The following is a 52,741-nucleotide window of genomic DNA, read 5'->3' on the forward strand; positions in this document are numbered from 1 at the left end:
GAGACGAAACAGCAGTTTCGTCGCCCACAACTGCGTTCTCGCGCGAAACAACTGCAGATTCGGCGATCCTCAGTCGACGGAGTCGAAGGTCTCCGGACGGTGCTCGACATCGAAGTGGTCGGTGGGCCAGAAGACGACGGCGACCCGACCGACGACGTCCGAGGTGGGTACGAACGCGTTCGCGCAGGCCTCGTCACCGGACTTCTGACGCTCGGGGTTGCACAGGTGGAAGGACGAGTCGGCGGAGTTGGCGCGGTTGTCGCCCATCACGAAGAGCCGGCCCTCGGGCACTACGGCCTTCCAGCCGCGGCAGCCACCCTTGACGTACGCGCCGTTGTCCTGCGCCATCGGGCCGTCACAGGTATCGCTCGGAGCGATGAACGAGGACTCCTCCAGAGGCGTTCCGTTGACCACGATGCGACCCGAGTCGCAGCACTCCACGGTGTCGCCGGCGACTCCGATGACCCGCTTCACCAGGTGGTCGCCGGTCGGGTACAGCCCGACCTTGGCGAGCACAGCCCGGAAACCGGTCGGCGCCGGCGGCACCTGGTTGGTCGAGAGCCAGTCACCGGGATCGGCGAAGACGACCACGTCGCCGCGCTCAGGTGTGCCGGTCCAGTAGGACGGCTTCTCCACCAGGACCCGGTCGTTGACCTCCAGCCCGGGCCGCATCGACTCCGAGGGGATGTAGAAGGCCTGAGCCAGGAACGTCTTGATCACCACCGCGAGCAGGATGGCCGTCACCGCGATGATCACGATCTCGACGACCGACCTCAGACATCCTCTCGACTGCCCGCCCGACCTCGCCGATCCCTCCAACTCTGCCCCCATGGCCCCGACCCTATCCAGACGATGGGCCACGTCCGGCGCAATCCGGGATTCGGGAGCACGCGGCGTCACCCGCCACCGGGGTCCTCCTCTCTCCGGCGCGCGCTGGAGCACGTCGATAAGGTCGAGGCGTGTCCGACCTCGACCATCGCCTCCACGCTCTCGAAGCGGATCTCAGGACCCGGGGAAGTGTGCTGGTCGCCTTCTCCGGTGGCGCCGACAGCGCCTTCCTCCTCGCGGCCGCGACCAGGGCTCTGGGCAGTGACAACGTCGCCGCGGCGACCGGCTACTCACACAGCCTCCCGATCGCCGAGCGGGATCCGGCAGCCGAGTTCGCGAGAAGCCTCGGCGTACGCCTGATCACCCCGCAGACCCACGAGATGGAGCGGGAGGGCTACCGGGCCAACGGCACCGACCGGTGCTTCTTCTGCAAGGCCGAGCTGCTCGACACCCTGGTCCCGCTGGCCCGCGACCTCGGCCTGGCCCACGTGGCGACCGGCACCAACGCCGACGACGCGATCGAGGGGCTCAACGGTCTCCGGCCCGGCATCCGCGCCGCCGCCGAACGCGGTGCGATCACCCCGCTCAAGGACGCCGGCCTGACCAAGGCGCAGATCCGTGAGGCGTCGCGCCGCTGGGACCTGCCGACCTGGGACAAGCCGGCCGCAGCCTGCCTCTCCAGCCGGATCGCCTATGGCCTGGAGGTCACCCCGCGCCGGCTCGCGCGCGTGGAGCGGGCGGAGCAAGGCGTACGCAGCCTCCTGGCCACCCACGGCCACGACGCCGCCCGGGTGGACCTGCGCGTGCGCGACCACGGGGAGAAGGCGACGGTCGAGCTGTCGGCTAACCTCCTGCCTCTCGACCCCCACCATGCCGACGAGGTGCTCAAGACCGTGACAGACGCAGGATTCCCCGCCGCGGAGATCGACCCGCGGGGCTTTCGCTCCGGTTCGATGAACCTGAAGGCGGCGAAGTGAGGGAGTTCTGGGACACGATCACCGCGACCCAGACCGTTCCCGAAGCACCCTGGCTGATCGGCGCCGGGGTCGTCGCCCTGGCGCTCGTCGTGTGGCGTACGTCCTGGCGGACCGTACGTCTCGGCGTCACCGTCGTCCACGAGGCCGGCCACGCGGTGGTGGCGGTCCTGGTGGGAAGGCGTCTGGCCGGGATCAAGCTCCACTCCGACACCTCGGGCGTCACGCTCTCGCGCGGCAAGCCGTCCGGGCCGGGGATGGTGGCGATGCTCGCCGCCGGCTACCTCGCGCCGGCGCTCCTCGGCCTGCTCAGCGCGACCATGCTCGCCGCCGGTCACGCCCTGGGGCTGCTGTGGCTCCTGGTGGCGGCGATGCTCGTGCTGCTGGTGTGGGTACGCAACGGCTACGGCCTCGTCGTCCTCCTGGTGCTCGGCGCCGCGCTCGGCGCGATCAGCTGGTACGCCGACGGTCGCATCCAGACCATCGTCGCCACCCTGGTGACGTGGCTGCTCCTGCTCGCCTCGCCGAGGCCGCTCCTGGAGCTCCTCGGCCGCGGCGAGCGAGGCCGACGCGGCTCCGACCCCGACCAGCTCGCCGGCCTGACCGGCATCCCTTCGGTGCTCTGGATCCTGGTGCTGCTGGTCGTCAACATCGCCGGCCTCGTGGTCGGCGTGCAGACCCTGATCCCGGACCTGAGCTGGATCTAGCTCGATCGAGCTCGATCTAGCTCGATCTAGCTCGATCTAGCTCGATCTAGCCTGGTCAGAGCTCGAACTCGTCGGCGATCTGACGTAGCGCGGGGGAGACCTTCTTGGCCAGCTCGCGGGTGGGCGGGCGGCCCTGGGCGTAGCCGTCGCGGATGTCGTCGAGGAGCTTGATGACGTTCTCGACGATCAGCTCCATCTCCTCGGGCTTGCGGCGCTTGGCGGCACGCTGGCGACCGGAGACGGACGGGGAGCGCTCGAGGACGGTCACCGAGAGCGCCTGCTCGCCGCGGCGCCCCTGGGCGATGCCGAACTCCACCCGGGTGCCGGCCTTCAAGGTCTTGGCAGCGCCCTCGGGGAGCGCGTCGGCGTGGACGTACACGTCCGGACCGTCGTCCTGCGACAGAAACCCGAAGCCCTTGGTGGCGTCGAACCACTTGACCTTGCCAGTAGGCACGGCAGCTTGCCCCTTCCTCGCGCATCTGCGCTTCAAACGTACGTCGCCCGGCGACTGTGACGGCCGACGCGGGAGAGCCTAGTCCTCAGCGCCCAGCGACGCGTGAGGTATTCCCCTCTCCGGCCCCCGGTGGGCATGGCCGGCATCCGTGGACGGCTCGGTGTCTCGTCCCTCGTGCGGGTGGGGCATATACTCCGCCTACCCCTCCATAGATTTGCAAATGATTTCGTACACCATTGGTAATCGAGACCACTTATGACGTAAGTTTACGTCGCCAAAGACTGCAGATAGGCACGCCCGGGTGCCGGCAGGCTTCGCGGCGGGGGACTGGGGTGTGTGCCACAGACGGCGCACACCACTCGGGAATGATGTGACATGGCCACGAGAGGGAGTAATGGCCGAGCCATACGCAAGCACAACCCACCGTCCGGAACGCAAGCCCTGGCAGGGAATTCGAGCGCGTCTGATCTTCGTGCTGCTCATCCCGACCATCGCGGCGATGGTGTTCGGCGGGTTGAGCATTTCGCGCGCCCTCTCAGCCCAGGCGGAAGCACGCCAGGCCGAGACCGTCGCCCAGGCGCTGCCTGACACCTACAACCTCGCGATCAACATCCTGTTCGAGCGTGACGGTGCGCTGGCGGGTGTTCCCGAGGTCGTCATGCGGCCGCTGCAGCAGACGACCGACGAGTCGATCGAGGCCTGGAGCGCCAAGGCGAAGGAGATCGACGCCGGCGACGACAAGGACCTCGAGAACAGCATCGTCGAGATCCAGCAGGCGCTGAACGGCATCGACGACCTGCGCGCGCAGATCCAGGAGAAGGACACCCAGGTCGAGGCCCAGCTGGCCTACACGACCGTGATGAACAACCTCTTCGGGATCTCGGCGCAGATGCCGACCCTGGAGAACGACGAGGTCTTCTCCAAGATCGCCGCGATCAGCAACGTGCGCCCCGCCTCGGAGGCGATGGGCACCGAGCGTGTGATCATGATGGAGGCGCTGAGCAAGAAGGCTGCGGCGGAGAAGAACGGGGTGGTCAACCCCGACGTCCTCACCGACGAGCAGTTCGCGGAGCTCGCCCGCGCCGAGGCCAAGTGGCGCCTGTCCACGGCCGACTACTACCTCAAGACCTCCGACGAGATCCGCCAGCAGCTCGACGAGCTGACCAACGAGACCACCACCAACGGCTCGATCGGGGCACCCGCCCACCGGGTCGTCAACCAGGTGATCACCAGCGGCGGCATGGACCGGGTCAAGATGACCCCGGACCAGTACACCGGCGCCAGCACGGAGTTCATCCGTGGTCTGCAGAAGATGATCGTCGCGACCGCGCAGGAGATCAGTGACGACGTCGAGCAGATCAAGACGGACGCGACCCGCGACGCGATCGTCATCGGTGTCCTCGTCCTCGTCGTCCTGATCTTCGCTCTCGCCGTCGGTCTGGTCGCGGCCCGTTCGATCCTGTCGCCGCTGAGCCAGCTGCGCCGCCTGGCCTACAACCTGGCCAACCACGACCTGCCGGAGCGAGTCGCCTACATGAACCAGGCCGACGGCCCGGTCGACACACATGTGGAGCCGCTGGACATCGCGCGCCGAGACGAGATCGGTGACGTCGCGGACGCGTTCGACGCGGTCCACGTCGAGGCGATCCGACTGGCGGGCGAGCAGGCCGAGCTGCGTACGAACGTCGACAAGATGTTCATGAACCTCTCCCGCCGTTCGCAGAGCCTCGTCGAGCGCCAGCTCCAGCTCATCGACCAGCTCGAGGCCAACGAGCAGGACCCCGACGACCTCGCGAACCTGTTCCGCCTGGACCACCTCGCGACCCGTATGCGCCGCAACGACGAGTCCCTGCTGGTTCTCGCCGGCGGCGAGATCGGCCACGCCGCTCGTGGCCCGGTCCCGGTCCTCGACGTGCTCCGCGCCGCGGCCTCCGAGATCGAGCAGTTCGCCCGGGTCGACATCGACTCCGAGGAGAACGCCGAGTTCGAGGGCGCGATCGCGGGTGACCTCGTGCACCTGCTCGCGGAGCTGATCGAGAACGCCACGAACTTCTCCCCGCCCGACACCGCGGTCACGATCCGCACCTTCCGCGCCGGCCCCGCCGCGCCGCTGCTGGTCGAGATCGAGGACCTCGGTATCGGCATGACGCCCGAGGAGCTCGACGCGGCCAACATGAAGCTGCGCCGCGCGACCGGCCTCGACGCCGACGTCGCCCGGATGATGGGTCTGGTCGTGGTCGCGCGCCTGGCGGCGCGTCACGGCCTCTACATCGAGCTCGTGCCCAACCGTCCCCGCGGTGTGGTCGCGCGCGTCGAGATGCCGGTCACCACGATCGTCGGCGCTCACGCGGAGACCCCGTCCGGTCAGCAGCAGGGCTTCGACGCCTATGCCTTCCAGCAGGCCGGCTACGGCCAGCAGACCGGCGCCTACCCGGTCGCCGGCGAGCTTCCCTACGAGATGCAGTACGGGATGCCCGCCTACGACGCGCAGCCGTACGCCGGTGGCAACCCCTACGACGTCCCCGTCGGTGCACTCCCGGCACCCGAGGCGCCCGCCGCCTCCGCGGCCGCGCCGCCGGCCCTGCCGAGCCGTACGCCCGGTGCGTCCAACCACCCGAACCTGTCCAACAACGGCGGTGCCCCCGGCTTCCAGCAGGGCGCGAACGGCCAGTCCGGCCAGCACAACGGCTTCGGCCAGACCGGACCGCACACGGGTCAGCAGCCTGCGTTCGGTGGTGTCCCGCCGATGCCGGGCGACCCGGGCTTCGAGTCCCCGTCCGCGCGCACGGGCAGCTTCCCGGCCCAGCCCCAGCAGTACAGCGGCAGCCAGCCGCAGTACGGCGGCGACCCGTTCGGTGGCGACCCGTTCGGCGCCAACCAGCCTGCCTCGCAGCCGGCGCAGTCGAGCGGACCGCAGCAGAACTTCCTGTCCAACATGCTGCCGGTGCGCAAGGCCGAGGACCTGGCCGCGCGCTTCCCCGACGGCCGCTTCGACCCGAGCACCGAGACCGGCGACCTGCCTCGCCGCGACCCGGGCGCCCAGGGTGGCAGCCCGTTCGGCACCGACACCGGCGCGTTCCGCACCTTCGAGCGCCCCGCCGAGCGCACGACGCCGCGTACGCCCCCTCCGGGGTTCGGTCCCGACGACGACCCGTTCGGTCCGGCCGGTGACGCGATCGCGCCGATGGGCCCGATGGCTCCGGAGCCCACCAACTCGCCCAACCCGCTCGACTCGACCACCGAGGTTCCGATCCTCGATGACGAGGGAAGCTCGATCTTCGACGACCTCCAGTCGGAGTGGTTCACCCGACGTCGCCCGCTCGGCGCTCGCCGGGCGATGGAGGCGAAGGGCGACCCGCTGAACGACCCGCTCGCCGGCCCTGCCGCAGGTCCGACCGCCGGTCCGGCCGCCAAGGCCGGAAATGGCGCCAAGCCCGGCAACGCCGATGCTGCTGCGCCTGCTCCCGCGGGCGACGCCCTCGGCGAGCAGGCGGTCCCGGACGACGAGCCGACCACGCCGATGAGCTGGTCCTCGCCGGGTGATGAGGGCTGGCGCCGGGCGCAGGAGCTGGAGAAGCTGCAGGAGCAGGAGCCGGCGACGGTCACGCAAGGTGGCCTCCCGGTACGTGTCCCGGGTCAGAACCTCATCCCAGGAGCGGCCCCATCGGTCACACCACCGTCATCAGGTCCGCGTAACATGGACGCGCGCCGGACCCGTGGCATGTCCAGCTTCCAGAAGGGCGTCAGCCGCGCCCGCAACAACCCCGCTGAGGCGGAAAGCAACCCCGAAGGTGAGGAGCAGCAGTGACAACGGCCCCCGCAGGACTGGACTGGCTTGTCGACAGCCTGACCCAGCGCACCCCCGACATCGCTCACGCGATCCTGGTGTCGGCTGATGGCATGCCGATGGCCAGCTCCGTCGACTTCCCCCCGGACCGGGCCGACCAGCTCTCGGCGATCGCCTCCGGTCTCACGAGTCTTACCCAGGGAGCAGCTCGGTGCTTCGCCGCGGGTAATGTCCAGCAGATGGTCATCGAGATGGACGGTGGCTATCTGGTCCTCATGGCGGTTGGTGAGGGCTCCAGCCTTGCTGCCCTCGCCGCCCCCGACTGCGATCTGGGACAGGTTGGCTACCAGATGCAGCTGCTGATCTCGCGTGTTGCCACCGCCCTCACCCCCGATACCAGAACCGGCGCCTGATGTGCGCCCGAGCTTAGGACCGAGATCGTGAGCAACCACGCCTCCGAACCGCCGCCCCTGGTCAGGCCGTACGCCCTGACTCGAGGCCGCACGCAACCCAAGCGCGTCTTCCCGATGGAAGCCCTGGTGATCACCGACCGCTACGTGATCGACGGCTACGTCCGGTCGCCCGAGGAGCGGACGATCGCGGAGCTCTGCCGCGAGAGCCGTTCCGTCGCCGAGGTTGCGGCGCTCATCCGGGTGCCCCTGGGTGTTGCCCGAGTCCTGATCGGTGACCTTGCGGAGCGCGGCGTGGTGCAGGTGCACGCCAGCAAGGTCCCGGACGCCCCGGACACCGCTCTCCTCGAGCGCGTGCTGTCCGGCCTGAGGAAGCTTTGACAGGAGTAATGCAGTGACCACCGACTCCAAGCAGGCGACCATGTCTGCGAAGATCGTCATCGCCGGCGGGTTCGGCGTTGGTAAGACGACCTTCGTCGGATCCGTCTCGGAGATCGTCCCCCTGACGACCGAGGCCGTGATGACGCAGGCGACTGCCGGCGTCGACGACCTCTCCGCCGTGCCCAACAAGAAGACCACGACCGTGGCGATGGACTTCGGGCGGGTCTCTCTCGACTCCGACCTGATCCTCTACCTGTTCGGCACGCCCGGCCAGAACCGCTTCTGGTTCATGTGGGACGACCTGACCCAGGGCGCCATCGGCGCTGTGGTGCTCATCGACACCCGTCGTCTTGCCGACTCCTTCGGCGCGATCGACTACTTCGAGTCCCGCAACGTGCCGTTCGTCGTGGCTCACAACGTCTTCGGCGCCAACCAGGCCTACAAGCCGGAGCAGATCCGCGAGGCACTGGCTCTGCGCCCGGACATCCCGATCGTCACCTGCGATGCCCGTGACCGCCAGTCGACCAAGGCGACGCTGATCTCGCTCGTCGAGTACGTCCTCTCGATGGTCTCCACGCGCGCGCTCCAGTAGCCGAGCGACGCCGACACCCGCCGCAGCCCTGCTCCGGCGGGTGTCGGCCATTTCAAGGCGTGCCGTGACTGTGCAGTAGAGGCGTACGTCTGGGAGGATGACGCGTTGTGCGGAAGTTCAGGTTGTGGTGGCGCAAGGTGACCCCGAAGTGGCACCTGAGACGCCTGTGGGCGAAGATGTGGACCGTGATCACGACCCCGTACGCCGATGCGACGGCCGTCGCTGCCGTCGACGAGGCCCGCGCCGCGCTCCTGTCCGACGTGCCAGCCGGTGACGTCGGAGAACATCTCGGTCATGTGGCCGAGGATGGTGCCGGCCCAGGCGTCGTGACCCACCTGTTCGCCTGCACCCGCAAGGGCTACGTCGGCTGGCACTGGTCGGTCACGGTCGTCTACGTCCCGGTCCTGGGCGCAGCCTCCGAGGTGACCGTCAACGAGGTCGTCCTCGTTCCCGGCGACGCCGCGATCGTGGCCCCCGCCTGGGTGCCCTACCGCGACCGGATCAAGCCCGGAGACCTCTCGCCCGGCGACCTGCTCCCGGTCGAGGACGACGACGTCCGGCTGGTCCCGACGTACGCCTTCGGTGACGACCCGCTCGACGCCGACGAGAAGGCACAGGTGCGCGAGGTCGCCAAGGATCTCGGTCTCGGTCGCGTCCGCACCCTGTCGACCTCGGGCTTCGACGCTGCCGCCGAGCGGTGGTACGCAGGTGAGGGCGGCCCCGAGGCGCCGCTCGCCCAGGCCGCCCCCGACCAGTGCCACAGCTGTGGCTTCCTGGTCCGGCTGACCGGTCACCTGGCCTCGACCTTCGGCGTCTGCGCCAACGGCGACGCCAACGACGACGGCAAGGTGGTCAGCCTCAACCACGGGTGCGGTGCGCACTCCGAGGTGCGGCTGGCGAAGAAGCACGAGCCGCAGCCGCTGCCGGACCCGGTCTTCGACACCATCAGCGACGACGTCGAGACCTTCTAGGTCAGGTCTTCTAGGCGAGGCCCTCGGCGCGCAGCCGGCGGGCCTTGCGGCGCCGGGTCAGCTCGATGCCGATGGCACCGATGCCGAAGGCGGCCAGGCAGGTCCAGATCCACCAGGTCCAGCCGCGGTCGTTGAGCAGCCCCCAGAAGGGCAGCAGCGCCACGAACCCGACGAGCCAGCCGAGGGTGGCCAGCTCGAAGGCGCGGATGCCGTCCTCGTCGACCAGCTCGATCCTCGGATCGGGACGAGGCTCGACCGGCTCCTCGACAGGTGGCTCGTCATAGCCGTAGTCCTGGGGGTAGCCGCCGTTCTCGGGGTAGTAGTCGCCCTCGTACGCGTCGTACTGCTGCTCCGGGTAAGCGCCGGAGTAGTCGTCGTCCCGGTACTGGTCGCTCATGCCTCCCACCTTAGTGGGCCTTGGGCGGGCGATAGTCTGGGGCTGCCGAGCGCTTCTCGGCACGGCCCGACGACCTGGGAGGTCCACTGATGCCTTCGCTCCGCTGCCCATGCGGCACCAACTTCCGCACGGAGACCGACGACGAGCTGGTCGAACAGGTGCAGGAGCACCTGACCGAGGCTCACCCCGGTCGCACCTACAGCCGAGACGACATCCTCATGCTCGCCGCGATGTCCTGACCCTGTGACGGCGCCCTCGACAGGGCGCCGTCTCTTTCCGGAATAGTTAGCTCCGGTAAGCAGTTATGCTTACCGACATGCCTACCGCACAGCCCGTCTCCGCGCCCGACGCGGCCTCCGACATCCCCGAGGTCGCCTCCGAGCTGCGCACCTCCGTCATGCGGATGCGCCGCCGCCTGGCCAACGAGCGCCACCCCGACAATGACCTCTCGCTGGGTTCGATGGCGGTGCTCGGGGCGCTGTACGCGTGCGACGAGATGACTCTCGGCGCTCTCGCCGCACGCGAACGGGTCCAGCCGCCGAGCATGACCAGGATGGTCAACTTCCTCGAGGAGGGCGGCTACGTCGTGCGCCGCCAGGGCGATACCGACCGCCGCCAGGTGCTGATCTCGATCACCGACAAGGGCCGCCGGACCGTACGCAAGGACCGGCTCAGCCGCGACGCCTGGCTCGCCCAGCAGCTCGTCGACCTCGACGCCGACGAGCTCGCCGCCCTCCGCACCGCCGCTTCGATCATGGAGAGAATAGCCACCAGTTGAGTCCCACGTTCCGTTCCCTGCGCAGTCACAACTACCGCCTCTACCTTGCCGGCAGCGTCGTCTCCAACGTCGGCACCTGGATGCAACGCATCGCCCAGGACTGGTTGGTCCTGAGCCTCGGCGGCGGGGGAGCGGCACTCGGTGTCACCACCGGTCTGCAGTTCCTGCCCATCCTCCTGCTCAGCCCCTATGCCGGGGTCATCGCCGACCGGTTCCCGAAGCGCCGTCTGCTGCAGGCCGCCCAGGGCTGGATGGCCCTGATGTCGCTGGTCCTCGGTGTGCTGGCGGTGAGCGGTCACGCCCAGGTGTGGATGGTCTACGTGATCGCCTTCCTGTTCGGCACCGGCGCCGCCTTCGACGGCCCGGGTCGGCAGTCGTTCGTGTCCGAGATGGTCCACCCCGACGACCTCACCAACGCCGTCGGCCTCAACTCGGCCTCGTTCAACCTCGCCCGCCTGATCGGGCCGGCGCTGGCCGGGCTCCTCATCGGCTGGCTCGGCAGCGGCCCGGAGGCGACCGGCTGGGTGATCCTCGTCAACGCGTTCTCCTACCTCGCCGTGATCGGGCAGCTGCAGCGGATGAACACCGCCGAGCTGCGCTCGCCCGAGCCCGTCGCCCGGAGGCGGGGGATGCTGCGTGAGGGCATCGGCTACATCCGTACGCAGCCCAAGATGCTGATGGTCCTCGTCATCGTCTTCTTCGTCGGCACGTTCGGCGCGAACTTCCCGATCACCTCGGCGCTGATGGCGACCGAGGAGTTCGGCAAGGGTGCCAGCGAGTACGGCCTGCTCGGCACCGTCCTCGCGGTCGGCTCGCTGTCCGGCGCGCTGCTCGGCGCCCGCCGCACCCGGATCCCGCTCAAGCTGATCGTGGCGGCGGCGACCGGGTTCGGGCTGGCCGTCATCGTGTCCGGGATGATGCCGACGTACGCCCTGTTCGCGCTGACCGGCCCGGTCGTCGGGTTCTGCACCATCACGGTGCTCAACGCCTGCAACGCCACCATGCAGACCGAGGCGGCCCCGGAGTTCCGCGGCCGGGTGATGGCGATCTACATGACCGTCCTGATGGGCGGCACCCCGCTGGGTGCCCCGCTCATCGGCTTCGTCGGCGAGCACTTCGGCGCCCGCACGACCCTGTACGCCAGTGGCGCCCTGGTCCTGTTCGGTACGCTTGCGGGGGTGCTGCTCCTAGCCGCCCTCCGAGGTGGTATCCGGGCCGTTTTGACCCCCTCTCAAGCCGCCGGGTAGCCTCTGAAGCGTGTCTGGGACAACCAGGCCGTCGCGCGTGCCCGGAACAAGCTCGAGAAAAGGGTCTCGGACCCGGGCTCGGCGCCCTCAAGTGGGGATTCGGTTCGAAAGATCCGTCTTCGTGCTGTTGAGGTAAGGGCGACACGCCCGACCTCGGGGGCGAGGCGGGACCAGTTGGTATCGCACCACCTGGACGCACACCATTGGATCCTTCGTGGCAGAGCGCCGCGTCGTGAGAGCAGAAAAGAAGGGGAACCACCGAGGTGCCCACCATCAACCAGCTGGTCCGCAAGGGCCGCGAGGACAAGGCGACGAAGTCGAAGACGCCTGCCCTCAAGGGATCGCCGCAGCGCCGTGGCGTCTGCACGCGCGTCTACACCACCACCCCGAAGAAGCCGAACTCCGCCCTCCGGAAGGTCGCCCGTGTGCGCCTCTCCTCCGGCGTCGAGGTCACCGCTTACATCCCGGGTGTGGGCCACAACCTTCAGGAGCACTCCATCGTGCTCGTCCGCGGCGGTCGTGTGAAGGACCTCCCCGGTGTTCGTTACAAGATCATTCGCGGCTCGCTCGACACCCAGGGCGTGAAGAACCGCAAGCAGGCCCGGAGCCGCTACGGCGCCAAGAAGGAGAAGTGAGATGCCTCGTAAGGGTCCCGCTCCCAAGCGTCCGCTCGTCGTCGACCCCGTCTACGGCTCGCAGCTCGTAACCCAGCTCGTCAGCAAGGTCCTCCAGGACGGCAAGAAGCAGGTTGCGCAGCGCATCGTCTACACCGCCCTCGAGGGCTGCCGCGAGAAGACCGGCACCGACCCCGTGGTCACCCTCAAGCGTGCGATGGACAACGTGAAGCCGGCCATCGAGGTCAAGTCCCGCCGCGTCGGTGGCGCGACCTACCAGGTTCCGGTCGAGGTCAAGGGCACGCGTGGCACCACGCTCGCGCTGCGCTGGCTCGTCGGTTACGCCCAGGACCGTCGTGAGAAGACGATGGCCGAGCGCCTCATGAACGAGATCCTCGACGCGAGCAACGGCCTCGGTGCCGCTGTGAAGAAGCGCGAGGACACTCACAAGATGGCCGAGTCCAACAAGGCCTTCGCGCACTACCGCTGGTGACGTACGGCGGGGTGCCCTTCGACAGGCTCAGGAACCACCCGCCGCAAGAAGCTGGCACCCCGCCCATCCAGACCGAAGACAATCTCTTTAAGGAACGCTGAAGACAGTGGCCGTCGACATCACCACGGACCTCAATGTGGTCCGCAACATCGGCATCATGGCGCACATCGATGCCGGTAAGACCACCACCACCGAGCGCATCCTGTTCTACACCGGTATCTCCTACAAGATCGGTGAGGTCCACGAAGGCGCAGCCACGATGGACTGGATGGAGCAGGAGCAGGAGCGCGGCATCACGATCACGTCCGCCGCGACGACCTGCTGGTGGAAGGACCACCAGATCAACATCATCGACACCCCGGGACACGTCGACTTCACCGTCGAGGTGGAGCGTTCGCTGCGCGTCCTGGACGGTGCTGTCGCCGTCTTCGACGGTGTGGCCGGTGTCGAGCCGCAGTCGCAGACCGTGTGGCGTCAGGCGAACAAGTACTCCGTCCCGCGGATGTGCTTCGTCAACAAGCTGGACCGCACCGGTGCCGACTTCTACATGGTCGTCGACTCGATCGTCGACAAGCTGCACGCCACCCCGCTGGTCCTGCAGCTGCCGATCGGTGCCGAGTCCGACTTCATCGGCGTCGTCGACCTGATCGAGATGAACGCCAAGGTCTGGCGCGGCGAGACCCAGCAGGGTGAGGACTACGTCGTCGAGGGCATCCCCGCCGACATGGCCGACAAGGCCGCCGAGTGGCGCGAGAAGCTCGTCGAGACCCTCGCCGAGGCCGACGACGACATCATGGAGGTCTACCTCGAGGAGGGCGACGTCTTCGACGTTCCCACCCTGAAGGCCGCCATCCGTCGCGCGACCCTCGCCGACAAGCTCAACCCGATCCTCACCGGCACCGCGTTCAAGAACAAGGGCGTCCAGCCCCTGCTCGACGCGATCGTCGACTACCTGCCCTCGCCCATCGATGTCGAGTCGATCATCGGCCACGACGTCAAGGACGAGGAGGTCGAGGTCTCCCGGAAGCCTTCCGAGGACGAGCCGTTCTCCGGCCTGGTCTTCAAGATCGCCTCCGACCCGCACCTGGGCAAGCTGTTCTACCTGCGCGTCTACTCCGGCAAGGTCGAGGCGGGTGCGACCGTTGTCAACCCGATCAACGGCCGCAAGGAGCGCATCGGCAAGATCTACCAGATGCACGCCAACAAGCGTGAGGAGATCAACTCGGTGGGCGCGGGCCAGATCGTGGCCGTCATGGGTCTGAAGGACACCAAGACCGGTCACACCCTGTGCGACCCGTCCAACCCGGTCGTCCTCGAGTCGATGAGCTTCCCGGCTCCCGTGATCGAGGTCGCCATCGAGCCGAAGACCAAGGGTGACCAGCAGAAGCTCGGCACGGCGATTCAGCGCCTCACCGAGGAGGACCCGACCTTCACGGTCAAGACCGACGAGCAGACCGGCCAGACCATCATCGCTGGTATGGGCGAGCTCCACCTCGAGGTCTTCGTCGACCGGATGAAGCGCGAGTTCAAGGTCGAGGCCACCGTCGGCAAGCCGCAGGTCGCCTACCGCGAGACGCTTCGCAAGAAGGTCGAGAACCACAGCTACACCCACAAGAAGCAGACCGGTGGTTCGGGCCAGTTCGCGAAGGTCGTCATCTCCGTCGAGCCGAACGTCGACGAGGAGACCGGCCAGGGTGCGGGCTACGAGTTCGTCAACAACGTCACCGGTGGTCGCGTGCCGAAGGAGTACATCCCCTCGGTCGACCAGGGTGCTCAGGACGCCATGGAGTTCGGTATTCTCGCCGGCTTCCCCATGGTCGATGTGAAGGTCTCGCTCGAGGACGGCGCCTACCACGACGTCGACTCCTCCGAGCTCGCCTTCAAGATCGCCGGCAACCAGGCCTTCAAGGAGGCCGCGCGCATGGCGAAGGCCGTCCTGCTGGAGCCGATGTTCGCCGTCGAGGTCACGACCCCCGAGTCGTTCCTCGGCACCGTTATCGGTGACATCAACTCCCGTCGCGGCCAGGTGTCCTCGCAGGAGGAGCGCCACGGCGACATGGTCGTCCAGGCTCTCGTCCCGCTGTCCGAGATGTTCGGGTACGTCGGTGACCTCCGGTCCAAGACCAGCGGTCAGGCGTCGTACTCGATGGAGTTCGACTCGTACGCCGAGGTTCCCACGAACGTCGCCGACGAGATCATCAAGAAGGCCCGTGGCGAGTGACCTTCGGGTCGCCCGTCCAGGGACTTCGGCAGCAACACCACTCAGTACGAGTCAGTAAGAAAATCACACCAGGAGGAGCCCACAGTGGCTAAGGCGAAGTTCGAGCGGACGAAGCCGCACGTCAACATCGGCACCATCGGTCACATCGACCACGGTAAGACCACCCTTACCGCGGCGATCTCGAAGGTGCTGCACGCGAAGTACCCGGACCTGAACCCCGAGTTCGCGTTCGAGGACATCGACAAGGCCCCCGAGGAGCGCCAGCGCGGGATCACGATCTCGATCGCGCACATCGAGTACCAGACCGAGTCGCGTCACTACGCTCACGTCGACTGCCCGGGTCACGCGGACTACATCAAGAACATGATCACCGGTGCCGCGCAGATGGACGGCGCGATCCTCGTGGTCGCCGCCACCGACGGCCCGATGCCGCAGACCAAGGAGCACGTGCTCCTGGCCCGCCAGGTCGGCGTGCCGTCGATCGTCGTCGCGCTCAACAAGTGCGACATGGTCGACGACGAGGAGCTCATCGAGCTCGTCGAGATGGAGGTGCGCGAGCTCCTCAGCGAGTACGAGTTCCCGGGTGACGACATCCCGGTCGTGCGCGTTGCCGCCTTCCCCGCCCTGCAGGGCGAGCAGAAGTGGATGGACTCGGTCGCCGAGCTCATGCAGGCCGTCGACGACTACATCCCGACCCCGGCTCGTGAGACCGACAAGCCGTTCCTGATGCCCGTTGAGGACGTCTTCACGATCACCGGTCGTGGCACCGTCATCACCGGTCGTATCGAGCGCGGCGTCGTCAAGGTCGGCGAGGAGGTCGAGATCGTCGGCATCCGCGAGACCTCGCAGAAGACCACCGTCACCGGTGTCGAGATGTTCCGCAAGCTGCTCGACGAGGGCCAGGCCGGTGAGAACGTCGGTCTGCTCCTCCGTGGCACCAAGCGCGAGGACGTCGAGCGCGGCATGGTTGTCATCAAGCCGGGCACCACCACCCCGCACACCAACTTCGAGGGCTCTGTCTACATCCTCTCGAAGGAGGAGGGTGGCCGTCACACCCCGTTCTTCAACAACTACCGTCCGCAGTTCTACTTCCGGACCACGGACGTGACCGGCGTTGTGACCCTCCCCGAGGGCACCGAGATGGTCATGCCGGGTGACAACACCGAGATGTCGGTCGAGCTCATCCAGCCCATCGCGATGGACGAGGGTCTGAAGTTCGCTATCCGTGAGGGCGGTCGCACCGTCGGCGCGGGTCGCGTCACCAAGATCATCAAGTGATCTCAGCGGCGAAAGCCGCGACCAGAAGGGCGTCCAGGCTTCGGCCTGGGCGCCCTTCGCCTTTTAGAATCGAGACACCATGAACGAGTCCGTACGCCCCGCCCGACCCCACCAGAAGCTGCTCGATGACGGCCGCACGGTAAGAGAGGTCCTCACCTACACCCGCCGAGGCAGCCGTCTGGATGCCAAGCAGCAGAAGGCCTGGGACGCGTACGCGGCTGAATGGGTGATCCCCGACGAGGCGGTCGACGAGCCCGGCTTCTCGCTGGAGACCTGGTTCGGTCGCAAGGGTCCGCTGATCGTCGACATCGGCGGCGGCGTGGGAGAGGCGACCGCGGTGCTGGCGGCCAACCGTCCCGACGCCGACATCCTGGCGCTGGAGGTGTGGCGGCCCGGCGTCGCGGAGAGCCTCGGCCGGGTGGGCGCAGCAGGGGCGACGAACGTACGGTTCTGCAGCGTCGACGCGCTCTGGATGCTCGAGAACATCGTCGCGGCGGAGTCGGTTCGCGAGATCTGGACGTTCTTCCCCGACCCATGGCATAAGACCCGCCATCACAAGCGCCGCCTGGTCACCTCGGCCAACGCACGGATGATCGCGGAGCGGCTCGAGTCCGGTGGGGCCTGGCGGCTGGCGACCGACTGGGTCGAGTACGCCGAGCAGATGGTCGAGGTGCTCGACGCGGAGCCGTTGCTGAGTGGGGGCGTGGTCGAGCGCTGGGACGAGCGCCCGGTGACCAAGTTCGAACGCAAGGGCCTGGCCAAGGATCGGGTCATCACCGATCTGCTCTACCGGAGGCGTTGACCCCGACTACCCGTGTCGTCACTGATCTGTGGGCTCGAAGGCGTCAGGATCGACGACATGAAGTTGTACGCCGACACACCCTCTCGCCGCGTTGCCCAGCTCTTCGCCGACCTGCTGACGGTGGCCTGGATCGTCGGTTGGGTTCTCCTCGGGAAGCTCGTGCACGAGCTCATCTCGGCCCTGGCCGTTCCCGGCCGGAAGATGGACGAGGCCGGCACCTCGCTCTCCGAGAAGATGCTGGAGGCGGCCGGCCGGGTCGATGACCTGCCCCTCGTGAAGGACGGCATCGCCGCCCCCTTCGAGGGTGCCGCGAAGGCGGCCGACCAGCTCCGGGCGGCGGGGGAGGCGCAGGTCGACGCCGTCTCCGGCATCGCGATCGGGCTGGCGATCGCGGTCGTGGTCTTCCCCGTGCTGATGTGGCTGATGGTCTATGTCCCGCTCCGGTGGCGGTTCATCCGCACCGCGACCTCGACCCAGCGGTTCCTGGAAGCGGGCACCGGTGCCGATCTGGTCGCGCTGCGGGCGATGTCGACCCAGCCGCTGCACAAGCTGGTCAAGATCAGCGACGACCCGGTCAGGGCGTGGCGTGAGGGTGACGCCGATGTCGTGGCGAAGCTGGCCGAGCTGGAGCTGAGGGCGGTCGGGCTCAGCGCCAAGCGGCTCAAGAGGTCCTAGCGCGCGGTGAGGCGAGCCCGGAGCTCCTCATCGCGGGCCAGCCGGGCCGCGTCGCGATCGCGGCGGGTGGCGAGCACTGCGGCCAGGTAGGCCTCGGGCGGTGTGCCCGGGGGAGGGCCGGGGGCGACGTACTCCTGCATGTGGGTCGCCAGGCGCTCGGCCAGCGCGTGGCGGCGGACCGGGTCGGTGTGGGTGCCGACCTCGCCGGACAGGAAGCGCCGCACCGCCAGGGACAGACCGACGGGGATGGTGGCGACGTCCGCACGGGCGGCCCAGGCGGCGAGCGGCGGAGGCATCTGGATCGGCGCCGGCGGGCGCAGCGGCACCCGCACTCGGATCACGTACGTCCCGGCCGCGATGTCGCCGAGGCGCTTGCCGCGCGGGTGGATCATCGCGGTGAGGAAGGCCGCCGCGCCACTGGTGCCGTAGATCTCGATGACGCCGACCAGGGCGCGTACGAACGCATGGTGGAAGCTGATCGCGCCGCCGTCGTCGCGCACCGTACGCAGGCCGAGTGCGAGCTTGCCGAGCGAGCGGCCGCGGGTGAGCGTCTCGATGACCGTCGGGAAGACCAGAAGGACCGAGGCGGTGGCCGCGATGTAGGCGGCCCAGGCGAGCGCCTCGTCGGTCGCCGGCGCGGCGGTCATGAAGACGAACAGCGTCACGATGAGCAGCGCGGTCACCACGAGTACGTCGATGAGTCCCGACAGCAGCCGCATCCCCAGACCGGCCGCCGGGAGATCAAGGGCCACCGCGTCTCCGGTGATCAGGTCGTCCTCGGTGAGCAGGGCCCGCTCTCGGGGGCGCTGCTCGGGCGATTGTGGCGCGGGGGTCATGGCGGTCAGCGTACGCTGCGGGCGTGGATCTCGACGCGTATCTGGCTGCGACCGCGGCCGACCGGACCCGGCTCGAGCAGCTGCTGGCCGAGCGCCGGCTGAGTGGTGCCCAGGCCGACGAGCTGGTCGAGCTCTACCAGCGGGTGAGCACTCAGCTGTCCGTGGTCCGCAGCAACGCCCCCGACCCGACCGTCGTCCAACATCTCTCGGTGCTGCTGGCCGCGGCCCGCAACCGCACCACCGGCACCCGGACCAGCACCTGGTCGGGCTTCCTGCGGTTCTTCACCCACCGGTTCCCGGCGGCGCTCTACCGGCTGCGGTGGTGGTGGCTGGGGATGATGGTGGCCAACATCGTCGTCACGGCGGTGATGATCTGGTGGCTGCTGCGCCACCCGGAGGTCGAGCAGTCGCTGCTGGGGCCGGAGCAGGTCAAGCAGCTGGTCGAGCACGACATCGAGGGCTACTACAGCGAGCACGCCGCTTCGAGCTTCGCCACCCAGGTCTGGGTCAACAACGTCTGGGTCTCGTTCATCTGCATCTCCTTGGGGGTGCTCGGGCTGCCGGTGATCTACTCGATGTTCCAGAACATCTCCAACCTGGCGATCCTCGGCACCCTGATGCACCGCCACGACCGCGGTGGCCTGTTCTGGGGCCTGATCCTGCCCCACGGGCTGCTCGAGCTCACCGCCGTCTTCGTCGCCGGCGCCGTCGGCCTGCGGATCTTCTGGTCCTGGATCGACCCCGGGTCGCTGACCCGTGGTCAGTCGATGGCCCGGGAGGGCCGCACGGCCGGCGGCATCGCCCTCGGTCTCATCGTCGTGCTGCTGATCTCCGGCATCATCGAAGCCTTCGTCACCCCCTCGCCCCTCCCCACCTGGGCCCGCGTCGGCATCGGCATCCTCGCCGAGCTCGCGTTCTTCGCGTACGTCTTCATCGTCGGCCGTGCCGCCGCCTCCCGCGGCGAGAGCGGCGACATCGACGAGCGCCTCCTCGAGGACCGGGTCGCCACCCAGGCCTAGCGATCAGAGCTGACCGGTGGCCTTGAGCTGCAGGTAATGGTCGGCGAGAGCGGGCGGGAGGGACTCGGCATCGGCGTCGACGATGTCGACGCCGAGGGTGCGGAGCATGGCGGCGGTGTGGTCCCGACGGCGGAGGGTCTGCTCGGCGGCGGCCGCGGCGTAGACGTCCTCGAGGGTGTCGCGGGAGGCGGCGGTGGCCTCGAGCTCGGGGTCGCGGACGGAGGCGAGGACGACGCGGTGGTGCTGGGTCAGGACCGGGAGGACGGGGAGGAGCGACTCCTCGATCGCGTGCGGGTCGAGCGGCGTCAGCAGGACCACGAGCGCGCGGTGGCGGCCGAGGCCCGCGACCGCGCCGGCGAGGTTGGACCAGTCCGCCTCGGCGATGACCGGCTCGAGGTCGGCCATCGCCTCCTGCAGCCGCTGGGTGACGTCGCGCTGGCCGGCGAGGCGAACCCGGGAGCGCACGCGCAGGTCGCCGGCGACGAAGTCGATCCGGTCGCCGGCCCGGGAGGCGATGGCGGCGAGCAGGAGGCCGGCGTCCATCGCCGAGTCGAGCCGGGGCACCCCGCCTCCGGCGCCCTCGACCCGGGCGGCCGAGGTGCGGGAGGTGTCGAGGACCAGCACCACGCGGCGGTCCCGCTCGGGCTGCCAGGTGCGGACCACGACGGTGCGGGAGCGGGCGGTGGTGCGCCAGTCGATGGAGCGTACGTCGTCACCGCGGACGTACTCCCGCAGCGAGTCGAACTCGGTTCCCTGTCCGCGGACCCGCACCGCGGCCCGACCGTCGAGCTCGCGCAGCCGCTGAAGACGGGACGGGAGGTGCTTGCGGGACTCGAAGGCAGGCAGCACCCGCACCGAGCCAGCCACCGGGATGGTGCGCTGCCGAGCGCCGAGACCGAGCGGTCCGAAGGCACGCACCGTCACGCCCAGAGCACGCAGGTCACCGCGGCGGCGCGGCCGCAGCGGCGTACGCAGCCTGGTGCGGTCGCCCCGGTCGAGCCGGATCCGGTGGCGGTTGTGAGCAGCGCCGGCGGTCGGCTGCCAGGCATCCCGCACCAGCGCTCGGAAGCGCCGGGCAGGGGAGTGGACCAGAAGCTCCGAGGTCGCCGACTCGCCCAGCCGGATCCCGCCCAGGTGTGCTCGGCTGATCTCGAGGGTCGTCGGTTTCGGCGCCAGGAGAATGTCGAGCAGCGCCAGCACCACCACGAGGAGGACCCAGAGCGCGGCCGTGCTCGCAGCGGGCCGCAGCACGACCGGGACGATGCCGGCCAGCATGAGCAGCGGAACGCGCCAGGTGATCGTCATCGCGGGACGGGGACGGCCCCGATGGCGGAGCTCAGGACCTGGCTCACCTGGACGCCTTCGAGCTCGGCCTCGGGGCGCAGCGCCAGCCGGTGGGCGAGGGTGGCGTGAGCCAACGACTTCACGTCGTCCGGCGTGACGAAGTCGCGGCCGGCGAGCCAGGCCCAGGCCCGAGCGGAGCGGAGCAGCGCGGTGGCGCCGCGCGGGGAGACCCCGGCCGACAGCGACGGGGACTCACGGGTCGCCCGGGCGATGTCGACGATGTAGCCGGTGACCTCGGGGGAGACCTGGACCGTGGAGACGTGCTGCCGAGCGGCTTCGATGTCGGCGCCGGAGGCCACCGCACGCACTCCGGCACCGGCGACGTCGCGTGGGTCGAAGCCGGAGGCGTGCCGGGTGAGGATCTGCACCTCGTCGGCGCGCTCGGGCACCGGCAGGACCACCTTCAGCAGGAAGCGGTCCAGCTGCGCCTCGGGGAGCGGGTAGACACCCTCGTACTCGATCGGGTTCTGGGTCGCGGCCACCAGGAACGGGCGCGGCAGGTCGCGGGTGACGCCGTCGACCGAGACCCGGCCCTCCTCCATCGCCTCGAGCAGTGCCGACTGGGTCTTCGGCGGGGTGCGGTTGATCTCGTCGGCGAGGAGCAGGTTGGTGAAGACCGGCCCCTCCCGGAAGGTCAGGGAGCCGTGGGTCGACTCGACGACCATCGATCCGGTGATGTCGCCGGGCATCAGGTCGGGGGTGAACTGCACCCGGCGGGTCTCGACCGACAGAGCGGCGGACAGCGACCGCACCAGCAGGGTCTTGGCGGTGCCGGGCACGCCCTCCATGAGGACGTGCCCGCCGCAGACCAGCGCGACCAGCAGCCCGGAGACTGCGGCGTCCTGCCCGACGACCGCCTTGGCGACCTCGGCCCGGACCGCGGTGAGCCGCTCCCGGGCGCCGTCGGGCGACACGGAGGGGATGGTCTCGGATTGGGTCATGGGTGTCGTACCTCTTCCTCAAGGGCCGCCAGCGCTCCTGCCAGCGTGATCAGGTCTTGGTCGTTCTCGATGGGAGCATCGGTGAGCAGCGCGGAGACCTCGAGGTCGGGTCGTCCGGTGCGGTGGGCGACGGCGCGTACGACGGCTTCCGGGGTGGCCTCCCGGCCCAGCCGCAACCGCCGGGCGAGGCGGGTGCGGGCGGCGTGTCGCAACATCGTCGCGGCGTGGGTGCGGTCGCCGGAGCGACGGTAGAGCCGGCCCAGGCTGCGCGTGGTCTCCCCTGCACGCACGTGGACCGGCAGCGGCTCGACCGCCAGCGGACCCAGCCGCCGCCCGCGGACGATGGCGAAGGTGACCACCGCGAGCAGCAGGAGCCACAGGGCCGGGTTGATCCAGCGCGGCAACAACGAAGAGGGCGAGTGGCCCTCGTCGGGGGCGAGGTCGTCGACGGAGGGGACGTACCAGACCAGATGGTCGCTCTCCCCGAGCAGCCGCAGCGCCACCGCCGCGTTGTCCGCCCGCAGGATCTGGTCGTTGGTCAGGACCTGCGGGGCACCCCACACGGTCAGCCCCTCCGCGGGCGCGAGCACGGCGCCGCCCTCGTGCGGGAAGCAGGAGCCGGCGTCGTACGCAGTCACCGCATCGGCCTGGATACCGAGCCCTTCCCAGCGCGGGTCGTCGCAGCGCGCCTCGACCTTCTCGGCGGTCTGGGCGACCGCGTAGGGGATGCCGAGCATCGCCGACACGTAGGGCGCGGGCTCGGCCAGGATCAGGTCTCCGGCGTCGCCGGTGCGCTCGCGCAGCCGGGAGGCGGTGTTCTCGCCGAGGGCGTCGGTGCCGGTGACGAAGACGGTCGTGTCCGCCTTGATCGGGGTGTTGTCGAGGGCCTTGGAGGAGCGGATGATCTCGACCTCGACCCCGTGGTCCTCGAGCACCCGGACCAGCGCCCGGGTGCCGTCCGGATCGGGGCTCTCGGGGTCGTAGGGGGCATAGGACTCCCCACCCTTCGGCGTTGCGACGTACGCCAGCACCACCGCGATCACGAAGGCCAGCGCCACGATCAGCCACGGCCGGTTACGGAGGAACCAGCCCCGCAGACGACCGGTAGAACCGGCCGATGGTTCGACGGTCTGCGTGCTCATCGCGCCACCGCCAGCTCCTGCTCGAGGTCGAGCACGCCCTCGGCCTGCTCACGCGTGGCGGGGTGATGCCCGTAGAGTACCTCGTTGAACAGCTCTGCGGCCTTCCCTGCGCGGCCTTCGAGCGACAGCTCCCGCTCCAGGCTCGCCGCGACCTCGGCGGCGGTGAGCCCCGGATCCTCGGCGAGCCGTCCGCGCTCGACCTGTCGCCTGGCGAGCGCCCGGAACCCGTCGATGACGGCGGTGCCATGATCACCCGAAGCGTACGCAGCCTCGGCCCGAGCCCGCAGCGCAGCAGCGGAGAGCGACTCGTCGGTGAGGACGTCCCCGTTGCGGTCGCGGGCGACCCGGGGACTGCGCCGGGCACGCGAGACCAGCAGGCCGAGCCCGATGAGGATCGCCGCGAAGACGACCATCGCGGCGACGGTCTGGGCCCAGGGCACGTCATCTGCCGACGGAAGGCCGTCGGAGAGAGTGCGCTCGATCCAGCGTTGGATCCGCTCGATGATGTCGAAGTCGTGGTACTCGGGCCCGGCCAGCTCCCTCCGGAGCCACGAGCGACCCTCCTCCGGCGTCGGCGCCAGGGGAGGGGACTGTTGGAGAAGGATCATCGGCTCAGCAGCCCGGCCTGCTCCATCAGGTCGACCTCGTAGGACTCCTTGCGGATGCGCTGGTCGAGATATTGCAGGTTGGTCACGGCACCGGTGAACGGTGTCGCGATCGCGGCAGCCACCACCGTCGAGATGGCGGTGCCGGCGATGGTCGCCAGGAGGTAGAGGTCCGGCGCGGCGATCCCGACGATGCTGGAGACCAGGCTGATCGGGAAGCCGACGATCTGGGAGGCGAACCCGGCGATGATCGCGGTGAGCAGCCAGATCCCGAGGAGCCGCCAGAACTGACGCGCCGAGAGCTGCCAGGCGCGGCGGACCGCGCCGACGACGCCGGTGTGCTCGAGCATCAGCGCGGGGATCGCGAGCAGGTAGAACCGCACCGAGACGAAGATCGAGGCGACGATCAGGAGCAGGATCATGAGGACGCCGACCAGGATGGCCGGCACCGGGCTGTCGACCATGATGGCGAGCGCCACGACAGGGACCGCGGCCAGCGCGAACATCATCAGATAGAAGAGAAGGAACAGCACCGCCAGCCCGATCAGGCGCCAGCGGTTGCCGTGGGTGGCCGCCCAGGCCTGGCCGAGGGTGAGCTTCTTGCCGATCGCGGCCGCGTGGGCGACGTGGGAGATCATCCCCGACACCAGGATCGTGCCGAAGGCCTGCAGGACCGTGCCGAGGAGCAGCGATCCGAACGCGGCCACCATCCCCACGATCTCGGAGTTGCCGGGCTCCCAGTTCGGGTCGTCGAGCGAGGCCCCGAATCCTTCGAGACTGTCCCCGGTTGCGGTGATGGCCCCGGTCACGACCAGCGGGAGGGCCATCGCGACCGCCGCCACGAGGACAGACGCGCCGACCGTGGCGCCCGGGTTGAAGCGTACGAGCCGGAAGGCTCCGTCGAGCATGTCGCCGAGACCGAGCGGTCGCAGCGGGATCGCGCCAGGCTTGTGGGCCGGCGGCAGTGGCTGCGCCCACGTCGGTTGGTGCACCGGCTGACCCGGCGGGGGAGGGCTGGACGGTGCCACCGCACCCTGTTGAGGTTGCTCACCCGGTGGGGGTGGCCACACTCCTGACATCCTGATGCTCCTCGTCGCGAAGGCCGGCGAACTCGCTCGGTTGGGGGCATCCTCTCAGAGCGACCCAGGCGACATCGTTGATTTGGAGCCACCTGCGTACGCGTGACAAGATTCTCTGGTTGCTCCAGTGAATGTGCGCTGGGGTGCGCACACCTTGACTACTGAATCGCGTCACCTGAGCAGGCTGATCAGCCTGTCCGGATGTGGTCTGTGGTCGCCGTGTGCCCATCCCGAAGGCGTGGTTCCAGTGAAGCTGATGGTGAAAGTCCCGTCGAGAAGTCGGCGTTCGCTTGTGAAAAATAAGCGACACGCCCGACCGCGGGGGTCGGAGCCAGAGGTGAGCAACCGGGCCGACTCAGCCGGAGGAAGCCTGTAGCACGCGGCACGCTGACCAAGAAGGACGAGAGAGACAGATGGCGGGACAGAAGATCCGCATCAGGCTCAAGGCCTATGACCACGAGGTGATCGACACCTCGGCGCGAAAGATCGTGGACACGGTCACCCGTACGGGTGCCAAGGTCGCCGGCCCGGTGCCGCTGCCGACCGAGAAGAACGTGTACTGCGTCATCCGCTCGCCCCACAAGTACAAGGACTCGCGCGAGCACTTCGAGATGCGCACCCACAAGCGCCTCATCGACATCATCGACCCGACCCCGAAGACTGTTGACTCCCTCATGCGGCTCGACCTGCCTGCTGGTGTCGACATCGAGATCAAGCTCTGAGGTTGACGACATGACGATCGAACGCAACGTGAAGGGTCTCCTGGGCACCAAGCTCGGCATGACCCAGCTGTGGGACGAGAACAACGTCGTCGTCCCCGTGACCGTCATCGCGGCGAACACCAACGTCGTGACCCAGGTCCGCACTCCCGAGGTCGACGGCTACAACGCCGTGCAGATCGGCTACGGCGAGATCGACGGCCGCAAGGTGAACAAGCCGGGCGCCGGCCAGTTCGAGAAGGCCGGCACCACGCCGCGCCGCCACCTGGCCGAGATCCGCACCGCCGACGCCGCGTCGTACTCCGCCGGCCAGGAGCTCTCCGTCGACACCTTCGCCGTGGGCGAGGAGATCGACGTGACGGGCACCTCGAAGGGTAAGGGTTTCGCGGGCACCATGAAGCGCCACGGCTTTGCCGGTGTCAGCGCTTCGCACGGTGCTCACCGCAACCACCGCAAGCCGGGATCGATCGGCGCTTGCGCCACCCCGGGTCGCGTGTTCAAGGGCGTCCGCATGGCCGGTCACATGGGTACTGACACCGTCACCACCCAGAACCTGACCGTGCACGCCGTCGACACCGAGAAGGGCCTCATCCTGGTCAAGGGCGCCATTCCTGGCCCCAAGGGTGGCCTCGTGGTCCTCCGCTCGGCTGCTAAGAAGCTGGAGGCCTGATCATGGCTATCAAGACCGTCAAGGTCGACTTCCCGGCTGAGATCTTCGATGTTGAGCTCAACATCCCGCTGATCCACCAGGTCGTCGTCGCGCAGCAGGCCGCTGCGCGCCAGGGCACGCACGCCACCAAGACCCGCGGCGAGGTCCGCGGTGGTGGCCGCAAGCCCTACAAGCAGAAGGGCACCGGTCGCGCCCGCCAGGGTTCGACCCGCGCGCCGCAGTTCGCCGGTGGTGGCACCGTCCACGGCCCGCAGCCGCGTGACTACAGCCAGCGCACCCCCAAGAAGATGAAGGCCGCCGCCCTCCGCGGTGCCCTCTCCGACCGGGCTCGCGCCGGCCAGATCCACGTGGCCGAGTTCGCCTTCGAGGCGCCCTCGACCAAGACCGCGCTGACCGCCCTCAAGGCGATCTCCGACGCGAAGCGCTTCCTCGTGGTGCTGGACCGTTCCGAGTCCGTCGCCGCGCTGAGCCTGCGCAACGCGCCCGAGGTGCACCTGCTCTGGGCCGACCAGCTCAACACCTACGACGTCCTCGTCTCCGACGACGTGGTCTTCTCCAAGCCGGCCTTCGAGATCTTCGTCTCGGGCAAGCCGGTCGTCGCCGCCAAGGAGACCGTCACCATCGGTGAGGTCGAGAAGGACGCGGCCAAGAAGCCCGCCGCGGAGCCCGCCAAGGAGACCGACCTTCCCGAGGGTGCTGTCGCGCCGCTCGAGGACGGCTCCGCTCCCGAGGGCTTCGACATCAAGGGCAACGTCAAGGGCAAGGACAAGAAGTTCCACGCCCCGGGCGGCCGTTGGTACGAGTCCACCAAGGCGGAGTTCTACTTCAAGTCCGCCGAGGACGCCATCGCCGCAGGCTTCGTCGAGGCCGGCAAGAAGAAGGCTGAGGAGGCTGACAAGTGAGCACGCTGCACTACGACCCCCGCGACATTTTGATCGCGCCGGTGGTCTCCGAGAAGAGCTACGGCCTCCTCGACCAGAACAAGTACACCTTCATCGTTCGCCCCGACGCGAACAAGACCGAGATCAAGATCGCGGTCGAGAAGGTGTTCGACGTCAAGGTGACCTCGGTCAACACGATCAACCGCAAGGGCAAGGCCCGTCGTACTCGTTACGGCCTGGGCAAGCGCCCCGACACCAAGCGCGCGATCGTCTCCCTGGCTGAGGGCGACCGCATCGACATCTTCGGCGCGTGAGAAGGACTGACTGAACATGGCTATTCGTAAGTACAAGCCGACCACCCCGGGCCGTCGTGGCTCGTCGGTGGCCGACTTCGCCGAGATCACTCGGACCACGCCGGAGAAGTCGCTGACCAAGCCCCTTCCCAAGAAGGGCGGCCGCAACAACCAGGGTCGCGTGACCACGCGTCACCAGGGTGGCGGTCACAAGCGCGCGTACCGGATCATCGACTTCCGTCGCTACGACAAGGACGGCGTGCCGGCCAAGGTCGCTCACATCGAGTACGACCCGAACCGCACCGCCCGTATCGCCCTGCTGCACTACTTCGACGGCGAGAAGCGCTACATCCTCGCGCCCGTCGGCGTGAGCCAGGGCACCGTCGTGGAGTCCGGTCCGACCGCTGACATCAAGCCCGGCAACAACCTGCCGCTGCGCAACATCCCGGTTGGTACCACCATCCACAATGTTGAGCTGCGTCCGGGTGGCGGCGCGAAGATCGCCCGCTCCGCCGGCATGAGCGCCCAGCTGGTCGCTCGCGAGGGCTCCAAGGCCACGCTGCGTATGCCTTCGGGTGAGATGCGCTTCGTCGACGTGCGCTGCCGCGCCACCGTCGGCGAGGTCGGCAACGCCGAGCAGTCCAACATCAACTGGGGTAAGGCCGGCCGCATGCGGTGGAAGGGCGTTCGCCCGACCGTCCGTGGTGTCGTCATGAACCCGGTCGACCACCCGCACGGTGGTGGTGAGGGTAAGACCTCTGGTGGCCGTCACCCGGTCAGCCCCTGGGGTAAGCCCGAGGGCCGCACGCGCAAGCGCAAGGCCTCTGACTCGCAGATCATCCGCCGCCGTAAGAGCGGGAAGGGTAGGAAGTAAGCAATGCCTCGCAGCCTGAAGAAGGGCCCCTTCATCGACGATCACCTTCAGAAGAAGGTCGACGCCGAGAACGAGAAGGGCACCCACAACGTCATCAAGACCTGGTCGCGCCGGTCGATGATCGTGCCCGAGATGATCGGTCACACCATCGCCGTGCACGACGGTCGCAAGCACGTCCCGGTCTTCGTGTCCGACTCCATGGTCGGTCACAAGCTGGGCGAGTTCGCCCCGACCCGCACTTTCAAGGGTCACATCAAGGACGACCGGAAGGGACGCCGTCGATGAGCACCACCGAGCGTGTGCGCGTAAGCGCCCGCCGCGACTCCCTGCTCGGCGACCAGCCGGGCGCCTTCGCGAGTGCCCGCTTCGTGCGGATCACCCCGCTGAAGGCGCGCCGGGTCGTCGACCTGGTCCGCGGCCTGCCCGTCGACGAGGCCCTGTCCCTGCTGCAGTTCGCGCCGCAGGCAGCCTCCGAGACTGTCTACAAGGTTCTCGAGAGCGCCATCGCCAACGCGGTGTCGACCGAGGGTCTGGACCGCGACGACCTCGTCGTCTCGGTCGCCATGGTCGACGAAGGTCCGACCATGAAGCGCTGGCGTCCTCGCGCCCAGGGCCGTGCGACCCGCATCAACAAGCGGACCTCGCACATCACCCTGGCCGTGCAGCCGGCCGACGTCGTCGAGAAGGGCGGTAAGAAGTAATGGGTCAGAAGATCAACCCGAACGGCTTCCGCCTGGGCATCTCGACCGACCACAAGTCGCGTTGGTACGCCGACAAGCAGTACAAGGAGTACGTCGGCGAGGACGTCAAGATCCGCAAGCTGCTCAGCAAGGGCATGGAGCGGGCCGGCATCGCCAAGGTCGAGATCGAGCGCACCCGTGACCGCGTCCGTGTGGACATCCACACCGCGCGTCCGGGCATCGTCATCGGCCGCCGTGGCGCCGAGGCCGACCGCCTCCGCACCGAGCTGGAGAAGCTCACCGGCAAGCAGGTTCAGCTGAACATCCTCGAGGTCAAGAACCCCGAGGTCGACGCTCAGCTGGTCGCCCAGGGTGTCGCCGAGCAGCTCAGCGGTCGCGTGCAGTTCCGCCGCGCGATGCGCAAGGCCATGCAGACCACCATGCGCTCCGGTGCCAAGGGCATCCGGATCCAGTGCTCGGGTCGTCTGAACGGCGCCGAGATGTCGCGTACGGAGTTCTACCGCGAGGGCCGCGTCCCGCTGCACACGCTGCGTGCCGACATCGACTACGGCTTCTACGAGGCCCGCACGACCTTCGGCCGCATCGGCGTGAAGGTCTGGATCTACAAGGGTGAGGTCTCCGGCTCGCGTGCCGAGCGTCAGGCCGCCCAGGCCGCCCGTGCGGGCGTCCCGGGTCGCGGTGGCAACGACCGTCGCGGTGGCCGCGGCGACCGTCCGTCGCGTGGCTCCCGTGGGGACCGCCCGAACCGCGCCGACCGCGCGGCGAAGACTGAGGCGCCGGCTGCCGCTGAGGCTCCCGCCGCCGAGACCACGACCCAGGAGGGCTGACCCATGCTGATGCCCCGTCGAGTCAAGCACCGCAAGCAGCACCACCCCAAGCGCACCGGCGTGGCCAAGGGTGGCACGAAGCTGGCCTTCGGTGACTACGGCATCCAGGCGATCGAGGGTCACTACGTGACCAACCGCCAGATCGAGGCGGCGCGTATCGCGATGACTCGCCACATCAAGCGAGGCGGCAAGGTGTGGATCAACATCTACCCCGACGTCCCGCTGACCAAGAAGCCTGCCGAGACCCGCATGGGTTCCGGTAAGGGTTCCCCCGAGTGGTGGGTCGCCAACGTCAAGCCCGGCCGAGTGATGTTCGAGCTCTCCGGTGTCGACGAGAACACGGCTCGCGAGGCCATGCGCCGCGCGATCCACAAGCTGCCCATGAAGTGCCGTTTCATCACGCGAGAGGCTGGTGAGTTCTGATGGCTAACTCCCTGCAGGCGTTCGAGCTGGACGAGCTCACCGACGTCGACCTCGAGGCGAAGCTGCGCGAGGCGAAGGAGGAGCTGTTCAACCTCCGGTTCCAGGCGGCCACCGGCCAGCTGGAGAGCCACGGTCGGCTCCGCACCGTCAAGAAGGACATCGCCCGGATCTACACCGTGGTGCGCGAGCGCGAGCTCGGCATTCGCGTGGCCCCGGGCACCGAGACCACCGAGGAGGCCTGAGATGGCTGAGTCCACCACTGCGCCCACTGAGGGCACCGAGCGCAACACGCGCAAGGTGCGCGAGGGCCTCGTCGTCAGCGACAAGATGGACAAGACCATCGTCGTCGAGGTCGAGGACCGCGTGAAGCACCCGCTCTACGGCAAGGTCATGCGCCGTAGCAGCAAGCTCAAGGCTCACGACGAGCAGAACACCGCCGGCATCGGCGACCGCGTCCTGGTCATGGAGACCCGGCCGCTGTCCGCGACCAAGCGGTGGCGCCTCGTCGAGGTCGTCGAGCGCGCCAAGTGATCCTCGTCTCGTAAGAGACGGATCCGGCTGGCGACGCTGGGTTTATTCAAACGTCGCCAAATTGACCAAAGGGTGCAGGTCCAGCGACCATTGTTCGCTGGGCCTGTGCCCATCAAATCCCATTACGTTCGGCAAGGCTCACCCGCCCTGGAGCGGGGAGAGAACCAGCTCGACAAGGAGAAGTAATGATCCAGCAGGAGTCGCGACTCAAGGTCGCCGACAACACTGGTGCGAAGGAGATCCTTTGCATTCGTGTGCTCGGTGGTTCCGGTCGTCGCTACGCCGGCATCGGCGACACCATCGTCGCCACCGTCAAGGACGCTATCCCCGGTGGCAACGTGAAGAAGGGTGACGTCGTCAAGGCCGTCATCGTGCGCACCGTCAAGGAGCGCCGCCGCGCTGACGGCTCGTACATCCGCTTCGACGAGAACGCCGCCGTCATTCTCAAGAACGACGGCGAGCCGCGAGGCACCCGCATCTTCGGCCCGGTCGGCCGTGAGCTGCGCGACAAGAAGTTCATGAAGATCATCTCGCTCGCGCCGGAGGTGCTGTGATGGGTCGCTCGCACATCAAGAAGGGCGACACCGTCAAGGTGATCGCTGGCAAGGACAAGGGCGGCTCCGGCAAGGTGATCGCCGTCCTCACCAACGAGGACCGTGTGATCGTCGAGGGCATCAACCTCATCAAGAAGCACACCAAGGTCCAGGACCAGGGCGGTCGCGCCGGCACCACCGGCGGCATCGTGACCACCGAGGCCCCCATCCACGTTTCCAACGTCCAGCTGCTCGAGGGTGGCGAGCCGGTTCGCGTCGGCTTCCGCCGTGAGACGGTCCAGAAGCGTCGCCCCGACGGGTCGACGTACGCCGCTGAGCGCAGCGTTCGCATCTCGCGCAAGACCGGTAAGGACATCTGATCATGACCGACACCGCTGTGGCCCCGCGCCTCAAGACGAAGTACCGCGAGGAGATCGCCCCCGCACTCCAGCAGGAGTTCGGCATCTCCAACGTCATGCAGATCCCCGGTCTGACCAAGATCGTCGTCAACATGGGTGTCGGCGAGGCTGCTCGCGACTCCAAGCTGATCGAGGGCGCTGTCAACGACCTGACCGCGATCACCGGCCAGAAGCCGCTGATCAACAAGGCGAAGAAGTCGATCGCGCAGTTCAAGCTGCGTGAGGGCATGCCGATCGGTGCGCACGTCACGCTGCGCGGCGACCGCATGTGGGAGTTCCTCGACCGCCTGCTCTCGCTCGCGCTGCCCCGCATCAGGGACTTCCGCGGCCTCAACGGCAAGCAGTTCGACGGCAACGGCAACTACACCTTCGGTCTCACCGAGCAGGTCATGTTCCACGAGATCAACCAGGACAAGATCGACCGCTCGCGGGGCATGGACATCACCCTCGTGACGACTGCCACCAACGACGACCAGGGTCGCGCGCTGCTCAAGGCGCTCGGCTTCCCGTTCAAGGAGAACTGAGATGGCGAAGACCGCTCTCAAGGTGAAGGCCGCCCGCAAGCCGAAGTTCGCGGTTCGCGGTTACACCCGCTGCCAGCGCTGCGGCCGCCCGAAGGCCGTGTTCCGCAAGTTCGGCCTGTGCCGTATCTGCCTGCGTGAGATGGCCCACCGCGGCGAGCTGCCCGGCGTCACCAAGTCCTCCTGGTGAGCGATCACCGTTCCAACCACTGACGTTGAAGGTCCTCATGACTTTGTGTCGTGAGGAAACCACTACGAGAAAGGGCCGTTCGGCCAATGACGATGACTGACCCGATCGCAGACATGCTCACTCGTCTGCGTAACGCCAACCAGGCGTACCACGATGCGGTTTCGATGCCGTACAGCAAGCTGAAGCAGGGCGTCGCTGAGATCCTCCAGCAGGAGGGCTACATCACCAAGTACGAGGTGCTGGAGCCCACCGAGGGCCAGGTCGGCAAGACCCTGTCGATCACCCTCAAGTACGGCCGCAACCGTGAGCGCTCGATCGCCGGCGTCCGCCGCATCAGCAAGCCCGGTCTGCGTGTCTACGCGAAGCACACCGGTCTCCCCAAGGTGCTCGGCGGCCTCGGTGTCGCGATCATCTCGACGAGCCAGGGTCTGCTGACCGACCGCCAGGCGAACAAGAAGGGCGTAGGTGGGGAAGTCCTCGCCTACGTCTGGTAATCAGGGAAGGGAGAGAGAAGAAATGTCGCGTATTGGCAAGCTCCCCGTCCCGGTTCCGGCCGGCGTGGACGTCACCATCGACGGCCAGGTTGTGAGCGTCAAGGGCCCCAAGGGCTCCCTGTCGCACACCGTGGTCGACCCGATCACCGTCGAGAAGGGTGACGGCGTCCTCGACGTCAAGCGCCCCGACGACAGCCGGGACAGCAAGGCCCTGCACGGCCTGTCCCGCACGCTGATCAACAACATGGTCCTGGGTGTCACCGAGGGCTACGAGAAGAAGCTCGAGATCGTCGGCGTGGGTTACCGCGTCCTGTCGAAGGGCCCGACCAAGCTGGAGTTCCAGCTGGGCTACTCGCACTCGATCATCTTCGACGCCCCGGAGGGCATCACCTTCACCACCGACGGTCCGACCAAGCTCGGCGTCGTGGGCATCGACAAGCAGCTCGTCGGTGAGGTTGCGGCCAACATCCGCAAGCTGCGCAAGCCGGAGCCGTACAAGGGCAAGGGCGTTCGTTACGCCGGCGAGAACATCCGCCGCAAGGTCGGAAAGGCTGGTAAGTGATGGCCATCTCGCTGTCGAACAACAAGCACACCGCTTCTCGTGTCCGCTCGCGTCTGCGTCGTCAGGCTCGCGGTCGCAAGAAGATCGAGGGTACGCCGGAGCGTCCGCGCCTCGTCGTGACCCGGTCGGCCAAGCACATCACCGCCCAGGTCGTCGACGACCTGGCCGGCAAGACGCTTGCCTCGGCCTCGACCATCGAGGGCGACCTGCGGTCGGCCTCGGGCGACAAGACCGCCAAGGCCAAGCAGGTCGGCGAGCTGGTCGCGTCGCGTGCCAAGGCCGCTGGGGTGGAGACCGTGGTCTTCGACCGAGCCGGCAACAAGTACCACGGCCGTGTCGCCGCGCTCGCCGATGGCGCGCGCGAGGCCGGTCTGACCTTCTGATCGCAACGATCGAACGAGAGAAGAGGAAAGTCTGATGAGCGGAGCCCAGCGCGGACAGCGTGGTGGCGAGCGCCGAGGTCGCGACGACCGTCGCAACCAGAGCGCCGACAAGACCGCCTACATCGAGAAGGTCGTCGCGATCAACCGAGTTGCCAAGGTCGTGAAGGGTGGTCGTCGCTTCAGCTTCACCGCCCTCGTGATCGTCGGTGACGGTGAGGGTCTGGTCGGCGTCGGCTACGGTAAGGCGAAGGAAGTTCCCGCGGCGATCGCCAAGGGTGTCGAGGAAGCGAAGAAGCACTTCTTCCGCGTTCCCCGCATCCAGGGCACGATCCCGCACCCGGTGCAGGGTGAGAAGGCCGCTGGTGTGGTCCTTCTCCGTCCGGCCGCCCCTGGTACCGGTGTCATCGCCGGTGGCCCGGTGCGCGCCGTCCTGGAGTGCGCCGGCATCCACGACGTGCTGAGCAAGTCGCTCGGTTCGTCCAACCAGATCAACATCGTCCACGCGACGGTGGAGGCCCTCAAGATGCTCGAGCAGCCTGAGGCCGTCGCCGCCCGCCGTGGTCTCCCGGTCGAGGACGTTGCCCCGGAGGCGCTGCTGAAGGCGCAGGCCGAGGTCGCGGAGTCGCCCAAGGTGGAGGTGTCGGCCTGATGGCGCAGCTGAAGGTCCAGCAGAAGAAGGGCCTCGTTGGTCTCAAGCAGAACCAGCGGGACACCCTGCGTACGCTCGGTCTCAAGCGGATCGGCGACGTGGTCGTCAAGGAGGACCGCCCGGAGATCCGCGGCATGGTCCAGACCGTCCGTCACCTGGTGACGGTCGAGGAGGTCGACTGATATGGCACTCAAGGTGCACAACCTGGCGCCGGCTCCCGGTGCCAAGAAGGCCAAGACCCGCGTGGGTCGTGGTGAGGCGTCCAAGGGTAAGACGGCCGGCCGTGGTACCAAGGGCACGAAGGCCCGTTACCAGGTCCCCGCCTACTTCGAGGGTGGCCAGACCCCGATGCACATGCGGCTCCCCAAGCTGAAGGGCTTCAAGAACCCCTTCAAGGTGGAGTTCCAGGTCGTCAACCTCGACAAGCTCAACGAGCTGTTCCCCGAGGGTGGCGTCGTCACCCCCGAGACCCTGATCGAGAAGGGTGCCGTCCGCAAGGGCCACCCGGTCAAGGTCCTGGGCCAGGGTGACCTGACCGTCAAGGTCGAGATCAGCGCCAACGCCTTCTCCGGCTCTGCCAAGGAGAAGATCGAGGCTGCTGGCGGAACTGTCACGGTTCTCTGACAGTTCTACTAACGTAGAGCCTGTCACGTGGGAGCGCGGCCGGGTCGCCCCTTCGGGGTCCCGCCCGCGCTCCCGCTGTTTCAGCCCTACGTGCAAGAACTTCCGTGGGGGCTGTTAGGCTGCCACGGGTTTTCGCATCGGCGCAGGCCCTGCGACCCCTGATTGTCGAAAGAGGAACCATTCGTGCTTGGCGCGTTCGCATCAGCGTTCCGTACTCCGGACCTGCGCAAGAAGCTGCTCTTCGTTCTCCTGATCGTCGTGATCTTCCGAGCGGGGTCTCAGATCCCTGCTCCTGGCGTTCATGTCGCGAACGTCCAGCAGTGTCTTGACGCCGCCCAGACCGGTGACAGCGCCGGCCTCTACAACCTGGTCAATCTCTTCTCCGGCGGCGCTCTGCTGCAGCTGACGGTCTTCGCGCTCGGCATCATGCCGTACATCACCGCGAGCATCATCCTGCAGCTGCTCGTGGTGGTGATCCCGCGTCTGGAGCGCCTCAAGAAGGAGGGCCAGGCCGGGCAGACGAAGATCACGCAGTACACCCGCTACCTGACCCTCGGCCTCGCGGTCCTGCAGGCGACCGGCATCGTCGCGCTGGCGCGCTCCGGCGACCTGCTCCAGGGCTGCACCCAGCCGTTGCTGCACGACGACGGCACCGCCACCTTCCTGGTCATGGTCGTCACCATGACCGCAGGCACCGCGGTCATCATGTGGCTCGGTGAGCTCATCACCGAGCGTGGCATCGGCAACGGTATGTCGATCCTGATCTTCACCCAGGTCGTCGCGACCTTCCCGGCCACCATGTGGGCGGTCAAGAACGACAAGGGCTGGTGGACCTTCGCGATCGTGATCGTCATCGGTCTGGCGATCATGGCGGCGGTCATCTTCATCGAGCAGGCCCAGCGCCGGATCCCGGTCCAGTACGCCCGCCGGATGGTCGGTCGCAAGATGTTCGGCGGCTCCTCGACCTACATCCCGCTCAAGGTGAACCAGGCCGGTGTCATCCCGGTCATCTTCGCCTCGTCGCTGCTCTACCTGCCGGCGATGGCGGCCCAGTTCAACCAGAACGCGCAGAACCCGCCGGCGTGGGTCGACTGGATCAACACCTACTTCGTCCGTGGCGACCACCCGGTCTACATGGCGACGTACTTCGCGCTGATCATCTTCTTCACCTACTTCTACGTGTCGATCACCTTCAACCCGCCGGAGGTCGCCGACAACATGAAGAAATACGGTGGCTTCATTCCAGGAATTCGGGCTGGGAAGCCGACCGAGGACTACCTGTCCTACGTTTTGTCCCGTATCACACTGCCGGGCTCGCTCTACCTCGGTCTGGTTGCGCTCATCCCGCTGATCGCCCTGGCGCTCATCAACGCGAACCAGAACTTCCCGTTCGGTGGCACCTCGATCCTCATCATGGTCGGCGTCGCCCTCGACACGGTGAAGCAGATCGAGAGCCAGCTCCAGCAGCGCAACTATGAAGGGTTCCTCCGATGAGACTGATCATCATGGGCCCGCCGGGAGCCGGTAAAGGCACCCAGGCGAAGTTCATTGCCGAGCACTTCGGGATCCCGGCGATCTCGACCGGCGACATCTTCCGCGCCAACGTCTCCCAGGGCACGCCCCTGGGCGTCGAGGCGGCGTCCTACATGGACAAGGGGGAGTACGTCCCGGACTCGGTGACGAACCTGATGGTCCGTAACCGCATCGACGAGCCCGACGCTGCCAACGGATTCCTGCTCGACGGTTACCCGCGCACGCTCGCGCAGGTCGAGGAGCTCGACGGGATGATCAAGTTCACCGGCCACGCGCTCGACGCGGTGGTCGTGCTGACCGTCGACAAGGACGAGATCGTGCAGCGGCTGCTGCAGCGTGCCGAGCTCGAGGGTCGCGCCGACGACACCGAAGAGGTCATCCGTCGTCGCCAGGAGGTCTATCTCGAGGAGACCGCGCCGCTGATCGAGGTCTACAAGGGCCGCGGCCTGGTGCACGAGATCGACGGCATGGGTGACGTCGACGACGTCACGAAGCGGATCTTCGACGAGCTCGACATCATCCCGGAATCCTGAAGAAGACAACTTTGTACGCAACGGGGGAGCAGTGGGCTTCTTGAACAAGGTCCAGATCAAGACCCCTGAGCAGATCGAGAAGATGCGTCGGGCCGGCCTGGTGGTCGGCGAGACGCTGGAGGTGCTCCGGGCCGCGGCGCGGCCCGGAGTCACCCTTCTCGAGCTCGACGCCATCGCCGAGGACTCGATCCGGTCCCGGGGTGGCGTCCCGTCGTTCAAGGGCTACCACGGTTTCCCGGGCTCGATCTGCGCCTCGGTCGACGAGGTCGTGGTCCACGGCATCCCGGGTTCCCGGGTGCTCGCGGACGGCGACATCATCTCGATCGACTGCGGAGCCATCGTCGACGGCTGGCACGGAGACGCGGCGATCACGGTGGCCATGGGATCGGTGCCCGAGGAGGTCTCCGAGCTGATGCGCGTCACCGAGGAGTCGATGTGGCGCGGTATCGCCGCGGCCCGCCTCGGCGGACGGGTCACCGACATCTCGCACGCCATCGAGACGTACGTCGAGTCCCAGGGCGACTACGGCATCCTCGAGGACTTCAGCGGCCACGGCATCGGCACCGAGATGCACATGGAGCCGTCGGTGTTCAACTACGGCAAGCCAGGCAAGGGCCCGAAGCTGCAGCGCGGCATCGCGCTGGCCGTCGAGCCGATGCTCACCCTCGGCAGTCCCGAGGTGACGACCCTGGAGGACGACTGGACCGTCGTGACCGACGACGGCTCGTGGGCGGCCCACTTCGAGCACACCTTCGCGCTCACCTCCGACGGCGCCTGGGTGCTCACCGCGCTCGACGGGGGCGAGGAGATGCTCGGCAAGCTCGGCGTGCCGTGGGGCGGTCACTGAGCCGCCCAGGTCGTCGGGCGCGCCGATGAGCGAGATCGTTCGATTCGCGACCGTTGCCGAGGTCGACGCCGACCTCGGGCTGCTCACCGCCGCCGAGCAGGCTCGCCACGAGCGGCTGGTGGCCGAGGCCGACAAGCAGGCCTACGCCGCCGCCCACGTCCTCGTCCGCGAGTGCGCCGCGGAGCTGCTGGGCACGACGCGGGCAGACGTCGTGATCGACCAGCGCTGTGCGCGGTGCGGCAGCGTCGAGCACGGCGCGCCGTCGGTGGCCGGCGGGGCAGCGGTGCAGGTGAGCCTGAGCCATGCCCGCGGCCGGGTGGCCGCGGTCGCCGCGAGCAGGCGGTGCGGCATCGACGTCGAGAAGGTCTCGCGCGGACCCGACCGGGCGCTCTCGTCGCGCGAGAGGGCCTGGGTGGCGGGGCAGGAGGACGCTGCGTACGCGTTCACCCGGTTGTGGGTGCGCAAGGAGGCGTTGGTGAAGGCCGGTCGCGGCAGCATGGCCGCGGCGCAGCGCCTCGACGTCCTCGCCGAGGGCGGTCCGGCCGACCGGATCGGCGATGTCCGGATCACCCAGTGGGAGGGGTCCGAATTTCTCGGCGCTGTCGCGATCTGTGCCGACATGTGGACCGAACACTGATAGGAAACTGAACGAATCCCGCCTATCCACAGGTTTGACTAGCGGATATGCGACATCACCTATCAGTTGACAGAGAAAGGGACCTCAGGATCTCGCGTCTCGCCTCGACTGTGAGTAACTTGGTCAGCCCGCGGGGACAGGGAGAGCCCCGTACTCGGGAGGAAGAACCGGATGAGTACGCAGTTGCGACCCCCAACGGCGGCGCGACCCAATCCATCAGCACGGACGCGGAGCGCGATCATCGACCGCCTCAGTCCTGAGGACATCGAGATGTTCTGGGACCAGATCGCCACCTCGCTCCCGCTCATCGAGGAGACCGGCGCGGGCGCCGCGAGCGACGAGGTGATCGTCACCTTCTGCTGGCGCGACGACGAGGCCGAGGAGGTGCTCCTCTTCGCCAACCGACTCACCGACGAGCGTCACCTCGGCGAGACGATGCTCGAGCGGAAGGCCGGCACCGACCTGTGGCACGCCTCGTTCCTGATGAAGCGCGACTGGCGGGCCTCCTACTCCTTCCTCTGCAAGCACCCCGGCGAGCCGGCCCCCTGGGAGAGCGAGGGGCAGGTCGAGCTGCGTGCGGTCCTGCACCGCGGCTACCTCGACCCGCTCAACCCGGATTGGTGCCACAACCGGCAGGGCATCAAGCAGTCGGTCGTCTCGCTGCCCGATGCCCCGCTGCAGCCCTGGCTGTTCCGCCGTGACGACGTCGTGCCCGGCACCGTCACGCTGGAGGCGGGTCCGGACGGCCGCGACGTCTGGCTCTACGACCCCGCCGGCGCCGGGCTCAACGTCGACCTGCCGCTCGTGGTCGCGCTCGACGGTGAGATCTGGACCGACCACCACTCGCTGCCGACCACGCTCGACAACCTGATCGCCGACGGCCACCTCCGCCACGTACGCTGCGTCCTGCCTGCCTCCGGCGGCCGCGACAAGCGCTGGGAGGAGCTCGCCGGTGGCGAGGGTGCCGACTACATCGTCAACCAGCTGCTGCCGTGGGTGCGCGAGCGTCGTGCGGTCTCCGAGGAGGCCTACGTCGTGGGTCAGAGCCTCGGCGGCGTCACCGCCCTGCGTGCCGGCCTGACCTATCCCGATCTCATCCACGGTGTCGCCAGCCAGTCGGCGTCGCTGTGGCTCGATGACCTGGCAGACGCGGTCACGCCGGAGGCCAAGACCCGTGTGCACCTGGCGCACGGCACCCAGGAGTGGGTCCTCGACGAGCTCCACCACGACCTCGTCGACCGCCTCCGCACGGCCGGGATCGACGTCGTCTCCGCCGAGCACAACGGTGGCCATGACTACGCCTGGTGGCGCTCGGCCGTCGCCGACGGCCTGCGCGCCCTGCTGCCGCCGGAATAACCGACGCCCGGGACGGGGTTGAGACCTCACGTGAAGCTGAGCGTTCTCGACCTCGTCCCGGTCCGCAAGGACCAGTCCTCCGCTGATGCCCTGGCCGCGACGCTGTCGCTGGCGAAGGTGGCCGACGAGCTGGGATTCGAGCGCTACTGGCTCGCCGAGCACCACAACATGCCGGCGGTCGGGTCGACCAACCCGCCGGTGCTGATCTCGCTGGTGGCCGGTGCGACCGAACGTATCCGGGTCGGCTCCGGGGGAGTGATGCTGCCCAACCACGCGCCCTTGGTGGTGGCCGAGCAGTTCGCGCTGCTCGAGGCGGCCTTCCCCGGGCGCATCGACCTCGGCATCGGCCGTGCGCCGGGGACCGATCCGGTGACGTCGTGGGCGCTGCGCCACGGTGCCGGGGGCGTCACCGACGACGCGGTCAACCGGTTCCCGGAGTACCTCGACAACATCGTCTCCATGATGGCGCCCGAGGGGGTCGGGCTGATGGCCGGCGGCCGCCAGCACGTGCTGCACGCGACCCCGTCGGCCGCATCGGTCGCCGAGCTCTGGCTGCTCGGCTCCTCCGACTACTCCGCGCGCCTGGCCGCCGAGAAGGGCCTGCCCTACGTCTTCGCCCACCACTTCGCGGGCAACGGCACCGACACCAAGGCGATGATCGAGCTCTACCGCTCGACCTTCCGGCCCTCCGAGCTGCTCAGCGAGCCGAAGACGTTCCTGACGGTGAACGCGAGCGTGGCGGAGACGGCCGAGGAGGCCGACCGCCGGGCGTTGCCGCAGCTGCTGACCATGCTGAAGCTGCGCACCGGTCAACCGCTGACCGCGCAGCCCAGCATCGAGGAGGCCGAGAAGACCGAGATCCCCGAGGCCCACCAGGGACTCGTGGACACGATGCGTGGTCGTTGGGTCATCGGCTCCGCCGGGTACGCCAAGGCCCGGCTCGCAGGGATGGCTGACGAGTACGGCGTGGACGAGGTCATGGTGAACCCGGTCGGATCCGCATACGAGGGGACGGACCCGCGCACCGCGCCGGCCCGTGAGGAGACCCTGCGCCTGCTGGCGAGCTGAGTTGTGCGGCCGCGTAGGATCGGCTCACCTTGTCGTGAGGTCGCGGCGCGCCTGATCCGGTCGGGACGAGGGATTCAGGACACTGTCTGGTTCCGGGCGCGTATCGCTACGCTCGCGCGCCGGTTGTGCCAATCTGTTCACCGCTCTGTTTCGTTCTCCACATTTGAAAGTGCCGCCTCATGACACGCTGGAGCCTGCGCTGGTTGAAGCGCCGGGGGCCCCAGGCTGCGACGCTCGCTGAGCAGTCAGATCCGGGTCTTGCTCGCTCATTCCCGCCGACCGGCGGTCACGCTCTGCCATTTCCGCCGGTCCCACCCACACCTGTGACCCCCCCGATCTCCTCCACGCCTCCGCCACCGCAGGAGGACGAGGACGAGGCGTGGCCAGAGATCATGGAACAGTTCGGCATCCAGCTCATCAGCCTCGCTGAGCAGATGCGCATCTCGCTCGACGGGCTCGAGGCCGACGAGGACGATCCCGAGCGGCTGAAGAAGCTCTACGAGGTCGACCACGCCGTCACCCGCATGCGGCGGGCCAGCCGCGACCTGCGTACGCTCGCGGGCCGCGCCGAGGACGAGATGGGCGGCATCGACACCTCGCTGCTGGACATCATCCGGATGGCGCTGTCGGGCATCGAGCGCTACAACCAGGTGACGATCGGCCGGGTGAGCGAGCTGGCCGTCATCGGCTACGCCGCCGACGACGTCTCCTGCCTGATCGCGGCGCTGCTGGACAACGCGACCAAGTACTCTCCGGGTGCGGTGACGATCAACGTCCACCTGGCCGACGCCGGAGACGTGCTCTTCCGCATCGAGGACACCGGGATCGGCATTCCGGAACGGTCGGTGGGACGCCTCAACGCGCTGCTCGCGGGGCCGATCGTCGAGCTGGTCAGCAAGTCCGGCAGCCACACCGGCTTCCCCGTGGTGCACCGCATCGCCCGCAAGTACGACATCGACGTACGCCTCGCCACCCGCCCTGCTCCGGGCAACGGGATGATCGCGATGGTGAAGGTGCCTGCCCAGCTCCTGTGCGAGGTCCCGGTCGCACCGATGGAGCGCGCCGAGGCGCCGGCGACCTCGAGCGCGAGCAGCATCGCGGTCCTGCCCCCGGCCCCACGCCGGCGGGGACCCCAGTCCGCGCCGCGGCCGGCAGCCCGGCCGGCTCGCCTGGAGGCGCGACCTTCCGCCCTCGAGCCCGTTCGGAGGCCGATGCATCAGTCCTCGCCGGAGACGGGATCCTTCCCCGTGCAGCAACCGGCACGACAGCCGGCGGCGCAGTTCGCTCCGCCACCCAGCGAGCAGCCGTCCCAGGATCTGTCCACCGACACCATGAAGACGCCGATCCCGCTCCCGGGTGAGACGTCTGGGACGGCTGGGACGGATGAGGCGAACGAGACCTCCGCGTCGGCCGAGCAGAGCGGCCCAGTAGAGTCGGGTGCGCTCCCGCGCCGGGAGCCGGTCAGTCTGCGCACCAAGCAAGCTGAGCCGGATGCAGCCGTTGGACAGCAGACCGCTGAGACGTCGCCCGAGGACCAGTCGGCGGCCCGGCACTCCTTCGCCGACGACCTCGACGCGTTCTCCCTTGGTAGCTAAGCCCCAGTAGTGAAAGGAACCCTTTCGTAATGGAAAGCCCGGTCGCCCCCCGCGACCCCAAGGAATTCAGCTGGCTGATCGACAACTTCGCCAGCTCCACCCCCGGTGTGACCCATGCGCTGATCGTCTCCTCCGACGGCCTCCCGCTGATCGGTGCCGGCGGCATGTCCGCCAACGTCGCCGATCCCCTCGCCGCGATGACCGCCGGTGTGATCAGCCTCGGCAACAACATCGCCCGCGAGGTGGGCGAGCCGGGCTGCGACCAGGTGATGCTGAAGTTCCACACCGGACACTTCCTCTTCATGGGTATCGGTGACCTGGCCGGCTTCGCCGTCCTCGTCGGCGCCGGCGCCAACCTGGGCGTCGTGGCCCACAAGATGGCGCAGATGGTCGACGCCGTCGGCCACGTACTCACCCCGCAGATGCGCGACGAGCTGCGTCAGATGACGGTCAGCTCGATGGCAGGGGAGAGGGCGTGAGCGCTAACCCCTGGGTACGTCCGTACGTGCTCACCGGAGGTCGCACCAAGACCAAGCACCAGCTCTACGTGCACACGCTGGTCTCCGCGGCGCACTTCGACGCGCGTGCGGCGACCAAGCTCACCCCGGAGTCGCGCCGGCTCTACGACCGGGTACGCCTCGGGCCGCAGTCGGTCGCAGAGCTCTCCGCACACTGTGGGATCTCCCTCGGCGTGACTCGTGTGCTGCTCGAGGACCTCGCCTCGACGGAGCACCTGCAGATCAATGACGGGGCCTACGACTCCCCGTTCGACCACCGTCTGTTGAAGAGAGTTATCGATGGCCTTTCCGAGCTCGGCTGACCGCCCGGCGCTGACCGTCACCTCCGCCAAGATCGTGGTCGCAGGTGGTTTCGGCGTCGGGAAGTCAACCCTGGTCGCCTCGGTCTCCGAGATCCCGCCGGTCAACACCGAGGCGTGGATGACCCAGGCCGGTGAGTCGGTGGACCCGCTCTCGGACACGAGCGCGAAGACGACCACCACGGTCGCGATGGACTTCGGCCGGGTCAACCTCGCCCCCGACCTGCTGCTCTACCTGTTCGGCACCCCGGGGCAGCCCCGGTTCTGGCCGATGTGGGACGACCTGTGCCGCGGTGCCAGCGGTGCCGTCGTGCTGGTCGACACCCGCCAGCTCGACGCGTCCTTCCCGGCGGTCAACTACTTCGAGAACGACTCCGACGTCCCGTTCATCGTCGCGGTGAACCTGTTCGACGGGAAGCTGACGCACTCCCTGGAGAAGGTCCGCGACGCGCTCTGCCTCGACGAGCGGACCCCGCTGGTGACCGTGGACGCCCGCGACCGCAGGTCGACGGCCAAGACCCTGGTCACCTGCCTGACGCACACGATGAAAACCACCCCCACACGCGCCTGAGCCCGGAGGCGTGCCAACTCCGAAGGAGTTTCCTTGCGCAAGATCTTGATCGTCGGCGCCGGACAGGCGGGCATGCAGCTCGCCCTCAGCCTCCAGATCGAGGGCTATGAGGTGACGGTCATGTCGGCGCGTACGCCCGACGAGCTGCGCGACGGCTGGCCGATGTCGACCCAGGTCATGTTCGAGCCCGCTCTCGCCTACGAGCGCGCCTACGACCTGAACCTGTGGGAGGACGAGGCGCCTCGCATCCCCGCGGTCGGCATCTCGGTCAGTCCGGAGCCCGGTGTCCGGGCGCTGAAGTTCGACGGCCCGTGGGAGCCGTACGCGATGTCCGTCGACCAGCGGCTGAAGATGTCGACCTGGCTGGAGCTGTTCGAGGACCGTGGCGGCCGGATCATCTACCACCCCGTGATGACCTCCGACCTGGCCGGCCTGGCGCCGATGTACGACCTGACGCTCATCGCTGCGGGCAAGGGCGAGATCGTCGACCTGTTCGACCGCGACCCGGTGAGGTCGAAGTACGACGCCCCCGGCCGTGCGTTGTCGGCCATCTACCTCCACGGTATGGTCGAGCCCGACGACTTCCCGGCCGGGAGCATGCGGATCAACGTCGCGCCCGGGGTCGGCGAGCTGTTCGTGATCAGCGCCCTGACCCAGTTCGGACCGAGCCGGGTGGCGTTCGTCGAGGCGATCCCGGAGGGCCCGTTCGACTGTTTCTGGGATCGACCACGGCCCGACGAGCACCTTCGCCGGCTGCAGCACGTGATGCTCGAGCACATGCCGTGGGAGGGCGAGCTGATGCGCGACTGCGAGCCGACCGACGCCCGCGCCTCGCTCTCGGGTGCCTTCACCGGCATGGTCCGCAAGCCGTACGCCGAGGTCGCCGACGGCACCTATGTCTTCGGTATGGGCGACGTCGTCGTGGTCAACGACCCGATCGCCGGGCAGGGCTCCAACAATGCCGCCCACTGCGCGGGCATCTACACCCAGGCGATCCTCGAGCGCGGCGACCAGCCGTTCGACGCGGAATGGATGCAGGCGACCTTCGAGACGTTCTGGGAGAACCGGGCCCAGCACTCGACCGGTCTGACCGACGCTCTGCTCAACCCGCTGCCCGACCACGTCCAGCAGGTGCTCGGTGCGGCCACCCAGTATCAGCCCGTCGCCGACCGGTTCACCCGGCTGTTCCCGCACCCGGAGGACCTCGGGCCGTTCCTGGGCGATCCCGAGGCCGCGCTCGCGTACGTCGCGGAGGTTGCCGAGGCCGACGCGGCGACCAGGGCTTGACGATTAGGGCATTGCTGTTCTAGGGGTCTAGGCTTGGTAGTCGGTCCAACGTGGGTCTGTCTCGTCGTGCCTCGCGGCTGCCCGGTCAGCGCGCTCCTGTGCGCTCGCGGGTGAGACATGCAGATGGCTTCACGAGGTCCACTCCGAGTCTCGGAGAGGTTCCCGGGCCACCCACGGATCACCCGATCCGTGGTTTTGAACGGTAGATGACCGACCAACAGATTGCAGAGGGCATGCCGAAGAAAGAAGGCGTGATCGAGATCGAGGGCACCGTAGTGGAGGCCCTCCCCAACGCCATGTTCCGTGTGGAGCTGAGCAACGGACACAAGGTTCTCGCCCACATCAGCGGCAAGATGCGACAGCACTACATCCGGATCCTTCCTGAGGACCGCGTGGTGGTCGAGCTGTCCCCCTACGACCTGACGCGCGGTCGAATCGTCTACCGGTACAAGTAAGCCGGTCTAGACAAGAAAGGGCTGACATGAAGGTCAACCCGAGCGTGAAGAAGATCTGTGACAAGTGCAAGGTGATCCGTCGCCACGGCCGCGTCATGGTGATCTGCGAGAACCCGCGCCACAAGCAGCGCCAGGGCTGAGCCCAGCTCGCAGCGACAACTGAATACTTCATCGAGTCGCTAGGACCTCAGGTCCGAACTCACCTCCGGAGCAGAGGCCGGAGCCCGAGGGTGCCACCCCGGGACGCGACCCGACCGACACCTCTGACGCAACCAGAAGGAACACAATGGCACGCCTCCAAGGTGTTGACCTTCCGCGCGACAAGCGCGTGGAGATCGCTCTCACCTACATCTACGGCATCGGCCGTACCACCTCGCAGAAGCTCCTCGAGGCCACCGGCGTCAACCCGAACACCCGGGTGCACGCTCTGGCCGAGGACGAGCTGGTCAAGCTCCGCGACGAGATCGAGGCCCAGGGCATCCAGACCGAGGGTGACCTCCGTCGTGAGGTCCAGGCTGACATCCGCCGCAAGATCGAGATCGGCAGCTACCAGGGTCGCCGTCACCGCCAGGGCCTCCCGGTCCGCGGTCAGCGCACCAAGACCAACGCGCGCACCCGCAAGGGCCCGAAGCGCACCGTCGCCGGCAAGAAGAAGGCCAAGTGATCCGACGCGCTCTGCGCGTTGATCCGGCTTTCGCCTCGATCTCACAGACCAGCCAACTCAGGAGTTAATGCATGCCTCCGAAGACCCGTCAGGGTGCGACGAAGATCCGTCGCAAGGAGAAGAAGAACGTCGCTCAGGGCGAGGCCCACATCAAGAGCACGTTCAACAACACGATCGTCACGATCACCGACCCGACCGGTGCGGTGATCTCGTGGGCCTCGGCCGGCACCGTCGGTTTCAAGGGCTCGCGTAAGTCCACCCCGTTCGCCGCTCAGATGGCCGCGGAGGCCGCTGGCCGCCGCGCGATGGACCACGGCATGAAGAAGATCGACGTCTTCGTCAAGGGCCCGGGCTCGGGCCGCGAGACCGCGATCCGTTCCCTGGGTGCGATCGGCCTCGAGGTCGGCACCATCCAGGACGTCACGCCGGCCCCGCACAACGGCTGCCGTCCGCCCAAGCGCCGCCGCGTTTGATCCCCACCGAGACATAGAAGGAGACTGAAGAGTAATGGCCCGTTACACCGGACCCATGACCCGCAAGTCGCGCCGTCTCGGTGTCGACCTTGTCGGCAACGACGCAGCGTTCGAGAAGCGCCCCTACCCGCCGGGTCAGCACGGCCGCGGCCGCATCAAGGAGAGCGAGTACCTCCTCCAGCTTCGTGAGAAGCAGAAGGCTCGCTTCACCTACGGCGTGATGGAGAAGCAGTTCGCTTCCTACTACGCCGAGGCCCACCGCCGCGACGGCAAGACCGGTGACAACCTGCTCCAGCTGCTCGAGGGCCGCCTGGACAACGTCGTCTACCGTGCCGGCTTCGCCCGCACCCGCCGCCAGGCCCGCCAGCTGGTCGTTCACGGCCACTTCCTGGTCAACGGCAAGAAGGTCAACGTGCCTTCGTTCCAGGTCTCGGCTCACGACGTCATCGACGTTCGCGAGAAGTCGCTGGAGATGACCCCGTTCATCGTGGCTCGCGAGACCCACGGCGAGCGCGTCGTCCCGGCCTGGCTCGAGGCCGTCCCGAGCCGGATGCGCATCCTGGTTCACCAGCTCCCCGTCCGGGCTCAGATCGACGTCCCGGTCCAGGAGCAGCTGATCGTCGAGTACTACTCGAAGCTCTGATCAGCCCTCAGCAGTAACCACGGCGAGTCCCCGGCGTTCAAACTTCACAGAAGACGTACGCCGGGGCCTTGCCGCCCCCACAGCCTTCCGTCATCACCCCTTGAAGTTCGGGTCCGTCAAATAGCGGTCGGCCCGGAAAGGACAAATCAGTGCTTATCGCACAGCGCCCCACCCTGTCGGAAGAGTCCGTCGAGGAGTTCCGCTCCCGCTTCGTGATCGAGCCCCTCGAGCCGGGCTTCGGTTACACGCTGGGCAACTCTCTTCGCCGCACCCTGCTCTCCTCGATCCCCGGTGCTTCGGTCACCTCGATCAAGATCGACGGCGTTCTCCACGAGTTCTCGACGATCGAGGGCGTCAAGGAGGATGTCACCGAGATCATCCTCAACCTCAAGGGTCTGGTCGTCTCCTCCGAGCACGACGAGCCCGTGACGATGTACCTGCGCAAGTCCGGTGCCGGTGACGTCACCGCCGCCGACATCGCGCCGCCGGCCGGTGTCGAGGTGCACAACCCCGACCTGAAGATCGCGACGTTGTCCGACAAGGGCAAGATCGAGCTCGAGCTCGTCGTCGAGCGCGGTCGTGGCTACGTCTCCGCGGTCCAGAACAAGGGCGCCGAGAACGAGATCGGCCGGATCCCGGTCGACTCGATCTACTCGCCGGTCCTCAAGGTCAGCTACAAGGTCGAGGCGACCCGTGTCGAGCAGCGCACGGACTTCGACAAGCTCGTCATCGACGTCGAGACCAAGCCGTCGATCGCTCCCCGCGACGCGATCGCCTCGGCCGGTAAGACCCTGGTCGAGCTCTTCGGCCTGGCCCGTGAGCTGAACGTCGACGCGGAGGGCATCGACATCGGCCCGTCGCCGGTCGACGAGCAGCTCGCCGCCGACCTCGCCCTCCCGGTCGAGGACCTGCAGCTGACCGTCCGTTCCTACAACTGCCTCAAGCGCGAGGGCATCCACACCGTGGGTGAGCTCATCTCGCGCTCGGAGCAGGACCTGCTCGACATCCGCAACTTCGGCGCCAAGTCGATCGACGAGGTCAAGCTGAAGCTGCACGAGATGGGCCTGTCGCTCAAGGACAGCGCTCCCGGCTTCGACCCGTCCGCCGCCCTCGCCGCCTACGGCGACGATGACGACGACGCGTTCGTCGAGGACGAGCAGTACTGAGTTGTTGCGCCGGGCCGGGCGGCTTCGCCGCGGCCCGGCGGGCAGTTTCACCACCAGAAAAAATCACAGCACCAGCTGTGTCTACCCCGGTACCTGATACGGCCGGAGAGAAGGAGCAGGCACGATGCCTACCCCGAAGAAGGGTGCCCGCCTCGGCGGTTCGCCCGCGCACCAGAAGCTGATCGTCTCGAACCTCGCCACCGCGCTGTTCGAGAACGGCCGCATCACCACCACCGAGGCCAAGGCTCGGGTTCTCCGCCCCGTCGCGGAGAAGCTGATCACCAAGGCCAAGAAGGGTGACCTGCACAACCGTCGCGAGGTCCTCAAGACCATCCGCGACAAGTCCGTCGTGCACACCCTCTTCACCGAGATCGCCGAGCAGTTCGCGGAGCGTCCGGGTGGCTACACCCGGATCACCAAGATCGGTCCCCGCAAGGGCGACAACGCTCCGATGGCTGTGATCGAGCTCGTCAACGAGGCCTACGAGCCGAAGACCAAGGCTGCTCCGGCTGCCGCGGCTCCGGTTGCCGCCCCCGCTGAGGAGAAGGTCGAGGAGGCGCCGGTCGAGGAGACCGCTGCCGAGGAGACCACCGAGACCGAGGCTGCTGCCGAGGAGGCTCCCGCTGCGGAGACCACCGAGGACGAGGCCAAGGCCTGATCGGCTTCTGATCTGTGGCCCGTCACCCGCGAGGGTGGCGAGCCACTGTCATCTCCCGGCGCTACGTTCGGTCCGGGCCAGCAGCCAGCAGATGACTCCGCCGATCACGACGATGAGCAGCACGTCGGTGATGCGCAGCCCGGTCAGCCCACGGTTGCCGGCCCGGGCGATCAAGTGCCCTCGCGCATTCCGTCCCGGGCAGGTGTTGCTGGGACAATGAGCGACGTGCGCATCAGGATCGACCTCGCCTACGACGGCACCATGTTCCACGGCTGGGCGACCCAGCCGGGGCTGCGTACGGTCCAGGGCGAGCTGCAGGCCGCGCTGGCGACCGCGTTGCGGGTCCCGTCGACAGGGGAGCGGTCCCAGGTGTGGGTGACGGTCGCCGGGCGCACCGACTCGGGTGTGCACGCTCGCGGTCAGGTCGCGCACTTCGACATCGACGCCGACGTGCTCGAGTCCTCGCGGGGACGCTCGGAGCAGTCGCCGCTCGACTCGCTGGTGCGCCGGCTCAACGGGATCCTCCCCGCCGACCTGCGGGTCCACCGCGCCATCGAGGCTCCGGAGGGGTTCAACGCCCGGTTCTCGGCGCTGTCGCGACGCTACGTCTACCGGATCGTCGACGATCCGGCCTTCGTCGACCCGCTGCTGCGCGGGCACGTGCTCTACCGGACCCGGCCGCTCGACCTGTCGCTGATGAACGTCGCCTCCGCCGACCTCGTCGGCCTCAACGACTTCGCCACCTTCTGCAAGCCGCGCGAGGGTGCCACCACGATCCGCGACCTGCGCCAGCTCACCTGGGACCGGCGTCCGGACGGGATCATCGAGGCGACCGTCCTCGCCGACGCCTTCTGTCACTCGATGGTGCGCTCGCTGGTCGGATGCCTGATGGTGATCGGGGAAGGCCGCAAGGACGTCACCTGGGCCAAGGAGTCGCTGGCCTCGCGCTCGCGTTCCTCGTCCATCCCGATCGCTCCGGCCAACGGGCTGACCCTCGAGGAGGTCGCCTATCCGCCGGACGACATGCTGGCGGACCAGCACCAGCGCACCATGAACCGCAGAGAGGCGAACGAGGTTGACGGGGACTGACGACGAGCACTACTTCTCCGCCGACCCGTCGGTGCCCTTCGAACGGATCCCGGTATCGGCGACCGTCTGGGACATGGACCTGTCGCTGGTCTCCGGGTCGGGGGTCTTCGCCAAGGGACGCCTCGACGTCGGCACCGCGGTGCTGTTCCGCGAGACCGACCCGCCCGACGGCGGCCGCATCCTCGACATGGGCTGCGGCTACGGGATCATCGGACTCGCCTGCGCGCTGGCCGCTCCGTCCGCCCAGGTCACCGGCGTCGACGTCAACGAGCGCGCCGTCCTGCTCGCGAACGAGAACGCCGCGAAGCTCGGTCTGGGCGACCGCTATCGCGCCGCGGTCCCGGCCGAGATCGATCCGGAGGTGACGTACGACGAGATCTGGAGCAACCCGCCGATCCGGATCGGCAAGCAGGCCCTCCACGAGCTGCTCCTGACCTGGCTGCCCCGCCTGGCGCCCGGCGGCCGCGCGGTCATGGTCGTCGGCAAGAATCTCGGTGGTGACTCCCTCCAGCGCTGGCTCGGTGAGCAGGGGTATCCGACCATACGGATCGGCAGCGCCAAGGGATTCCGCGTCCTGGAGACCCGCCGAGCCTGACCGGGCGTAGGTGCCGGTTTCCGCCGTCTCGCGCGTCTCGCGGCCGTTCGCGCGGGGTGCGCTGCCAGACTCCGCCCATGACCAACGGTGTGATGACGACTCCCGTGCTGACGAACCGTCAGCGCCTGGCCCGCTCCTACAAGGCCTGGGGCGTCGCCGCGCTGTTGAGCCTGGTGACGGTCCTGCCGGTCTACCTTGCCGTGACGAGCTCGGGGATCGAGCTGTCGCGGCTGGTGAGCGTGCCGGTGATGGTCGTCGTGGGGCTGATCGGGCCGGTGGTCGGGGCGTTCCTGAGCGCACGCGCCGGGCTGGGGCGGTTCTGCACCGGGGCCGCGTTCGTGATCATCGCGACCCCGATGACGAGCCTGCCGCTGCTGGCGATCCCGGCGTACGTCCTGGCGCCCTGGATCGCCGTGGCGATCAGCGAGGAGCCGGCACCTCAGCACTGGAACGGCTGAGCGGTCAGGCCGGGACCGGGTCCTTGGCGAGCAGCACCGGGAGCCGGTCGAGGCTGTAGACGACCGAGAGGTCGCGCCAGCCGAGGTCGCCGGGATCGTCGGTGGCCATGGCCAGGTCAGGGAAGCGGCGGGCGAGGCCGGTGAGGGCGGCGCGGAGCTCCATCCGGGCCAGCTCGGCGCCGACGCAGCGGTGCATGCCGTGGCCGAAGGCGAAGTGCATCGTCTCGGCGTTGCGGAGGTCGAACTGCTCCGGCTTCGGCACCACCGCGGGGTCGCGGTTGGCGCCGGTCAGGCTGACCAGGACGACGGCGCCCTTCTTGACCGGCACCCCGAACAGGTCGTGGTCCTCGCGCGCGAACCGAGGGAAGGCGAGCTGCACCGGGCACAGGTAGCGCAGCAGCTCCTCGACCACCTTGTCGACCTCGGCCCGGTCGCCCGTGCGCAGGATCTCGTACGCCTCGGGGTTCTGCATCAGCACGTAGGCGCCCATGGAGAGCATCGAGGCGGAGGTCTCGTAGCCGCCGAGGAAGACACCGTCGGCGAGGCCGCCGAGCTCGACGTCGTCGTACTCCGACCCCTTGGTGCGGATGATCTCGCCGATCATGCCGTCACCGGGGTCGGCGCGCTGCTGACGGACCTGCTCGATCAGGAACGTCCTCGTCTCGGTGGCGGCCCCGAAGGCGCCGGCACCGCCCTCGGAGAGGTCGAAACGGGCCATCCCGAGCTTGTGGAACTCGTCGCGTACGTCCTCGGGCATGCCCAGCAGCTCGCAGATCACCCGGAACGGGATCTCGAAGCCGAAGTGCTGGACGAGGTCGACCTCCGGGCCGTTGTCCTCCATGCCGTCGAGGGCGTCGGTGACGATCCGGTCGATCATCTCGTTGAGACGGCCCAGGCGACGCATGGTGAACTCCGGGGTCAGCAGGCCGCGGAGCTTGGTGTGGTCGGGCGGGTCGGTCATGCCGAGACCACCGATGCCCTCGGCGTCGGTGCGCTTGCGGGTGCCGAGCAGGTGGCGCATGTCGTTGGAGTAGGCGTTCCTGTCGGCCAGGACGTGCTTGGACTCGGCGTGCCCGGTGACCAGGACGATGTCGAGGCCGAGCACCGAGCCGAGCTTGGTGACCGGTGCCTGCGCCCGGCTCTCGGCGAGCAGCGGCACCGGGTCCACGCCGTCACGGCGCAGCGGGAAGGTCAGGTGCTCGGGGATCTTGCGCAGCGTGGTGATGTCCGGGATCGGCGACTCCTTGCCCCGCATCGCGAACTGCAGGGCGAGCTTGCGGACGCGCTCGGTCGGCGGTCGCGTCATCGCCCGTAGAAAAGAACTGACCTGGGCAGCAATCGGCATGCGGCCCAGTCTGGACCATCGTCAAACCACGGGCATCAGGAATACCCCTGGTTCACAGATGTGTCCTGAATCACCCGTGGAG

Annotated in this window: 71 protein-coding genes (1 of these 71 cut by a window edge); 59 read left to right on the forward strand and 12 right to left on the reverse strand. The window is 68.1% G+C overall.

Features of this window, described 5'->3' with window-relative positions; genetic code table 11:
- Positions 1-69 precede the first annotated feature (69 nt).
- Positions 70-831: a signal peptidase I gene (lepB, locus tag ACFVDI_RS01265; RefSeq protein WP_378899451.1), complete on the reverse strand. Its 762-nt coding sequence runs from the start codon at positions 829-831 to the stop codon at positions 70-72.
- Between the two features lie 128 nt (positions 832-959).
- Between lepB and ACFVDI_RS01270 the strand changes: the two genes are divergently transcribed.
- The gene (locus ACFVDI_RS01270; protein ID WP_378899454.1) at positions 960-1,805 is read left to right on the forward strand and encodes an ExsB family transcriptional regulator; all 846 of its coding nucleotides are present in this window, start codon (positions 960-962) and stop codon (positions 1,803-1,805) included.
- Positions 1,802-2,509: a M50 family metallopeptidase gene (locus tag ACFVDI_RS01275; protein ID WP_378899457.1), complete on the forward strand. Its 708-nt coding sequence runs from the start codon at positions 1,802-1,804 to the stop codon at positions 2,507-2,509. Before ACFVDI_RS01270 ends, ACFVDI_RS01275 begins: the two co-directional genes overlap by 4 nt.
- Positions 2,510-2,564: 55 nt before the next feature.
- On the opposite strand, the gene ACFVDI_RS01280 is transcribed toward ACFVDI_RS01275, so the two are convergent.
- Positions 2,565-2,963, reverse strand: a complete 399-nt coding sequence (locus ACFVDI_RS01280; RefSeq protein WP_008360941.1) for a cold-shock protein — start codon at positions 2,961-2,963, stop codon at positions 2,565-2,567.
- A 472-nt stretch (positions 2,964-3,435) separates the two neighbouring features.
- Here ACFVDI_RS01280 and ACFVDI_RS01285 point away from each other — a divergent pair, with 472 nt between their 5' ends.
- From ACFVDI_RS01285 to ACFVDI_RS01305, 5 genes are all read left to right on the forward strand, one after another.
- Entirely contained in the window at positions 3,436-6,771 is a 3,336-nt protein-coding gene (locus tag ACFVDI_RS01285) for a nitrate- and nitrite sensing domain-containing protein (protein ID WP_378899460.1), read from the forward strand.
- The gene (locus ACFVDI_RS01290; protein WP_008360946.1) at positions 6,768-7,163 is read left to right on the forward strand and encodes a roadblock/LC7 domain-containing protein; all 396 of its coding nucleotides are present in this window, start codon (positions 6,768-6,770) and stop codon (positions 7,161-7,163) included. The genes ACFVDI_RS01285 and ACFVDI_RS01290 overlap by 4 nt, the downstream gene beginning before the upstream one ends.
- A 27-nt stretch (positions 7,164-7,190) precedes the next feature.
- The gene (locus ACFVDI_RS01295) at positions 7,191-7,541 is read left to right on the forward strand and encodes a DUF742 domain-containing protein (protein ID WP_008360948.1); all 351 of its coding nucleotides are present in this window, start codon (positions 7,191-7,193) and stop codon (positions 7,539-7,541) included.
- A 40-nt stretch (positions 7,542-7,581) separates the two neighbouring features.
- The gene (locus ACFVDI_RS01300) at positions 7,582-8,133 is read left to right on the forward strand and encodes an ATP/GTP-binding protein (protein ID WP_084101379.1); all 552 of its coding nucleotides are present in this window, start codon (positions 7,582-7,584) and stop codon (positions 8,131-8,133) included.
- A 176-nt stretch (positions 8,134-8,309) separates the two neighbouring features.
- The gene (locus ACFVDI_RS01305; protein ID WP_378899895.1) at positions 8,310-9,104 is read left to right on the forward strand and encodes a DUF3027 domain-containing protein; all 795 of its coding nucleotides are present in this window, start codon (positions 8,310-8,312) and stop codon (positions 9,102-9,104) included.
- Between the two features lie 10 nt (positions 9,105-9,114).
- Here ACFVDI_RS01305 and ACFVDI_RS01310 read toward each other — a convergent pair whose 3' ends face one another.
- Positions 9,115-9,501: a DUF2530 domain-containing protein gene (locus ACFVDI_RS01310; RefSeq protein WP_378899463.1), complete on the reverse strand. Its 387-nt coding sequence runs from the start codon at positions 9,499-9,501 to the stop codon at positions 9,115-9,117.
- An 89-nt stretch (positions 9,502-9,590) separates the two neighbouring features.
- On the opposite strand from ACFVDI_RS01310, the gene ACFVDI_RS01315 reads away from it, so the two are divergent.
- From ACFVDI_RS01315 to ACFVDI_RS01355, 9 genes are all read left to right on the forward strand, one after another.
- Positions 9,591-9,740, forward strand: a complete 150-nt coding sequence (locus tag ACFVDI_RS01315) for a DUF1059 domain-containing protein (RefSeq protein WP_378899466.1) — start codon at positions 9,591-9,593, stop codon at positions 9,738-9,740.
- A 77-nt stretch (positions 9,741-9,817) separates the two neighbouring features.
- Positions 9,818-10,279: a MarR family winged helix-turn-helix transcriptional regulator gene (locus tag ACFVDI_RS01320; RefSeq protein WP_378899469.1), complete on the forward strand. Its 462-nt coding sequence runs from the start codon at positions 9,818-9,820 to the stop codon at positions 10,277-10,279.
- Positions 10,276-11,526 carry an MFS transporter gene (locus ACFVDI_RS01325; RefSeq protein WP_378899472.1) on the forward strand — a complete coding sequence of 417 codons (1,251 nt, stop codon included), beginning with the start codon at positions 10,276-10,278 and terminating at the stop codon, positions 11,524-11,526. The genes ACFVDI_RS01320 and ACFVDI_RS01325 overlap by 4 nt, the downstream gene beginning before the upstream one ends.
- 263 nt (positions 11,527-11,789) lie before the next feature.
- Complete coding sequence (gene rpsL / locus ACFVDI_RS01330) at positions 11,790-12,161, forward strand: 30S ribosomal protein S12 (protein ID WP_008360965.1); 372 nt, start codon at positions 11,790-11,792, stop codon at positions 12,159-12,161.
- 1 nt (position 12,162) lies between these two features.
- Complete coding sequence (gene rpsG / locus ACFVDI_RS01335) at positions 12,163-12,633, forward strand: 30S ribosomal protein S7 (protein WP_008360967.1); 471 nt, start codon at positions 12,163-12,165, stop codon at positions 12,631-12,633.
- A 106-nt stretch (positions 12,634-12,739) separates the two neighbouring features.
- Positions 12,740-14,854 carry an elongation factor G gene (gene fusA, locus ACFVDI_RS01340; RefSeq protein ID WP_378899475.1) on the forward strand — a complete coding sequence of 705 codons (2,115 nt, stop codon included), beginning with the start codon at positions 12,740-12,742 and terminating at the stop codon, positions 14,852-14,854.
- Between the two features lie 84 nt (positions 14,855-14,938).
- Complete coding sequence (gene tuf, locus ACFVDI_RS01345) at positions 14,939-16,132, forward strand: elongation factor Tu (RefSeq protein WP_045550897.1); 1,194 nt, start codon at positions 14,939-14,941, stop codon at positions 16,130-16,132.
- A gap of 79 nt (positions 16,133-16,211) precedes the next feature.
- The gene (trmB, locus tag ACFVDI_RS01350) at positions 16,212-16,934 is read left to right on the forward strand and encodes a tRNA (guanosine(46)-N7)-methyltransferase TrmB (protein ID WP_378899478.1); all 723 of its coding nucleotides are present in this window, start codon (positions 16,212-16,214) and stop codon (positions 16,932-16,934) included.
- A 57-nt stretch (positions 16,935-16,991) separates the two neighbouring features.
- A complete protein-coding gene (locus ACFVDI_RS01355; protein WP_378899481.1) occupies positions 16,992-17,609 on the forward strand; it encodes a hypothetical protein in 618 nt (205 codons plus the stop codon).
- Here ACFVDI_RS01355 and ACFVDI_RS01360 read toward each other — a convergent pair.
- Positions 17,606-18,445, reverse strand: coding sequence for an RDD family protein (locus tag ACFVDI_RS01360; protein ID WP_378899484.1), 840 nt, complete (start codon positions 18,443-18,445; stop codon positions 17,606-17,608). The two genes, ACFVDI_RS01355 and ACFVDI_RS01360, sit on opposite strands and share 4 nt — an antisense overlap.
- A 23-nt stretch (positions 18,446-18,468) precedes the next feature.
- On the opposite strand from ACFVDI_RS01360, the gene ACFVDI_RS01365 reads away from it, so the two are divergent.
- The gene (locus tag ACFVDI_RS01365) at positions 18,469-19,464 is read left to right on the forward strand and encodes a stage II sporulation protein M (RefSeq protein ID WP_378899487.1); all 996 of its coding nucleotides are present in this window, start codon (positions 18,469-18,471) and stop codon (positions 19,462-19,464) included.
- A gap of 3 nt (positions 19,465-19,467) precedes the next feature.
- Here ACFVDI_RS01365 and ACFVDI_RS01370 read toward each other — a convergent pair whose 3' ends face one another.
- The 5 genes from ACFVDI_RS01370 to ACFVDI_RS01390 are packed head-to-tail and all read right to left on the reverse strand — an operon-like array spanning position 19,468 to position 24,488.
- Positions 19,468-20,769, reverse strand: a complete 1,302-nt coding sequence (locus ACFVDI_RS01370; RefSeq protein WP_378899490.1) for a DUF58 domain-containing protein — start codon at positions 20,767-20,769, stop codon at positions 19,468-19,470.
- A complete protein-coding gene (locus tag ACFVDI_RS01375) occupies positions 20,766-21,749 on the reverse strand; it encodes an AAA family ATPase (RefSeq protein WP_378899493.1) in 984 nt (327 codons plus the stop codon). Before ACFVDI_RS01375 ends, ACFVDI_RS01370 begins: the two co-directional genes overlap by 4 nt.
- Positions 21,746-22,891 carry a DUF4350 domain-containing protein gene (locus ACFVDI_RS01380; RefSeq protein WP_378899496.1) on the reverse strand — a complete coding sequence of 382 codons (1,146 nt, stop codon included), beginning with the start codon at positions 22,889-22,891 and terminating at the stop codon, positions 21,746-21,748. Before ACFVDI_RS01380 ends, ACFVDI_RS01375 begins: the two co-directional genes overlap by 4 nt.
- The gene (locus tag ACFVDI_RS01385; protein ID WP_378899499.1) at positions 22,888-23,499 is read right to left on the reverse strand and encodes a DUF4129 domain-containing protein; all 612 of its coding nucleotides are present in this window, start codon (positions 23,497-23,499) and stop codon (positions 22,888-22,890) included. The genes ACFVDI_RS01380 and ACFVDI_RS01385 overlap by 4 nt, the downstream gene beginning before the upstream one ends.
- Complete coding sequence (locus ACFVDI_RS01390; RefSeq protein WP_378899502.1) at positions 23,496-24,488, reverse strand: hypothetical protein; 993 nt, start codon at positions 24,486-24,488, stop codon at positions 23,496-23,498. Before ACFVDI_RS01390 ends, ACFVDI_RS01385 begins: the two co-directional genes overlap by 4 nt.
- Before the next feature lie 500 nt (positions 24,489-24,988).
- Between ACFVDI_RS01390 and rpsJ the strand changes: the two genes are divergently transcribed.
- From rpsJ to rplQ, 39 genes are all read left to right on the forward strand, one after another.
- A complete protein-coding gene (rpsJ, locus tag ACFVDI_RS01395) occupies positions 24,989-25,297 on the forward strand; it encodes a 30S ribosomal protein S10 (RefSeq protein ID WP_008360994.1) in 309 nt (102 codons plus the stop codon).
- A 10-nt stretch (positions 25,298-25,307) separates the two neighbouring features.
- A complete protein-coding gene (rplC, locus tag ACFVDI_RS01400) occupies positions 25,308-25,964 on the forward strand; it encodes a 50S ribosomal protein L3 (RefSeq protein WP_008360995.1) in 657 nt (218 codons plus the stop codon).
- A gap of 2 nt (positions 25,965-25,966) precedes the next feature.
- Positions 25,967-26,866, forward strand: a complete 900-nt coding sequence (gene rplD, locus ACFVDI_RS01405) for a 50S ribosomal protein L4 (RefSeq protein WP_378899505.1) — start codon at positions 25,967-25,969, stop codon at positions 26,864-26,866.
- Complete coding sequence (rplW, locus tag ACFVDI_RS01410; protein ID WP_008360999.1) at positions 26,863-27,159, forward strand: 50S ribosomal protein L23; 297 nt, start codon at positions 26,863-26,865, stop codon at positions 27,157-27,159. The genes rplD and rplW overlap by 4 nt, the downstream gene beginning before the upstream one ends.
- A gap of 16 nt (positions 27,160-27,175) precedes the next feature.
- Positions 27,176-28,012, forward strand: coding sequence for a 50S ribosomal protein L2 (gene rplB / locus ACFVDI_RS01415; RefSeq protein ID WP_008361002.1), 837 nt, complete (start codon positions 27,176-27,178; stop codon positions 28,010-28,012).
- Between the two features lie 3 nt (positions 28,013-28,015).
- A complete protein-coding gene (gene rpsS / locus ACFVDI_RS01420) occupies positions 28,016-28,297 on the forward strand; it encodes a 30S ribosomal protein S19 (RefSeq protein WP_008361004.1) in 282 nt (93 codons plus the stop codon).
- Positions 28,294-28,713, forward strand: a complete 420-nt coding sequence (gene rplV, locus ACFVDI_RS01425; protein WP_328528925.1) for a 50S ribosomal protein L22 — start codon at positions 28,294-28,296, stop codon at positions 28,711-28,713. Before rpsS ends, rplV begins: the two co-directional genes overlap by 4 nt.
- Positions 28,713-29,540 carry a 30S ribosomal protein S3 gene (rpsC, locus tag ACFVDI_RS01430; protein ID WP_045550115.1) on the forward strand — a complete coding sequence of 276 codons (828 nt, stop codon included), beginning with the start codon at positions 28,713-28,715 and terminating at the stop codon, positions 29,538-29,540. Before rplV ends, rpsC begins: the two co-directional genes overlap by 1 nt.
- A 3-nt stretch (positions 29,541-29,543) precedes the next feature.
- Positions 29,544-29,963: a 50S ribosomal protein L16 gene (gene rplP / locus ACFVDI_RS01435; protein ID WP_008361009.1), complete on the forward strand. Its 420-nt coding sequence runs from the start codon at positions 29,544-29,546 to the stop codon at positions 29,961-29,963.
- Positions 29,963-30,205, forward strand: coding sequence for a 50S ribosomal protein L29 (gene rpmC / locus ACFVDI_RS01440; protein WP_008361011.1), 243 nt, complete (start codon positions 29,963-29,965; stop codon positions 30,203-30,205). Before rplP ends, rpmC begins: the two co-directional genes overlap by 1 nt.
- Before the next feature lies 1 nt (position 30,206).
- Positions 30,207-30,494: a 30S ribosomal protein S17 gene (gene rpsQ, locus ACFVDI_RS01445; RefSeq protein WP_378899509.1), complete on the forward strand. Its 288-nt coding sequence runs from the start codon at positions 30,207-30,209 to the stop codon at positions 30,492-30,494.
- A gap of 185 nt (positions 30,495-30,679) precedes the next feature.
- On the forward strand, positions 30,680-31,048 hold the full coding sequence (rplN, locus tag ACFVDI_RS01450; protein ID WP_008361015.1) for a 50S ribosomal protein L14: 369 nt from the start codon (positions 30,680-30,682) through the stop codon (positions 31,046-31,048).
- Positions 31,048-31,407, forward strand: a complete 360-nt coding sequence (rplX, locus tag ACFVDI_RS01455; protein ID WP_008361017.1) for a 50S ribosomal protein L24 — start codon at positions 31,048-31,050, stop codon at positions 31,405-31,407. The genes rplN and rplX overlap by 1 nt, the downstream gene beginning before the upstream one ends.
- A 2-nt stretch (positions 31,408-31,409) precedes the next feature.
- A complete protein-coding gene (gene rplE / locus ACFVDI_RS01460) occupies positions 31,410-31,970 on the forward strand; it encodes a 50S ribosomal protein L5 (protein WP_008361018.1) in 561 nt (186 codons plus the stop codon).
- A 1-nt stretch (position 31,971) separates the two neighbouring features.
- Positions 31,972-32,157, forward strand: a complete 186-nt coding sequence (locus tag ACFVDI_RS01465) for a type Z 30S ribosomal protein S14 (protein WP_017932844.1) — start codon at positions 31,972-31,974, stop codon at positions 32,155-32,157.
- A gap of 86 nt (positions 32,158-32,243) precedes the next feature.
- Positions 32,244-32,651 carry a 30S ribosomal protein S8 gene (rpsH, locus tag ACFVDI_RS01470; protein ID WP_040755997.1) on the forward strand — a complete coding sequence of 136 codons (408 nt, stop codon included), beginning with the start codon at positions 32,244-32,246 and terminating at the stop codon, positions 32,649-32,651.
- A gap of 22 nt (positions 32,652-32,673) precedes the next feature.
- Positions 32,674-33,213, forward strand: a complete 540-nt coding sequence (gene rplF / locus ACFVDI_RS01475) for a 50S ribosomal protein L6 (protein WP_045550111.1) — start codon at positions 32,674-32,676, stop codon at positions 33,211-33,213.
- Positions 33,213-33,596, forward strand: coding sequence for a 50S ribosomal protein L18 (rplR, locus tag ACFVDI_RS01480; protein ID WP_008361025.1), 384 nt, complete (start codon positions 33,213-33,215; stop codon positions 33,594-33,596). Before rplF ends, rplR begins: the two co-directional genes overlap by 1 nt.
- A 34-nt stretch (positions 33,597-33,630) precedes the next feature.
- On the forward strand, positions 33,631-34,245 hold the full coding sequence (rpsE, locus tag ACFVDI_RS01485; RefSeq protein WP_008361027.1) for a 30S ribosomal protein S5: 615 nt from the start codon (positions 33,631-33,633) through the stop codon (positions 34,243-34,245).
- Positions 34,245-34,427 carry a 50S ribosomal protein L30 gene (gene rpmD / locus ACFVDI_RS01490; protein ID WP_008361029.1) on the forward strand — a complete coding sequence of 61 codons (183 nt, stop codon included), beginning with the start codon at positions 34,245-34,247 and terminating at the stop codon, positions 34,425-34,427. The genes rpsE and rpmD overlap by 1 nt, the downstream gene beginning before the upstream one ends.
- A 1-nt stretch (position 34,428) precedes the next feature.
- Positions 34,429-34,869 (forward strand): 50S ribosomal protein L15, encoded by a 441-nt coding sequence (rplO, locus tag ACFVDI_RS01495; RefSeq protein ID WP_008361030.1) that lies wholly within the window; start codon positions 34,429-34,431, stop codon positions 34,867-34,869.
- Between the two features lie 183 nt (positions 34,870-35,052).
- Positions 35,053-36,363, forward strand: a complete 1,311-nt coding sequence (gene secY, locus ACFVDI_RS01500) for a preprotein translocase subunit SecY (protein WP_378899513.1) — start codon at positions 35,053-35,055, stop codon at positions 36,361-36,363.
- A complete protein-coding gene (locus ACFVDI_RS01505; protein ID WP_378899516.1) occupies positions 36,360-36,935 on the forward strand; it encodes an adenylate kinase in 576 nt (191 codons plus the stop codon). Before secY ends, ACFVDI_RS01505 begins: the two co-directional genes overlap by 4 nt.
- Before the next feature lie 31 nt (positions 36,936-36,966).
- A complete protein-coding gene (gene map / locus ACFVDI_RS01510) occupies positions 36,967-37,782 on the forward strand; it encodes a type I methionyl aminopeptidase (RefSeq protein ID WP_378899519.1) in 816 nt (271 codons plus the stop codon).
- Positions 37,783-37,807: 25 nt separating this feature from the next.
- Positions 37,808-38,419, forward strand: a complete 612-nt coding sequence (locus ACFVDI_RS01515; RefSeq protein WP_378899522.1) for a 4'-phosphopantetheinyl transferase family protein — start codon at positions 37,808-37,810, stop codon at positions 38,417-38,419.
- Between the two features lie 270 nt (positions 38,420-38,689).
- Positions 38,690-39,775: an enterochelin esterase domain-containing protein gene (locus ACFVDI_RS01520; protein ID WP_378899525.1), complete on the forward strand. Its 1,086-nt coding sequence runs from the start codon at positions 38,690-38,692 to the stop codon at positions 39,773-39,775.
- Between the two features lie 30 nt (positions 39,776-39,805).
- A complete protein-coding gene (locus ACFVDI_RS01525; RefSeq protein WP_378899528.1) occupies positions 39,806-40,843 on the forward strand; it encodes an LLM class flavin-dependent oxidoreductase in 1,038 nt (345 codons plus the stop codon).
- Between the two features lie 323 nt (positions 40,844-41,166).
- The gene (locus ACFVDI_RS01530; protein WP_378899531.1) at positions 41,167-42,438 is read left to right on the forward strand and encodes an ATP-binding protein; all 1,272 of its coding nucleotides are present in this window, start codon (positions 41,167-41,169) and stop codon (positions 42,436-42,438) included.
- 29 nt (positions 42,439-42,467) lie between these two features.
- Complete coding sequence (locus tag ACFVDI_RS01535) at positions 42,468-42,917, forward strand: roadblock/LC7 domain-containing protein (protein WP_008361038.1); 450 nt, start codon at positions 42,468-42,470, stop codon at positions 42,915-42,917.
- Complete coding sequence (locus tag ACFVDI_RS01540; protein ID WP_378899534.1) at positions 42,914-43,258, forward strand: DUF742 domain-containing protein; 345 nt, start codon at positions 42,914-42,916, stop codon at positions 43,256-43,258. The genes ACFVDI_RS01535 and ACFVDI_RS01540 overlap by 4 nt, the downstream gene beginning before the upstream one ends.
- 34 nt (positions 43,259-43,292) lie before the next feature.
- Complete coding sequence (locus ACFVDI_RS01545) at positions 43,293-43,826, forward strand: ATP/GTP-binding protein (RefSeq protein WP_378899898.1); 534 nt, start codon at positions 43,293-43,295, stop codon at positions 43,824-43,826.
- Positions 43,827-43,859: 33 nt separating this feature from the next.
- Complete coding sequence (locus ACFVDI_RS01550) at positions 43,860-45,113, forward strand: styrene monooxygenase/indole monooxygenase family protein (RefSeq protein WP_378899537.1); 1,254 nt, start codon at positions 43,860-43,862, stop codon at positions 45,111-45,113.
- Between the two features lie 233 nt (positions 45,114-45,346).
- Complete coding sequence (gene infA / locus ACFVDI_RS01555; RefSeq protein WP_011757309.1) at positions 45,347-45,568, forward strand: translation initiation factor IF-1; 222 nt, start codon at positions 45,347-45,349, stop codon at positions 45,566-45,568.
- A 26-nt stretch (positions 45,569-45,594) separates the two neighbouring features.
- Complete coding sequence (gene rpmJ, locus ACFVDI_RS01560; RefSeq protein ID WP_008361054.1) at positions 45,595-45,708, forward strand: 50S ribosomal protein L36; 114 nt, start codon at positions 45,595-45,597, stop codon at positions 45,706-45,708.
- 146 nt (positions 45,709-45,854) lie between these two features.
- Positions 45,855-46,232, forward strand: a complete 378-nt coding sequence (gene rpsM / locus ACFVDI_RS01565; RefSeq protein WP_008361056.1) for a 30S ribosomal protein S13 — start codon at positions 45,855-45,857, stop codon at positions 46,230-46,232.
- Between the two features lie 71 nt (positions 46,233-46,303).
- A complete protein-coding gene (gene rpsK / locus ACFVDI_RS01570) occupies positions 46,304-46,705 on the forward strand; it encodes a 30S ribosomal protein S11 (protein WP_008361058.1) in 402 nt (133 codons plus the stop codon).
- Positions 46,706-46,739: 34 nt separating this feature from the next.
- Complete coding sequence (rpsD, locus tag ACFVDI_RS01575; protein WP_008361060.1) at positions 46,740-47,348, forward strand: 30S ribosomal protein S4; 609 nt, start codon at positions 46,740-46,742, stop codon at positions 47,346-47,348.
- A 149-nt stretch (positions 47,349-47,497) separates the two neighbouring features.
- The gene (locus ACFVDI_RS01580) at positions 47,498-48,514 is read left to right on the forward strand and encodes a DNA-directed RNA polymerase subunit alpha (protein WP_008361061.1); all 1,017 of its coding nucleotides are present in this window, start codon (positions 47,498-47,500) and stop codon (positions 48,512-48,514) included.
- A 124-nt stretch (positions 48,515-48,638) separates the two neighbouring features.
- Positions 48,639-49,172, forward strand: a complete 534-nt coding sequence (gene rplQ, locus ACFVDI_RS01585; protein WP_378899539.1) for a 50S ribosomal protein L17 — start codon at positions 48,639-48,641, stop codon at positions 49,170-49,172.
- Between the two features lie 48 nt (positions 49,173-49,220).
- On the opposite strand, the gene ACFVDI_RS01590 is transcribed toward rplQ, so the two are convergent.
- Positions 49,221-49,346 (reverse strand): hypothetical protein, encoded by a 126-nt coding sequence (locus ACFVDI_RS01590; RefSeq protein WP_378899542.1) that lies wholly within the window; start codon positions 49,344-49,346, stop codon positions 49,221-49,223.
- 51 nt (positions 49,347-49,397) lie between these two features.
- Here ACFVDI_RS01590 and truA point away from each other — a divergent pair, with 51 nt between their 5' ends.
- The 3 genes from truA to ACFVDI_RS01605 all read left to right on the forward strand — a co-directional run bounded on the left by truA (position 49,398) and on the right by ACFVDI_RS01605 (position 51,314).
- Complete coding sequence (gene truA, locus ACFVDI_RS01595; RefSeq protein WP_378899901.1) at positions 49,398-50,261, forward strand: tRNA pseudouridine(38-40) synthase TruA; 864 nt, start codon at positions 49,398-49,400, stop codon at positions 50,259-50,261.
- Positions 50,248-50,856 (forward strand): class I SAM-dependent methyltransferase, encoded by a 609-nt coding sequence (locus ACFVDI_RS01600; protein ID WP_378899545.1) that lies wholly within the window; start codon positions 50,248-50,250, stop codon positions 50,854-50,856. The genes truA and ACFVDI_RS01600 overlap by 14 nt, the downstream gene beginning before the upstream one ends.
- 77 nt (positions 50,857-50,933) lie before the next feature.
- Positions 50,934-51,314: a hypothetical protein gene (locus ACFVDI_RS01605; protein ID WP_378899548.1), complete on the forward strand. Its 381-nt coding sequence runs from the start codon at positions 50,934-50,936 to the stop codon at positions 51,312-51,314.
- A 4-nt stretch (positions 51,315-51,318) separates the two neighbouring features.
- Here ACFVDI_RS01605 and ACFVDI_RS01610 read toward each other — a convergent pair whose 3' ends face one another.
- A complete protein-coding gene (locus tag ACFVDI_RS01610; RefSeq protein WP_378899551.1) occupies positions 51,319-52,620 on the reverse strand; it encodes a cytochrome P450 in 1,302 nt (433 codons plus the stop codon).
- 109 nt (positions 52,621-52,729) lie between these two features.
- Positions 52,730-52,741, reverse strand: the end of a protein-coding gene (locus ACFVDI_RS01615; protein WP_378899554.1) for an alpha/beta hydrolase. The gene runs 903 nt beyond the window's last position; only the last 12 of its 915 coding nucleotides appear in the window; its start codon lies beyond the right edge, outside the window; its stop codon occupies positions 52,730-52,732.

Source organism: Nocardioides sp. NPDC057767 (assembly GCF_042798275.1).
Taxonomy (GTDB): Bacteria; Actinomycetota; Actinomycetes; order Propionibacteriales; family Nocardioidaceae; genus Nocardioides.

Excerpts from the sequence above, each read along its gene's own strand:
- lepB (WP_378899451.1), bottom strand. The coding sequence starts at position 831 with ATGGGGGCAGAGTTGGAGGGATCGGCGAGGTCGGGCGGGCAGTCGAGA.
- ACFVDI_RS01300 (WP_084101379.1), top strand. The coding sequence starts at position 7,582 with ATGTCTGCGAAGATCGTCATCGCCGGCGGGTTCGGCGTTGGTAAGACG.
- ACFVDI_RS01305 (WP_378899895.1), top strand. The coding sequence starts at position 8,310 with ATGTGGACCGTGATCACGACCCCGTACGCCGATGCGACGGCCGTCGCT.
- ACFVDI_RS01310 (WP_378899463.1), bottom strand. The coding sequence starts at position 9,501 with ATGAGCGACCAGTACCGGGACGACGACTACTCCGGCGCTTACCCGGAG.
- ACFVDI_RS01315 (WP_378899466.1), top strand. The coding sequence starts at position 9,591 with ATGCCTTCGCTCCGCTGCCCATGCGGCACCAACTTCCGCACGGAGACC.
- ACFVDI_RS01320 (WP_378899469.1), top strand. The coding sequence starts at position 9,818 with ATGCCTACCGCACAGCCCGTCTCCGCGCCCGACGCGGCCTCCGACATC.
- rpsG (WP_008360967.1), top strand. The coding sequence starts at position 12,163 with ATGCCTCGTAAGGGTCCCGCTCCCAAGCGTCCGCTCGTCGTCGACCCC.
- trmB (WP_378899478.1), top strand. The coding sequence starts at position 16,212 with ATGAACGAGTCCGTACGCCCCGCCCGACCCCACCAGAAGCTGCTCGAT.
- ACFVDI_RS01355 (WP_378899481.1), top strand. The coding sequence starts at position 16,992 with ATGAAGTTGTACGCCGACACACCCTCTCGCCGCGTTGCCCAGCTCTTC.
- ACFVDI_RS01360 (WP_378899484.1), bottom strand. The coding sequence starts at position 18,445 with ATGACCCCCGCGCCACAATCGCCCGAGCAGCGCCCCCGAGAGCGGGCC.
- ACFVDI_RS01370 (WP_378899490.1), bottom strand. The coding sequence starts at position 20,769 with ATGACGATCACCTGGCGCGTTCCGCTGCTCATGCTGGCCGGCATCGTC.
- ACFVDI_RS01375 (WP_378899493.1), bottom strand. The coding sequence starts at position 21,749 with ATGACCCAATCCGAGACCATCCCCTCCGTGTCGCCCGACGGCGCCCGG.
- ACFVDI_RS01380 (WP_378899496.1), bottom strand. The coding sequence starts at position 22,891 with ATGAGCACGCAGACCGTCGAACCATCGGCCGGTTCTACCGGTCGTCTG.
- ACFVDI_RS01385 (WP_378899499.1), bottom strand. The coding sequence starts at position 23,499 with ATGATCCTTCTCCAACAGTCCCCTCCCCTGGCGCCGACGCCGGAGGAG.
- rpsJ (WP_008360994.1), top strand. The coding sequence starts at position 24,989 with ATGGCGGGACAGAAGATCCGCATCAGGCTCAAGGCCTATGACCACGAG.
- rplC (WP_008360995.1), top strand. The coding sequence starts at position 25,308 with ATGACGATCGAACGCAACGTGAAGGGTCTCCTGGGCACCAAGCTCGGC.
- rplD (WP_378899505.1), top strand. The coding sequence starts at position 25,967 with ATGGCTATCAAGACCGTCAAGGTCGACTTCCCGGCTGAGATCTTCGAT.
- rplB (WP_008361002.1), top strand. The coding sequence starts at position 27,176 with ATGGCTATTCGTAAGTACAAGCCGACCACCCCGGGCCGTCGTGGCTCG.
- rpsS (WP_008361004.1), top strand. The coding sequence starts at position 28,016 with ATGCCTCGCAGCCTGAAGAAGGGCCCCTTCATCGACGATCACCTTCAG.
- rplV (WP_328528925.1), top strand. The coding sequence starts at position 28,294 with ATGAGCACCACCGAGCGTGTGCGCGTAAGCGCCCGCCGCGACTCCCTG.
- rpsC (WP_045550115.1), top strand. The coding sequence starts at position 28,713 with ATGGGTCAGAAGATCAACCCGAACGGCTTCCGCCTGGGCATCTCGACC.
- rplP (WP_008361009.1), top strand. The coding sequence starts at position 29,544 with ATGCTGATGCCCCGTCGAGTCAAGCACCGCAAGCAGCACCACCCCAAG.
- rpmC (WP_008361011.1), top strand. The coding sequence starts at position 29,963 with ATGGCTAACTCCCTGCAGGCGTTCGAGCTGGACGAGCTCACCGACGTC.
- rpsQ (WP_378899509.1), top strand. The coding sequence starts at position 30,207 with ATGGCTGAGTCCACCACTGCGCCCACTGAGGGCACCGAGCGCAACACG.
- rplN (WP_008361015.1), top strand. The coding sequence starts at position 30,680 with ATGATCCAGCAGGAGTCGCGACTCAAGGTCGCCGACAACACTGGTGCG.
- rplX (WP_008361017.1), top strand. The coding sequence starts at position 31,048 with ATGGGTCGCTCGCACATCAAGAAGGGCGACACCGTCAAGGTGATCGCT.
- rplE (WP_008361018.1), top strand. The coding sequence starts at position 31,410 with ATGACCGACACCGCTGTGGCCCCGCGCCTCAAGACGAAGTACCGCGAG.
- ACFVDI_RS01465 (WP_017932844.1), top strand. The coding sequence starts at position 31,972 with ATGGCGAAGACCGCTCTCAAGGTGAAGGCCGCCCGCAAGCCGAAGTTC.
- rpsH (WP_040755997.1), top strand. The coding sequence starts at position 32,244 with ATGACGATGACTGACCCGATCGCAGACATGCTCACTCGTCTGCGTAAC.
- rplF (WP_045550111.1), top strand. The coding sequence starts at position 32,674 with ATGTCGCGTATTGGCAAGCTCCCCGTCCCGGTTCCGGCCGGCGTGGAC.
- rplR (WP_008361025.1), top strand. The coding sequence starts at position 33,213 with ATGGCCATCTCGCTGTCGAACAACAAGCACACCGCTTCTCGTGTCCGC.
- rpsE (WP_008361027.1), top strand. The coding sequence starts at position 33,631 with ATGAGCGGAGCCCAGCGCGGACAGCGTGGTGGCGAGCGCCGAGGTCGC.
- rpmD (WP_008361029.1), top strand. The coding sequence starts at position 34,245 with ATGGCGCAGCTGAAGGTCCAGCAGAAGAAGGGCCTCGTTGGTCTCAAG.
- rplO (WP_008361030.1), top strand. The coding sequence starts at position 34,429 with ATGGCACTCAAGGTGCACAACCTGGCGCCGGCTCCCGGTGCCAAGAAG.
- ACFVDI_RS01505 (WP_378899516.1), top strand. The coding sequence starts at position 36,360 with ATGAGACTGATCATCATGGGCCCGCCGGGAGCCGGTAAAGGCACCCAG.
- ACFVDI_RS01515 (WP_378899522.1), top strand. The coding sequence starts at position 37,808 with ATGAGCGAGATCGTTCGATTCGCGACCGTTGCCGAGGTCGACGCCGAC.
- ACFVDI_RS01520 (WP_378899525.1), top strand. The coding sequence starts at position 38,690 with ATGTTCTGGGACCAGATCGCCACCTCGCTCCCGCTCATCGAGGAGACC.
- ACFVDI_RS01535 (WP_008361038.1), top strand. The coding sequence starts at position 42,468 with ATGGAAAGCCCGGTCGCCCCCCGCGACCCCAAGGAATTCAGCTGGCTG.
- infA (WP_011757309.1), top strand. The coding sequence starts at position 45,347 with ATGCCGAAGAAAGAAGGCGTGATCGAGATCGAGGGCACCGTAGTGGAG.
- rpmJ (WP_008361054.1), top strand. The coding sequence starts at position 45,595 with ATGAAGGTCAACCCGAGCGTGAAGAAGATCTGTGACAAGTGCAAGGTG.
- rpsM (WP_008361056.1), top strand. The coding sequence starts at position 45,855 with ATGGCACGCCTCCAAGGTGTTGACCTTCCGCGCGACAAGCGCGTGGAG.
- rpsK (WP_008361058.1), top strand. The coding sequence starts at position 46,304 with ATGCCTCCGAAGACCCGTCAGGGTGCGACGAAGATCCGTCGCAAGGAG.
- rpsD (WP_008361060.1), top strand. The coding sequence starts at position 46,740 with ATGGCCCGTTACACCGGACCCATGACCCGCAAGTCGCGCCGTCTCGGT.
- rplQ (WP_378899539.1), top strand. The coding sequence starts at position 48,639 with ATGCCTACCCCGAAGAAGGGTGCCCGCCTCGGCGGTTCGCCCGCGCAC.
- ACFVDI_RS01605 (WP_378899548.1), top strand. The coding sequence starts at position 50,934 with ATGACCAACGGTGTGATGACGACTCCCGTGCTGACGAACCGTCAGCGC.
- ACFVDI_RS01610 (WP_378899551.1), bottom strand. The coding sequence starts at position 52,620 with ATGACGCGACCGCCGACCGAGCGCGTCCGCAAGCTCGCCCTGCAGTTC.